The organism is Zwartia vadi, from assembly GCF_030410375.1.
GTDB lineage: Bacteria > Pseudomonadota > Gammaproteobacteria > Burkholderiales > Burkholderiaceae_B > Zwartia > Zwartia vadi.
This window is the reverse complement of record NZ_JAUHHE010000015.1, coordinates 56678-99068: the sequence shown is the minus strand read 5'-3', so window position 1 is coordinate 99068 and position 42391 is coordinate 56678. Positions and strand designations below refer to the sequence as shown.

The 42391-nt window shown below is 54.5% G+C and carries 44 protein-coding genes, 2 tRNA genes, 1 pseudogene and 2 riboswitches (1 of these 49 only partly in view); of the genes and pseudogenes, 12 read left to right on the top strand and 35 right to left on the bottom strand.

Annotation, left to right across the window (positions count from 1 at the left end; all coding sequences use genetic code 11):
- On the top strand, nt 1-596 hold a 596-nt coding region (locus QWY27_RS13180), incomplete at its 5' end, for a DUF2461 family protein (RefSeq protein ID WP_290198840.1).
- A gap of 24 nt (nt 597-620) precedes the next feature.
- Here the strand turns inward: QWY27_RS13180 and QWY27_RS13175 are convergent.
- From QWY27_RS13175 to QWY27_RS13040, 28 genes are all read right to left on the bottom strand, one after another.
- On the bottom strand, nt 621-1082 hold the full coding sequence (locus QWY27_RS13175; RefSeq protein ID WP_290198839.1) for a hypothetical protein: 462 nt from the start codon (nt 1080-1082) through the stop codon (nt 621-623).
- On the bottom strand, nt 1072-1782 hold the full coding sequence (stbB, locus tag QWY27_RS13170) for a StbB family protein (RefSeq protein ID WP_290198838.1): 711 nt from the start codon (nt 1780-1782) through the stop codon (nt 1072-1074). The genes QWY27_RS13175 and stbB overlap by 11 nt, the downstream gene beginning before the upstream one ends.
- A 32-nt stretch (nt 1783-1814) precedes the next feature.
- The gene (locus QWY27_RS13165; RefSeq protein WP_290198837.1) at nt 1815-2258 is read right to left on the bottom strand and encodes a hypothetical protein; all 444 of its coding nucleotides are present in this window, start codon (nt 2256-2258) and stop codon (nt 1815-1817) included.
- Nucleotides 2255-2659, bottom strand: coding sequence for a questin oxidase family protein (locus QWY27_RS13160; RefSeq protein WP_290198836.1), 405 nt, complete (start codon nt 2657-2659; stop codon nt 2255-2257). Before QWY27_RS13160 ends, QWY27_RS13165 begins: the two co-directional genes overlap by 4 nt.
- A gap of 322 nt (nt 2660-2981) precedes the next feature.
- Nucleotides 2982-3899: a TrfA gene (locus QWY27_RS13155; RefSeq protein ID WP_290198835.1), complete on the bottom strand. Its 918-nt coding sequence runs from the start codon at nt 3897-3899 to the stop codon at nt 2982-2984.
- Between the two features lie 151 nt (nt 3900-4050).
- Nucleotides 4051-5076, bottom strand: coding sequence for a P-type DNA transfer ATPase VirB11 (gene virB11, locus QWY27_RS13150; RefSeq protein WP_290198834.1), 1026 nt, complete (start codon nt 5074-5076; stop codon nt 4051-4053).
- On the bottom strand, nt 5036-6205 hold the full coding sequence (gene virB10, locus QWY27_RS13145) for a type IV secretion system protein VirB10 (RefSeq protein ID WP_290198833.1): 1170 nt from the start codon (nt 6203-6205) through the stop codon (nt 5036-5038). The genes virB11 and virB10 overlap by 41 nt, the downstream gene beginning before the upstream one ends.
- The gene (locus QWY27_RS13140) at nt 6202-7098 is read right to left on the bottom strand and encodes a TrbG/VirB9 family P-type conjugative transfer protein (RefSeq protein WP_290198832.1); all 897 of its coding nucleotides are present in this window, start codon (nt 7096-7098) and stop codon (nt 6202-6204) included. The genes virB10 and QWY27_RS13140 overlap by 4 nt, the downstream gene beginning before the upstream one ends.
- 24 nt (nt 7099-7122) lie before the next feature.
- Nucleotides 7123-7812 (bottom strand): VirB8 family type IV secretion system protein, encoded by a 690-nt coding sequence (locus QWY27_RS13135; RefSeq protein ID WP_290198831.1) that lies wholly within the window; start codon nt 7810-7812, stop codon nt 7123-7125.
- Nucleotides 7813-7815: 3 nt separating this feature from the next.
- The gene (locus QWY27_RS13130) at nt 7816-7953 is read right to left on the bottom strand and encodes a putative periplasmic lipoprotein (RefSeq protein WP_290198830.1); all 138 of its coding nucleotides are present in this window, start codon (nt 7951-7953) and stop codon (nt 7816-7818) included.
- 147 nt (nt 7954-8100) lie between these two features.
- Nucleotides 8101-9072 (bottom strand): TrbL/VirB6 family protein, encoded by a 972-nt coding sequence (locus tag QWY27_RS13125; protein WP_290198829.1) that lies wholly within the window; start codon nt 9070-9072, stop codon nt 8101-8103.
- An 11-nt stretch (nt 9073-9083) separates the two neighbouring features.
- A complete protein-coding gene (locus tag QWY27_RS13120; RefSeq protein WP_290198828.1) occupies nt 9084-9761 on the bottom strand; it encodes a TrbJ/VirB5 family protein in 678 nt (225 codons plus the stop codon).
- 100 nt (nt 9762-9861) lie between these two features.
- Nucleotides 9862-10251 carry a hypothetical protein gene (locus QWY27_RS13115; protein WP_290198827.1) on the bottom strand — a complete coding sequence of 130 codons (390 nt, stop codon included), beginning with the start codon at nt 10249-10251 and terminating at the stop codon, nt 9862-9864.
- A gap of 17 nt (nt 10252-10268) precedes the next feature.
- Nucleotides 10269-10778, bottom strand: coding sequence for a hypothetical protein (locus QWY27_RS13110; RefSeq protein ID WP_290198825.1), 510 nt, complete (start codon nt 10776-10778; stop codon nt 10269-10271).
- Between the two features lie 27 nt (nt 10779-10805).
- Nucleotides 10806-13280 carry a VirB4 family type IV secretion/conjugal transfer ATPase gene (locus tag QWY27_RS13105; protein WP_290198824.1) on the bottom strand — a complete coding sequence of 825 codons (2475 nt, stop codon included), beginning with the start codon at nt 13278-13280 and terminating at the stop codon, nt 10806-10808.
- On the bottom strand, nt 13277-13666 hold the full coding sequence (locus QWY27_RS13100) for a VirB3 family type IV secretion system protein (RefSeq protein WP_290198823.1): 390 nt from the start codon (nt 13664-13666) through the stop codon (nt 13277-13279). The genes QWY27_RS13105 and QWY27_RS13100 overlap by 4 nt, the downstream gene beginning before the upstream one ends.
- 3 nt (nt 13667-13669) lie before the next feature.
- The gene (locus QWY27_RS13095; RefSeq protein ID WP_290198822.1) at nt 13670-13981 is read right to left on the bottom strand and encodes a TrbC/VirB2 family protein; all 312 of its coding nucleotides are present in this window, start codon (nt 13979-13981) and stop codon (nt 13670-13672) included.
- A 341-nt stretch (nt 13982-14322) separates the two neighbouring features.
- Nucleotides 14323-15393 (bottom strand): Acg family FMN-binding oxidoreductase, encoded by a 1071-nt coding sequence (locus QWY27_RS13090; RefSeq protein ID WP_290198821.1) that lies wholly within the window; start codon nt 15391-15393, stop codon nt 14323-14325.
- A gap of 84 nt (nt 15394-15477) precedes the next feature.
- Nucleotides 15478-16632 carry an FAD-dependent oxidoreductase gene (locus QWY27_RS13085; RefSeq protein WP_290198820.1) on the bottom strand — a complete coding sequence of 385 codons (1155 nt, stop codon included), beginning with the start codon at nt 16630-16632 and terminating at the stop codon, nt 15478-15480.
- A 23-nt stretch (nt 16633-16655) separates the two neighbouring features.
- Nucleotides 16656-17378, bottom strand: a complete 723-nt coding sequence (locus QWY27_RS13080; RefSeq protein ID WP_290198819.1) for a hypothetical protein — start codon at nt 17376-17378, stop codon at nt 16656-16658.
- Between the two features lie 45 nt (nt 17379-17423).
- Nucleotides 17424-18272: a winged helix DNA-binding protein gene (locus QWY27_RS13075; protein WP_290198818.1), complete on the bottom strand. Its 849-nt coding sequence runs from the start codon at nt 18270-18272 to the stop codon at nt 17424-17426.
- Nucleotides 18273-18580: 308 nt separating this feature from the next.
- The gene (locus tag QWY27_RS13070) at nt 18581-19246 is read right to left on the bottom strand and encodes a lytic transglycosylase domain-containing protein (protein WP_290198817.1); all 666 of its coding nucleotides are present in this window, start codon (nt 19244-19246) and stop codon (nt 18581-18583) included.
- 42 nt (nt 19247-19288) lie between these two features.
- Nucleotides 19289-20002, bottom strand: coding sequence for a TrbM/KikA/MpfK family conjugal transfer protein (locus QWY27_RS13065; RefSeq protein WP_290198816.1), 714 nt, complete (start codon nt 20000-20002; stop codon nt 19289-19291).
- A gap of 36 nt (nt 20003-20038) precedes the next feature.
- Nucleotides 20039-20350, bottom strand: coding sequence for a hypothetical protein (locus tag QWY27_RS13060; RefSeq protein ID WP_290198815.1), 312 nt, complete (start codon nt 20348-20350; stop codon nt 20039-20041).
- Nucleotides 20351-20386: 36 nt separating this feature from the next.
- Nucleotides 20387-21574 (bottom strand): tyrosine-type recombinase/integrase, encoded by a 1188-nt coding sequence (locus tag QWY27_RS13055; RefSeq protein WP_290198814.1) that lies wholly within the window; start codon nt 21572-21574, stop codon nt 20387-20389.
- A 172-nt stretch (nt 21575-21746) separates the two neighbouring features.
- A tRNA-Leu gene (locus QWY27_RS13050) sits at nt 21747-21831 on the bottom strand.
- 91 nt (nt 21832-21922) lie between these two features.
- Entirely contained in the window at nt 21923-22504 is a 582-nt protein-coding gene (gene pagP, locus QWY27_RS13045; RefSeq protein WP_290198813.1) for a lipid IV(A) palmitoyltransferase PagP, read from the bottom strand.
- Nucleotides 22505-22673: 169 nt separating this feature from the next.
- Nucleotides 22674-23672: a Bug family tripartite tricarboxylate transporter substrate binding protein gene (locus QWY27_RS13040; protein ID WP_290198812.1), complete on the bottom strand. Its 999-nt coding sequence runs from the start codon at nt 23670-23672 to the stop codon at nt 22674-22676.
- Between the two features lie 138 nt (nt 23673-23810).
- On the opposite strand from QWY27_RS13040, the gene QWY27_RS13035 reads away from it, so the two are divergent.
- From QWY27_RS13035 to htpG, 3 genes are all read left to right on the top strand, one after another.
- Complete coding sequence (locus tag QWY27_RS13035; protein WP_290198811.1) at nt 23811-24701, top strand: mechanosensitive ion channel family protein; 891 nt, start codon at nt 23811-23813, stop codon at nt 24699-24701.
- A complete protein-coding gene (locus tag QWY27_RS13030) occupies nt 24688-26049 on the top strand; it encodes an MmgE/PrpD family protein (protein WP_290198810.1) in 1362 nt (453 codons plus the stop codon). The genes QWY27_RS13035 and QWY27_RS13030 overlap by 14 nt, the downstream gene beginning before the upstream one ends.
- 170 nt (nt 26050-26219) lie before the next feature.
- The gene (gene htpG, locus QWY27_RS13025) at nt 26220-28127 is read left to right on the top strand and encodes a molecular chaperone HtpG (protein WP_290198809.1); all 1908 of its coding nucleotides are present in this window, start codon (nt 26220-26222) and stop codon (nt 28125-28127) included.
- Here htpG and ampD read toward each other — a convergent pair.
- Genes ampD through QWY27_RS13010 form a run of 3 tightly spaced genes read right to left on the bottom strand, consistent with a single transcriptional unit; the run spans nt 28124 to nt 29849 of the window.
- The gene (gene ampD, locus QWY27_RS13020) at nt 28124-28720 is read right to left on the bottom strand and encodes a 1,6-anhydro-N-acetylmuramyl-L-alanine amidase AmpD (RefSeq protein ID WP_290198808.1); all 597 of its coding nucleotides are present in this window, start codon (nt 28718-28720) and stop codon (nt 28124-28126) included. The two genes, htpG and ampD, sit on opposite strands and share 4 nt — an antisense overlap.
- Nucleotides 28721-28729: 9 nt before the next feature.
- Complete coding sequence (locus tag QWY27_RS13015; protein ID WP_290198807.1) at nt 28730-28993, bottom strand: PP0621 family protein; 264 nt, start codon at nt 28991-28993, stop codon at nt 28730-28732.
- Nucleotide 28994: 1 nt separating this feature from the next.
- Nucleotides 28995-29849: a cytochrome C assembly family protein gene (locus QWY27_RS13010; protein WP_290198806.1), complete on the bottom strand. Its 855-nt coding sequence runs from the start codon at nt 29847-29849 to the stop codon at nt 28995-28997.
- A 28-nt stretch (nt 29850-29877) separates the two neighbouring features.
- On the opposite strand from QWY27_RS13010, the gene ffh reads away from it, so the two are divergent.
- Complete coding sequence (gene ffh / locus QWY27_RS13005; RefSeq protein ID WP_290198805.1) at nt 29878-31290, top strand: signal recognition particle protein; 1413 nt, start codon at nt 29878-29880, stop codon at nt 31288-31290.
- 55 nt (nt 31291-31345) lie between these two features.
- Here the strand turns inward: ffh and trmB are convergent.
- Nucleotides 31346-32005 (bottom strand): annotated as a pseudogene (gene trmB / locus QWY27_RS13000) (tRNA (guanosine(46)-N7)-methyltransferase TrmB); the annotation flags it as partial.
- Nucleotides 32006-32019: 14 nt separating this feature from the next.
- The gene (thiS, locus tag QWY27_RS12995) at nt 32020-32220 is read right to left on the bottom strand and encodes a sulfur carrier protein ThiS (protein WP_290198803.1); all 201 of its coding nucleotides are present in this window, start codon (nt 32218-32220) and stop codon (nt 32020-32022) included.
- A 43-nt stretch (nt 32221-32263) separates the two neighbouring features.
- Here thiS and QWY27_RS12990 point away from each other — a divergent pair.
- Both QWY27_RS12990 and QWY27_RS12985 read left to right on the top strand, forming a co-directional pair.
- A tRNA-Gly gene (locus QWY27_RS12990) sits at nt 32264-32337 on the top strand.
- Nucleotides 32338-32367: 30 nt separating this feature from the next.
- Nucleotides 32368-33132, top strand: a complete 765-nt coding sequence (locus QWY27_RS12985; protein ID WP_290198802.1) for a sulfurtransferase — start codon at nt 32368-32370, stop codon at nt 33130-33132.
- Here QWY27_RS12985 and metG read toward each other — a convergent pair.
- Both metG and QWY27_RS12975 read right to left on the bottom strand, forming a co-directional pair.
- The gene (gene metG, locus QWY27_RS12980) at nt 33100-35250 is read right to left on the bottom strand and encodes a methionine--tRNA ligase (RefSeq protein ID WP_290198801.1); all 2151 of its coding nucleotides are present in this window, start codon (nt 35248-35250) and stop codon (nt 33100-33102) included. The two genes, QWY27_RS12985 and metG, sit on opposite strands and share 33 nt — an antisense overlap.
- A gap of 124 nt (nt 35251-35374) precedes the next feature.
- Nucleotides 35375-35635, bottom strand: a complete 261-nt coding sequence (locus QWY27_RS12975; RefSeq protein WP_290198800.1) for a hypothetical protein — start codon at nt 35633-35635, stop codon at nt 35375-35377.
- A 47-nt stretch (nt 35636-35682) separates the two neighbouring features.
- Between QWY27_RS12975 and apbC the strand changes: the two genes are divergently transcribed.
- The 5 genes from apbC to gcvT all read left to right on the top strand — a co-directional run.
- The gene (apbC, locus tag QWY27_RS12970; protein WP_290198799.1) at nt 35683-36768 is read left to right on the top strand and encodes an iron-sulfur cluster carrier protein ApbC; all 1086 of its coding nucleotides are present in this window, start codon (nt 35683-35685) and stop codon (nt 36766-36768) included.
- Between the two features lie 91 nt (nt 36769-36859).
- A complete protein-coding gene (gene dcd, locus QWY27_RS12965; protein ID WP_290198798.1) occupies nt 36860-37426 on the top strand; it encodes a dCTP deaminase in 567 nt (188 codons plus the stop codon).
- 103 nt (nt 37427-37529) lie between these two features.
- Complete coding sequence (locus QWY27_RS12960; protein WP_290198797.1) at nt 37530-39797, top strand: arginine/lysine/ornithine decarboxylase; 2268 nt, start codon at nt 37530-37532, stop codon at nt 39795-39797.
- Between the two features lie 39 nt (nt 39798-39836).
- Nucleotides 39837-41033: a BaiN/RdsA family NAD(P)/FAD-dependent oxidoreductase gene (locus QWY27_RS12955; RefSeq protein ID WP_290198796.1), complete on the top strand. Its 1197-nt coding sequence runs from the start codon at nt 39837-39839 to the stop codon at nt 41031-41033.
- Nucleotides 41034-41123: 90 nt separating this feature from the next.
- A riboswitch (glycine riboswitch) is annotated at nt 41124-41231 on the top strand.
- 24 nt (nt 41232-41255) lie between these two features.
- Nucleotides 41256-41363: riboswitch (glycine riboswitch) on the top strand.
- Nucleotides 41364-41446: 83 nt separating this feature from the next.
- Nucleotides 41447-42391: the 5' portion of a glycine cleavage system aminomethyltransferase GcvT gene (gcvT, locus tag QWY27_RS12950; RefSeq protein WP_290198795.1), read on the top strand. The gene runs 156 nt beyond the window's last position; only the first 945 of its 1101 coding nucleotides appear in the window; its start codon is at nt 41447-41449; its stop codon lies off the right edge, out of view.

Sequence of the window (42391 nt, the reverse complement as noted above, 5' to 3'; positions counted from 1 at the left end):
AAGCCCATGTCAGGGGGCCGTTCATTGACCTGGCCCAAAGGCTCAAGACAGAACTTCAGCCAAGCGTTCCGGACTACCACTTCCCCGTCAAAGGAATCGGTAGAATCAAAAAGGCTGCGAACTATACGGTCAGTGGTGGCCCTTGCTACAAAGACTGGCTATCCATTTCTATTTCGAAACCCTCGGACTCCCGCTTTGAACGCAACCCCCATTTGTTCTTCGGCATTCTTCCCAATATCCCGCCTTACATGGGTGTCGTGGTGGCGGGAGGGCTTTTCATGCCATCTGGCCCGCAGTTAAAAAAGGTCAGAAATGCCATTGCACGGGATTCACAACCTTTTCACGCGTTGTTTGCCGATCCTGCATTCAAGGCACGCTTTAAGAGCGACTTTTCACGCGAGGAAATAGCTTCTCGTCCACCACGAGGGTTCGACCCCGATCATCCGGATATGGAGTGGTTAAAGCTCAAGAGGTTTTTGGTGGTGAAGAAACTCAGCAATACCGAGTTCACCTCTCCCGACCTGGTGCCTGCGGTGGCAGAGGACTTCAAGCAACTGATTCGCCTCAATCGTTTGCTCGAAGATGTGCTGGATTAGTCTATCGATCGCGTCACGTGTCCGTCAATTCAGATAACGCGCCAGCGCCACGCCAGCCAGCACACCACCCAAGGCACCGGCGATCCCACCGGTGACGATGGCCAGTAGTGCAATTCGCTTGGCTGAGTGATGAGCCAGGCGAGCATAAAGCGCACTGTCGTGGGCTAGTGACTGCAAACGGGTTTGTGTCGGTGCCAGTGTCTGCTGCATGCGGTGTTGCAACTCATCCTGCAAGAACTGGCTGCCAGCTTGCAGGCTTTGTTGGACCTGAAGGCCTAGTTCTGTGGGCAGGTTGGTGATTGTCTGGGAGGCCGTCTCCAGGCGAGTAGCGAGTTTCACCAGATCGTTCACGGTTTCGGCCTGGCGGGTGTTGACTCCCTCGATGCGCTTGGTCAGGTCAGCCACCTCACCCAGCACCTCGTGGTACAGAAAATCCAGTTTGCTGCGGTTGGGGTGCCGTTCCTGATTCATGGCTCTAGTCCTCAAAGAGTGCTGCAAAGGCGGTGTTCAGTTGTCTATCCACGGGTTTGGCCAGCGCACGCAGTGCGTGGCGATTGGTCAAATGATTAATGCGCCCGGGATCACTTGGGTCAGATTGACGCAGCAGGCTGCGGTAATCGGTCTGGTCTGCCAGGACATCAGCGATGCTGGTCCGTGCATCTGCAAGCAGTTCAAACACTTCGTTCTCATAGATGAGGGCTTGCGGGTTGGCGACAAATGCCTCAGTTTTCTTGGCATAGGTCAGCACCGGCAGGAACTCTTCTTCCACATCGCTTTCGACACGGTTAAAAAGCACCCGAATTCGATCGGACGCGACCCCTAGGTTGGATAGGGCTGTGATGGTTTTGATGGTTTCGCGCTGGGCTTTGCCGGTACCAATGACGGGTAGCACAAAGAAATCAATTTCTTCGTAGGCGCCTTCGTAGCGGGTCATGGCCGAGAGAAAATCTTCGATATTGCTTGCACCTACGTCAACGATGGCATCGTGCAGTCGCAACAGGTCACGGAACAGCTTGCCAAACTGCTCACCTCGTAACTGGTCAATGTCCAGTCCAAGGTCGGCAGCCGTTTCATTGGTGGTTTCGACGGCAAAGATGGGCGCATGGTTCATGCGTGGGGCTAACAGATGCGAGGCAACGATGGTTTTGCCGACGGATCCGCTGTAGTTCAAAACGGCGACTTTCATGGGGTTCACTCCTGGGGGATTTAATGGTTGGGTTAGTCAGTGGCTTTGTTGGTGTCTCGAGCATGGCGGCGCATAGCCTCGCCCTCGCGGCGTAGTGCATCAAGGTCGACTTCCATGCTTCGGATCCTGCGAAGATCCGCCGGGTTTTCGATACGATTGGATTGACCACGAACGGAAGGCTGGGAAGGTGTTGGGTGCAGCGTATTGCCGGCAGGCACAGTCGGCGCCGGATTGGCGCTTGAGTTGCTTTCTCGCTGCGTTTTGCGATACCGCTGTAGTTGCTTGGCCAGATCATGCAGACTGATGTCTAGACCGGCTCGGTTTAACTGTTCAACGATGACTTTGCGCGGGGCACCAGCAGCTAGTCGCTGAACGATCCGTGGCAACAGAGGCCGGAGCTTGGCGGCTTTGGGTGCCAGCGGTTCACCCTGGGCCAGCAGCAGACGCAGTTCTTCGACGTAGGGTTCGTCGTTCATGGTTGCCCTCCGTTAAATGCTGGTGTGGCAAATCCGTTGGAATGCCTACGCGATTGCTTGCGGTACCGATACAAAGCTGCACGGAAGGTTTTGATGGGCACTGGCAAACCAGCTTCTCGAAGATCTTCCACGATGGCGCTGTGAGGCACTCCCTCTGCTAAACGCGTTTCGATGTATGGCATCAGTGAGCGTAGTCGAGCCGAGGTGCTGGCACGCGGATCAGTGGTGTTCAGGCGAGTACGGATTTGCGATGCGTAAAAGCTCGGGTTCATAAGCGGCATCCTGAAATGGCAAAGTAAAAAACCACGGTCGCTGGATAGACTTATCCACAGGCCATGCTGGTAGATAAAAGGTAGAAATAAGGTAGAAGGAAAAAAATCCGCCGGAAAACGTTTATTCATGCGGGTCTGCAAAATCGTCACGGCTTGTTATGACGAGAAAACGGTTTGTTATGACGACATTTAGGTTTCTTATGACGATGGCCACGGCTTCTTATGACGATGCCAAACGTGACTTATCCACAGGCCTGAATAGACCTGAAAACGGCTTGTTATGACGACGAAATGACGACAAAACGGTTTCTTTTGATGATCAAATTGACGTTAACGGCGTACTCAAAAACGGCTTCTTATGACGATGACATCTGTATTTTTGAGGCTGGTGGGTTGGTGGTTTTTGGCTGATCTCGACCGTTTGATTAGGCGAAAAATCTGTCTTGAAGTGCTACTTCTCAACGCGATGCCAAACAGCCTGCTTATTACCCTTTGATGCCGTTTCAATGCGCGGGGCAGCAATGATGTTCAGTGCCTCGAGTTCCAGCAGCGATTTCTCCAGCACCCCACAAAACTTATGCATTGGTCCGGTATAGACCGCACGCTCTTTCAGGATCTCGAGGCTGTAGCGTTGTTCCTGATCCGACGAGGTGCCGATGAGTCGTTGCAGGCTCTTGGATAGTTCATGGCGCATTCTCAGGCGCTTTTCCCAGTCAACCAGGGTGTACTCGCGATTAGCAAAGATTTGAGACCAGCGTGGATCAATAAAGAGTTGGTATTCACCGTTCTCATAGTCAAAGCCGCCAATCATGGGCAAGACCCGAGTGGCGGGATGGTGACCCAGGCTGTACTTGATTGACCCATCTGCGCGCTTGGCTTCAATGCGTAAACAAAACTGCGCCAGGTCCTGCATGCCGGTGTGTAACCACTCGTAGGCGCTGCCGCCTGTTGGACGGCCCAGTGCACGCAAGAAATCAGCACGATTAACACGCGGTGCCTGCCCGGTCTGCATGGTGGTCTGCAGAAACATGGCGTGCATCCAGATGTCGGCATGGTCTTCGGTCAGTTGTTTGCCCGTGCCTTTGAGCAGGATGTTCTTGCCGGTCAGAAATGTGGTGTCATCGTGATACGTCCGCCAACCCCGGCGAACTGGTGCAAAGAGCCCTGAGCGAGCAATGTAGTTCGGGATGGCTCGCGCGGCGTCAGTTAGTCCGGGCAACACCATGGCTGCAGTGCCGGCGGAATTGTCGATCTGGGTCTCATGGGCTTGAGCCGCTCGCTGGGAGATGCGTTCCATGACCTGATCCAGCCTTTTAAGGTTGGATGGGCGTGTCACGCCAATGGCATGTGTTTGTGAAGATGTCATCATGGTGTGACCTGAAGTGAAGACGCAAAGTCAGCACGCAGGCCACCACCAGTGAGGCTCATCTTTAGCCCCGGTTGGCACGCCTGTTGCTGAAGATGAGAGGGTTAGGGCAGGCGTACCGGAGGCATTGCTAGGCCTCGCTGGGCTTTGCTGGCTAAGTTGCCATTGCTGTTCGCCTTCGCGGTGTAAACCATAGTTGCTTGAGCCGGAAATGCTCGAGAAACACAACCACATCCACGGTGTGAGCCAGAAAGTGCTGAATCGTGGTGAGATCCAAACGACTGCCCGAAGGTGACTGTTTGATCAGTACTGCGAGACGGTCAAACGCATCAGCTGCGCTATTGGCGTGGGTGGTGGTGACTGATCCCGGGTGACCCGTGTTGAGTGCTGCCAGGTAGTCCCAGGTTTCTGGGCCACGAAGTTCGGTGAGGAATATCCGGTCAGGTGACAAGCGCATGCAGGCACCGATGCACTCGGTGGCACTGACCCGGCCGCTGCCTGAGCCATACATGAGATGCACGCGGTTGGCATGATCTGGCAAGGCTAGTTCATGCACATCTTCAATGGTGATCAGTCGTTCATCAGTGGGCACGCGGGCAATGAGGGATCGGGCAAAGGTGGTTTTACCGGAACCCGTGGCACCTGCGACCACGATATTGCGTCTGCGTTGGATGGCTTCATGTAGAAATTCGGTGATGTCACCAGATTGTTTCAAATCGAGCAGGTAGGCATCCTCATGCGAAATGCCATCAGCGTTGTAGTCGTCTTCGGACAACGTCACCTCAGACAGCGCGCCTTGTGCTTGAAGTTCTTCAAGACTTAAAGCTGCGACCGCATGTTTGCGAATGTTGATTGCCACGCTGCCATCGAGGCATGCCGGCGGCTGCACGATCTGGCAACGCTGGCCGTCTGGCAAGATGGCCGAGATGATTGGTGCCGTACCCAAGCCGTTAAACACGACCAGGGCGTTGATCAGGGCGGCCAGCATGGACGGGGTGAGTGCGTTGCAGTTGTGCGCTACCCATTGGCCAGCGGTGCGGGCAAAGAGGCTGTGGGCACGAACAATGGCTAGTTCTGTGATCGCAGGATCATCGAGATAGGGCTGCAGTGGACCCAAGAAAGTACGAACGGCCAGTGACCTATCGAACGGTATTGGCGAGGTGTGTGGGTTTGAGGTCATAGACTTGGCTGAAATCCAGATCACGGGCGACCATAATGCCGATGCGTTCGCCCTGGTTTTTGTAGAGGGTAGGTGGAATATCGAGTGATCGTTCCAAGATCGTGGTGATCACTTCTTGCCCACCGTTTAGTGTGGTGTCAAAGGTGACGTTGTTGTCACCGCGTTGGCTTTGATTGGTGGCCCAGACGCCGAGGTCTCCGATTAAGCTCAACAGAATCGCGTTACCAAATCGATCCCAGAAATGGTTGTCGACGTAGCCATCTACACCGGCTTCACCCAGTGGGCCGGTGCCAGGTGAACCAAGATTCAGAATGACGCCAGTGGGTGTTTCCAGACGGTTCCAGGTAACAAACGCACGGGCTTGACCTTGTGTAATGCCGTTTGACTGGTAACCCGTGAACTTGGTGCCTCGGTCGATTAACTTGACCATACCGTTGGCGCTCATGATGTCGTGAGTAGCCAGACACGTTAGCAACCCCGGTTGTGTCGTCACCAATCGGGTTTGCAAAGCACATTCGATCATGGTGCCCTGAGTGATCAGGAAATTTCGGTCGCCCAGTTGCCCGGCCACTGAAGGGGCCAATTCAAGCGGGCGGAGTTTGTCGGCCAGTGGCCCTGCGTCTTGCATGGGAGAAGATATGGTTTGGGCCCGCACCCTCTGATTGGCAGCCGCCTGCTCATTGCCACCAGCTTGCAAGGGGCTGGCCAGACGACGTTCGGTAATGACGTCAGCCGCTGATGGGGTCGCCGGCGTGGCTTGCACGATGATGGGCAAAGGTGCAGGTACGGGCTTTGTGGCTGGCTCAGGTGCTCGTGTGGGCAAGGGTTTGCGAAGTTGCGGGGTTTCAAGGCGGTTGGTGATACCGCTTTGTGTGGTGTTGATGTCTGAGCTTGCTACGGCCTCTTCGCTGGGCCCGTAGCGGTGGTACATAAACCCCAGTGTGATGGCCGTGGCGAGCAATCCCGTGATCCACAAAAAAGCCCGTGCCCCTCTCGGCGCACTTTTACGTGTATCCCCAAAATCAGCCGGTCCACGTTCAAGGTCAATGCTTTGGTTTGCAGCTGCCGATCGGTGCTCGGAAGAGAGACCAGCAGAGCCGTCGTCGGCAGGGTTCATGTCGGTTGTCATGGGCGTTCCTTGATGGCGTTCGCGGGCGGCAATGTCTGGGGTTGCGCCCCATTGACCACGCGCACCACGTTCGGTGAGACCGTGCCGGTGTGAGACGGAGCTTCGGTCTTTCCATAGTCTTCGTTGTGTATGGCAAGCACTTCGTTGCCTAATCGCAGATGCCACTTTGCAGCCGTTCGGTGCAGGACCATCGTGCGGTCATCAGCCATGTGGAAGTTGGTGATGACTTCCTGACCTTCAGGCGTTACGCGATACACAGCAGGAATGTCAGCCTGTCGTGGGAATTGCAGCCACGTCTGACGGCCATCATCCCAGGCATGCACGGGAGCCAGTGTTCGGTCACCTGACTGGGTGTAACTGCGCCAGTTAATCGGCGTGCCGGACTGCGCAAAGGCGGTCCGAATAGCGGACTCTTCACGAGCGGCTTGCGCTTGCTTGGCCGCGCTATCCGGGTACCGGATGACGAGTTTGTAGAGGGCACGCGCATCGTGGGTGTCTGAGTATGAGAGTCGGAAGGCATAACTGCGCCGATCGGTCACCACAATCAAGTTGGTGTTGGCTTGCTGGGCAATCGGCTTAAAGAACAGGTTGTTGTCTTTGTAGGTAAATGCGTAGGCGGCACTGTCACCAAAGACGTGATAGCTGTAGATTTCACCTTCTTCGAGCACGATCAAAGTAGCCACACCGATCACAGCATCAAGCTGAATCACATTAGCTGGGTTGTAGGTGGCATAGCGGACGCGATGATCGGCGCGTGACGGTTTGGGTAGCTCCAGAGCCAAAGCAGGTGCAGTCAACATAAATCCAGCAAGCAAGGTCAGTGCTTGCAAAGCAATGCGTCGTGCACGTGGTAGGAACAACATTTGGTTAAACAGGTGGTTGGACATAATCATGGCGGTGTCTCATAAAGGTTCCGTTTAGCGCGACAGGTCATTGGCGAGGTCATAGCGCACCACCTGGAATCCCAAGGGGTTACGCCTGGCGACCGCTTCGGTGAGCGGCACGTTGATGTACTCGTATGCAATGGAGGCAATCAGGTGACGTTGTTGTCGTATCTGGCCCGTGCCGACGTCTTTTTCTGTGGTGGTGAACCGGACGGTTGCTGATTCATTGGCACCAAGCGTGATGGAATGCACCTTGACGTCAATGGTGGCTAGATCGGTTAAGCGTGTTGTTGGTGCATTTGGACCTTCAAAGCGTTTGCCGTACTGTGTCTGGATTGCTGGGCTGCTCAGCAGAGCGCAGGTGTCAAACTGCTCCTGAATGGTTTGCCAGCTGTAGCCTTCGCAATTCAAGACGTAACTGTTCAGAAAGTACTTTGCGATGCGGCTGCCATAGTCCTGCAGCGGTTCGCCCAAGCGGCTGACGTGGTCGATCGCGCCGGTGGCGTTGTCTACCCGCACCACATACATCTCGGGCGGCTCCTTCAGGGGTGTGAGCCCCGCGACCGCACCGACACCAGCAAGCGCCAATATGGCGGCACCGGTTGCACAGCGCCAAGCCCAGCGTCGACTTCGGATCAGTTCTCCCAAATAGTCGCGTTCCAGCCCACGGGATCGTTCCAGGTGTTCAGCGAGCTCATCAGATTGAATGGGTTGTGCACTCATGGCTTAGCGTCCTTGTGTCAAGGGTTCAGTGGCATTGACGGGCACGCGTGGTTCGTCAGGTGGCATGGGTGGTTGCGGTGCATGAAAGGCGCAGCCAGCTAAAAGCAAGCTCGCCATGAGGGATGCGATAAGAGACTTCATAGGTAAGATGGTCCTTTGCGTACGAGCCTATTGGCTGATACGCGAGATGAGGGAAGTGGGTGATGAGAGAAGGATTGAGTAAGCCGTTGATTGCTTGATGGGCGAACTGCTCTCGGAATCTGTAAGCCTATGTACTTAGATGCCAGGCTACTTTCCACCTGAACCAGGCAGACCGGGTTTCATTAAGCTCCGTAGACGCAAGGCAGTAAATGCTCCTCGGCTGGCCGCACCGATCCCAAACTGAGCCCCAAAACCAGACGAGAGGCCTGCAGCCATGCCGGGTAGCATAGTCATGATGACGATGCTAGCAATCGCCACGAGCACCTGCCCCGCAAACAGGGCCATCAAGCTCACGTTGCCGCCATCTAGCCATTGGGCCATGGCGCGCACAAACTGCAGGTTCAGTTGCAGCAGTACGGCGAAGATCAGCCCAGCCAAGAGTGCGAGAAAGACAAAGTTCAAGGCTTGCGCCACCCAGCTATCGAACATCTTGCGAGTTGGCTCAAACAGCAAGAAAGTAATGAACAAGGGACCAGTTGCCACAATCAGTGCCATGCCCACCTTGATCACGATGGTGATGACAGCGATGATGCCGCCCACCACCGCTGAGCTCACGGTGACGCCAAACGTCAGTAACGTAATAATGATCTGGCGAGTATCGGGCACAAAGTCGAACCAACCTGAGTCACCCGCATTGCCCATGCTGCTGGTTGCCACTGACGTTTCCTGTTGCAGCCTGTCAACCTGTGCCGCAACCGTGGTTTCACCAATCACCACAGAAGTCAGGGCATCTGGTAACCCCAGCATGGTTTGAGCAATCTCACTTTGGTACAGACCGCCAGCCGTGGCAATCATGGCGATAATCGCCACACCCACTGCTTTCTTAAAAAACTCGGTCACAGTCATATTGCCTTGCCCGTGCATGATGGCAAAGGCATACGCCATGAACTGCAAGGTGAGTCCAAGCGTAATGACTGGGGTCAGAGCACTGGTTAGTTCTGCAATCGGCTGATTGACTGCCGACTGCAGCACGGCTTCCGTTTGGGTGGTGATCCATTGGGCAATGCTTTCCGGGTCTTGGGGTGCAGAGACCTGGGTGCTGGAGAATCCGGTTGGCATGATGGTCTCTCTTATGGCTTCTGGCGGGTGCCGAACCACCCGCCATAGACCCGTTCGGCACGGGCATCGAGCAGGGCGCGTTCGGCTTGTAGTTGCTGCTGGGCTAGTTGAATGCGGGTCTGGTCGGTCTGGATGTTGGCCTGCTCAATCGCGATACGTGCTTGCAGTTCAGCAATCTCTTTAGGATTGGTGGTTTCGTTAATCTTGGACTGCAAACCGTCAATCACTTCTAAACGCTGTGTCATGGCGTTGTACGCGCGTTCAGCCATGGCTTTGGCCGTGGCTTCAATGTTCAGCTTTCGCTCAGCCAGCACTTCCCGATCTTGAGGGAAGTTCACAGGCGCTTTGACGTCACGTACCACGTCGTTGACCGCACTGGAGAGGTTGTTGTCCGGATTTTCTAGTCGATTCAACAGGGACTGTGCATTAGAGGGCAGAGAACCGCGTAACTGATCTTTAACGCTCGGGTTCGCCAGCACGTACCCAAAGCCCGATGACTGAGTCAGTGCAGCAAGTTGAGCTTTGGCCTGATCGAGTTGGCTTTTGGCGGTCTCAACCTGATTGACTAACTGGTTCAGTTGTTCAATCGAATTGATGTCGAGCGTGGGAATGCCACCCACCGCGTAAGCAGGCAGGGGTGCATGGGCGGCCAGCACAAGGCTGATCGCCATCAGACGTTTATGAGACATGATGAAGACTCCGTGAGGATGGTTGTCAGACGGATTTTGGTATCCAGAGAGACGCTGGAAATACCTCGTGGGGACACAGCGAAGACGATCTCGATACGGTTTAGCGACTCGTCGATGCGGTCGTCAGTTGGATTACTTTCTCGTACTGAGCTTGCGTAATCCGAATAAAGCGGATGGTTGGATGGTCAATATCAGTGAGGATGTCAGTGGCTGGGTCTAGCCGCAATTGCTTGCGTTGGTCAATCGTCAGAATGTCGGTTGAATTCAGCTTTGCCGGTTGCGCACTAATGTCGTAGTGACCAAAGTTCAGTCGTCCCACATTCACCAGGTATTCATTTCCATCGGGTTTGATGTGCAGCGACATCGGACGTTTGGCGGTTTGTTGCAACCAGTAACCGGTAACCGCCGGTGCAGTGGTTGCTTGTTCGCAGCCCGCCATAAAAAGAGCGGCGATGGTGGCGAACAACGGAATCAGAATGCGGTTGTACATGCTTGGTTCCCTCCTGTTTAGAACTCATGGCTGCGGTCATGGCTCGGGTCGTGATGGCTAATCCCCAAATCAGGTCTTGCCAGTGCGGGTGCCAGATCAATCCGAACGTTGATCAGTTCAGCTACTGCCTGGTAGTCCTTTGCATCCGGGTTTCTGTCATCAACGGCATGCAGATGCAGGCTGTAGTAGGTCTCAACACCGTGCTCGAAATAGGCTCGGTCCTCTCTGGGCGTGACTGAGTAGAACCACAGTGACTGGCGATTCGGACTTAGATGGCTGCTTGAAGCCTCACTGATGGCGTAGTCTTGGCCATATCGCTGCAGGGTGTCAGCATCCACAGTTTCCCGATCGATCTCGACTTGGGTGTGGGCAGTTTCGTTGGCAATGTCATTGACAATATCGTCACCCACTGTACGTGCCTCGCTGTAGATCGAGATCAGATAGCGGTGGGTGTTCTCTTCTGGGGTTGGTTCCTGTAAGGGCTCTTCCCCTGTTGCCCACTGACGGGCAATGGCTTTGGCGTCCATGCTGACTCCTTCATCGTGTTTGGTTTGTTACATTGCGTGCACTGGCTCGGTTGGCTGGATCGGTAGCGATGGTTCCACCAGTCGTCGGTTGCTCTTGACCGTATTGAGGTAGACGGGAAGCCAGTCGGCAGGATCTGAGCCAGCCTTCGCAACTGCCTGCTCGGCAGCCTCAGCCATGTCGGTACTGCCTGAGAACACCAGCAGTTCGTCTTCGCAGCCAGACAGATCCAGTGAAGCGACAGTGACATTGCCACCTTGCTTGATCACGAACTGGCGGCTAGCCTCACCGAGTTGGCGAATCAATTCAAACTCGGCAGGCGTCAGACCAAAGCCCTCGACGTAGTCCTCGCGCTTGGCTTGAGGGTTCGGCAGAAAGATCAAGGTCGCAGCCTGTTGGATCAGTGATGGCCCCACTGGATTGGTAAGGATGGCACCCGGTTCTTGAGTGGCAAATGCCAGAACGCCGTTTTTCTTGCGGATCGTGCGACTGGCGTCTTGCATGTCCGCCTGGAAGTGAGCGTCTTTGAGCGGGTGTTGGCACTCATCGAAAAGATTGATGATGCGTCGTCCATCGTGTAACGCATTGATCCGATGGCGCAGATAAAGCGTGGCTGCGCCACGTGCATCGTCATCGTCTAACAGTTCAGTTAAATCAAACCCAAGAATCGCGGCTTTGACACTCGTGCCATCCAGATTCAAGGCATCCTGTGGGTTGTCGAATACCCAGCCGTATTCACCACCATGACACCAAGGTAGCAGTCGAGCGTGCACGCTGCCTGCGCTGTCCTCAGAGTAGGGGTTAGGTAAGAGCGTGGTCAGCATGGAAAGACCGCGGCTTTGCAAGTCAATGCCTGTGGTCATTTGCTCGACAGCCCGGGTCACTTCACCGTGTTGGGCAGTGGTTAGCGGCTCACCCCGGCGTTCAGCCAAAAACACCACCAGGCGTCGCATGAATGCGACGTTACCCTTGGTGGGCGGCATTTGAAACGGGTTCCAGCCAGTGCTTTCACCCAAACGGAGTTTGAAGTACCGACCGCCCAAGGCCATGATGAGCACTTGCATGCCCTGATCCTTGTCCCACACCACACAAGTGGCATTGAATTTCTGGGCTTGGGTGAGCAACATGCCTTGCAAGACCGTTTTACCGGTCCCTGTCATGCCAATCAGCATGGTGTTGCCCGGCCGACGTTTGCCCAATTCGTCCACATCGTCGGTGGATGCATGGAAGTTAAAGAAAAACGGACTACCGGTTCGGGTCTTGAGCATGGTCACAGCGGGTCCCCACGGGTTGCCTGCCGGTTTGCCAGTCATTTGATTGTGCAGACTAGATAAGCACAGCAAGTTGTATGACGTGATCGGCACTGGACGTGGACGCCACGCCCAGTTGCCTGGCAGTTGCGCCCAGAAACCTGCTTCTAAGGCACGTTCCAGTGGTTTGGCCACGAGTGCTACTTCTGCCAACGCACTGATGGTGTTGGCCATGCTTTGGCGCACCGAATTGGTATCACTGCCAAACAAAAGCAAGGTGGCATGGTGATCGCCTAGGCCTAAGCGGCCAGAGGTGAGATCATCCATGGCCTGATCCAGTTGAGTCAGTTGACTGTGGGCTGCATCATTTGAGTCAGCCAAGAGCTTGCGGTGTTTGCGCACCAAACCTTTGGCAGCAGCGCCGGTAAAACTGCCCCAGGACTGTGTCAGCACGAACTCGTAGGGTTGACCCAGCAACACGTCCAAGTGGCCGGGTCGGGTTTGCTCCGGGTAGTCACGCAGTTCTATCATTCCAAAAAGGCGTGAGCCTGTCACTGTGCGCAGTTCACCCAATTCACCATAACGAGAAAAAACAGGGCGTGCCCTGCAAATGCTGGTTCCCAAGCGGTCCCGGGTGATGGGCATGGCGTGATGTGAGCCATTGCACAGCAGACCGAGAAACTCCGCGATCTCGCTAAACGCGTATCCATTGCGGTCCACGATACCCAGCACAGTTGGATCGTAGCGACTGAGCGCCGCCGTCATGGCTCGCAAGAGGTTCTGTAACCGATCAATGGATTCCGCCTGCCATTGGGTCAAGCGCTTCGTGTCAGCCTTCTCTAGGTTGGCAAACGTACCCATCACCGGATCTGCCACGGGGTGAACCAGCAGGCTCAGATACAAGTCGTTGACCATAAGACCCTTGGCATCGAAGGTAGCCCGGTAGGCGTGATCGAACTGCTCGGCGAATGCTTGCGCAAAACGACTTTGTGGGTATTCAGTGACACGTCTGCGGACAATGTGGGAATACAAACCCACGGTGCCTAACGGCAACCCACGAAGAACGTTGTGCAGGGCCTCGATCCAATCGTGACGTTCCTGGGTGCTGTGGGCATCTGGTGAGCGGCCCGCCACACGAATGACGGCTAGGTATTGCAAGTTGTCGCAGGCGACGATTTGCTCGGTGACGTGATGCGAGTAGGGCAGATAGCGGGCGATAAGCCGCTCTGACCCGAGAGTTGGTGTTTGAGTCATCGGTTTGTAGTTCCGTGTTGGTTTACGGAATCGTCATCCTGCTGGTCGACCTGATCTTCAAGCTGCATCCAGGGGCGACGTGATGAGTAGCCACTTGGGGCATAGCTCGAGCCATTCCAGAACGTTTTGTGGCGGTTGCGTGTACGAGTCTGAAGTTCTAGCCACAGCACATCAAACGCTTTGTCGTCATGGCGAGTGAGCACAGCAATAGTAGGAAGCACGACAATTAGGAGTCCCCACCAGGCAAGGCCTGCTAGCATGGCGATAAAGGCCACCGCCAGAAAGGCTCCAAACAGAAGGGTGGTGGGCACGCCAAGAAACGTGGGCTTACGTCCCAAGCCTTTGAAGACGGGATAGCCCGAAGATGTTTGCGGCTCGGTTGCCATGGCTTATTTCCAGAGCAGAACCACGATTTCACCGATGGACCCGGCGATCACCAGACCAATGAGCCAGCGCACCATGTCGTCCTTGCGCATGATTTCAGCCATGTAGAGCACAACGATGATCAGGCCAATGATGACTGCCGCGATCGGCAGGATCAGTTCAAGGTTGTCTTTGATCATCTGCAGAGTGGATTGTGCTTTGGCCAGGCCACCGGCTGCCATGGCCGGTGTGGCCAGCACCATCAGCATGCTGGCGGCACCAGCGCGTTGAATCAGTCGATTGTTGAGTTGGGCAAGATGGTTGCGAATTGAAGGCATGACGAATCTCCATGCGCTAGAGCAAAGCCCGGGCGCAGCAGTGTTGAAAAAAAATGGAAAGTGAATCGACCGAACAGGACGAGCTAGCAACCTAGTCGCGACCTAAGGATGGTCCGGATAAGTCGGTTTAAAGCGGAGCTTTTCGCGCTCAGAATTTATTGATCAAAGAATGTTTACTGTTTTGGCCAATCTGGACGGATATCCCGCGATAGCATGTACCTCTGAGGGCAATGAGTAACCGGCCGTCAATGCCCGTTAACCAATCGTTGCTGTCTTGCGAATTTTGGCGGTGACAAGAAAGGCCCAAACCACAGCCCAAACCACAGTCAAAACAGTTCCCACTAGCCTAGCGAGCGACTGTTACCGTCGTTGTCGTCTAAAACCTCTGCCACCGTGATCCGCGGCGCGCGTTGTACCGGCTTAGCCAACCCAAGACGAATAATGAGTTCGGGTGAGCCCTCGGTCTGAAGCAGGTTGGCTAGTTTTTTGCGTGAACTTGGCACTTCACAAGGCTGGTTCATGTACGCCGAATAGCGGCCAGCGGCCATGGCGGTCAGCGTAAACCGTGCCAATGCCCGGCCGGTGGCTAGCCATGCTGCGGTGGTGTCAGCAGTCGTTGTGAACACCACGATGTCTGGCGAGCCTTCAGTCAGCTTTCGATCAGCTGCTGCCTGCATGGCGCCAACATCGAACGTGCGCACAATTAGGGGCGCAACATAGGCTGCAATGCCGTGCTGCCCAAGCAGGTCGGTTGGTATGCCATCGTGATGGGTGGACCTTGCAAAGCCGCTAATTCGCATCCATTGCGAAAGTTCTTTGCGAAACGCAGGTGATGCCATCTGTTGCCTGTCGGACTGCATGATGAGTTCAACTAGCGCAGACCGGGTTGAGGCCGCATCCACCCATACTGCCTGCACACCGAATTCACTACAGGCTTGAGTAAGCGATGCGCGCAGCTCGGCGTTCATCGGTTCGCCGTGGTAGGCGGTGCGGTTGGTGCGTCGCAGCTGCATCGCATCAACCAAATCTTCGCGCCTGTCGTAGGGCTTGCCTTGGCCGACCGCAATCTCGGCCAAGAGGTCGGGCTTGCTTGTGTCTGGCAGCAGATTGATTGTGACGGCGTCGCCATCTACGCCTAAGCGCAGCAGATAGTGCTCTAAAGACGAGCCGCAACCGATGATGAGTTCACGGGCATCCGGGTCACAAACACTGAGCTGTTTGGAGTAATCAGCATACAGTCGAACGACCCCGTCTTTGACCGACCATCGCCACGGCTGGGTGTTGTGTGGCGATGGGGACAAAAGCGCCCAGGCGAGCATTTCTTTTAGCCGCTGGTCACCGCGAGACACTATCGGGCGTTGCGTGGCAATGTAGGGATCTAGCGCAAGCGGTGTGGTTGTTTCAGTGGCCATGTGTTTTGTGTGTTTTGCTGCTGGGTGTCCGGGTTCTGTGGGTGGCGTTTGACCTCGGGTTGTATTTTGTTTTGATCTCAGGCACTAAAACGGCTCTTCCATGCTCTTGATGATGCTGTTGGTGGTCGCCGTGACTGGCATGTACTTCATCAACAGATTGATGAGCGCAGAGGCACTGGCGTGCTTGACCATCATTAACTTCGCAAGCTGGCGCGAGTCATTCTGGTTGCCGTGCACAATCTTTTCTACGCGTTTGCTCCAGCGCTTGACGCCAGCTTGCGCGCTGTCCTGGTCAGACAACGACAGCTCGTAGGCCAGTGCTGCACCGCTTCTAAGCGCATTGCTGGCACCCACACCCGCCGTCGGCAAAAAACCCACGCCAGCATCGCCAACGAGTGCCACCCGGTTATCCAGAGCCGTGATCGCCGGCGACCTGACATCAAACATTGGCCACCGAAACGGTTTGCCAGCAGCGATCTCCCAAAGATGTGGCATGTCGGCAACTTTTGGTGCGTGTTGCGCGACACAGGTTCGCAGCGCCTGCAGAATGTCTGCAGGCGCTGCTTTGGGGTCTGGTGATAGTTCCGTGGGCACAGCAACAGCCACGTTGATGAATTCGCACATGGGGTATAGGCCCACAAAGGCTGAAGGCCCCCAGTACTCCGAGACGGTGTCAGGCTGGTTCAGGCTCAGTGGTGCCCACCACATCCAGGCGTCAAACCCGGTCTCATGGGGTGCAACCTCGCCAAACAGTGACTGCCTGACCGTACTGTGCATGCCATCGGCAGCAACCACGATGTCGGACTCAAGCGCCTGGCCGTTTTCCAGGGCGACAATGACTTGGTTGTCGTCTTTTCTGACACCTTGGACACGGCAATCAAACCGGATAACGCCCTCTGGAACAGCGCTTTGCAAGATGGATACCATGTCGGTGCGCGTCACGCCAAGCAGTGGGCCGTAGGCAGCAAGCAAGCCACTTAAGTCAATCGACTGCAGCAACTTGCCGTCTGGCCCATGCACTTCGTAGGTCTTTAAAACCACGGCTTTGTCGCGCAGTGCCTGGCCCCGGCCAATGGCGTTAAAGACCATGGCACCAAGGGGGTAGAGGCCAATGCCGTAGCCTGCCTCATGAAACCCGGACGCTTGCTCAAGGACAGTAACCTCGTGTTGGCCGGTTCGCGACAACAGGGCTGCCACTGCTAGACCACCCATGCCAGCACCAACGATTGTGACTTTCATGACAGTTCCTTGTGTGGTGAGGTTTACATGCTCGAGGCTGGGTGCTTGTGCATTTCCCGCAAAGTCCAAAGTAACCACGGTATGCACAAGACTGGCAACAAAAGCGCTGCACCGCCGACAGCCAGGTTCAAGGCCATTGGGTTTTGTGAGAGGAGCGCAAATACACACACAAACCCCAAGACAATTTGGTAGATGCCCAGCACCCGGGTGTAACGAATCCAGCGAGGGTTTAGCGTCACGCCCATGCCGCCATCGCGTGCGGCAGACACGATGATGAGCGCCGCAATTCCTCCAGGAAAAATGCTCGCTGCTGATACCCAGTTGGTGCTGACATTCAGGCCATCGAGAAACGCGCCAGCTAACTCGGGCGAAAGCATGGCCGAGCCATCGCGAAACACTTGAGCCGCTGCCACCATCGCAACATCATCCATCAGACCAAACACGCCTGAAAGCACAAATAGGGCGACCACCATGCCAGACACCAATGCTGAGGTGGGCTTAAGCCATGCCCAAAGCATGACGCCGAGCAACGCGATGCTGCCATCGGTCACAAAGAGTACGCCGTAGGCTGAGGCATACCAGCCCCAGGCATTGTGCAATTGCTCTAGGTGGGCTGCAGTCATGGGTGAGGTTGGCACAGTGGACCCTTGAGCTGATGCCATTAGCACCAGGGCTGTGCCCACTAGCCAAGTGGCTACCAGAATTGCCACATATCGAGTGGCCAAGCGCAGGTCCGAATGAGTCATGGCAAGCTTCCGCGTTGGGATACGAAAGTAGCTTATCTTGAACCGCTACGCAGCAGAAGTCCAAAAATTGCCGCTAATTTCCGCCGCATTCAGTGAGTCTGTTCGTGAGGCAGTGGCGTGGCCAAGCAAAAACTGAGCCTCATCAATCACAAATCCTTCAAAGGCATTGAGCATGGCCGCAGTTGGCATGTAGGTTGATAGTCCGGCGTCTTGTTCAATCCAGCCGTGGGCCTTTGCGTCTTGCAGTAGTTTGTATAAGTGCGAGCGTGATACACCAAAGAGGCTCTTGTATTTGCTCAGGTCTTTGCATGGTCTGCCACGGTAGTGGCAGGCCATGATCACAGCCAGCAACTGAAACCCGGCATGGCGATCAGAAAAGAAGGCCACCAATGGGTAGTCTCGCCAAGCAAACTCTCCTGAAAGACTTGCACGACCGGCCTGTGCTTTAAAGCGCAAGAACCAGTCAGGGTCTTGCAGCATAGGCGATAGCTTGACCGCATCATTAAATTCGCAGCGATCGATAAACCGAAATGCCTGCGTCAGCCAATCGGTGAGGATCTTCTCGATCTTGGGCAAGGGCGTGACAGTGCGTGCACGACGATCGTTGGGCGAGGGATGGATTTCAATCAGGCGGTAAAACGCCAACGTGGGCAGAAAGATCTGTATGGCCCTTTCGCTTAAACCACTTTCTTCCTTGATTTCGCCTACCGTCATGGGCGTGGTGCGTGCACCGAGTCGATGCTCGGCATCAGCGGTCAGCAGTGACACCAAGAGATCAAACTGTATCCATTTGGAAAACAGCTTCACCAAAATTGCGTTGCATTCGTAGCTTTGGGCAAAACCTTCGCAGTAATCGGCGAGCGCACCATGGTGCAGAGTTGCTGGGCTTGGCATTTGTGCCTCTTTTGAAATTTGAGTGGGCTCGGTGTAGATTTCACAGGATTGATCCGATGGGGTCAAGGGCAGGCGTAGCCTGACGAAGAGAGCCCTAGATGCCATCGGATCAGTGAGTACGCTGGTGGCATGGCTGGAGGCAGTAGACTGCTGCGTCCGGCCTTGCCGAACTCATCAGCGAATCCTGTTTGATCTCTGCTTCAAGTTTGTTAGTCATGCACGCCGCACTCTTTCAGTCAGCCCTCGGTATTACGGATCCTTGGTTCGTCAAAGACGTTAACTTTGACGTTAATCAGAAGGTCTCTAGGTCAGGAACTCGTTGATGAGCCAGTTGGCTCGGGTGGACGCGTAAAGCCGTCCGGTGTTGGATTGATGACGAAGCCGTCACGATCACCTTGCGTGGTTGGCGTTGACTCTGCTTTCTCGTCTTTGTTGGCATTGCCACCCTGGCTCTCTTGGCTAGCCTGGTCCCCTTTCCCAACCTCTTTGGATTTAGGAGGCTGCAGGGCAGGGATCTTGATGCCAGCTTGGGCTAACACCTTGCCGACGTAACCATTTTTGAAGCCACGCTCGAAATGGCCGGTGTTGTAGCAGGACAAAGCTGCGTGCAAGGCTTGCTGTTCATCTGAATATCGACCGGTAGCTCGCTCATAACACTGTGTCAGCACTGTTTGCGCTGCCTGAAGATTCAGGCAAGGATCAAACACCGTCTCAGGCGTGAGATTTAGCCATTCCCAGTTGCGAACGTTGATTTGGCCAAGGCCCGCATCAAAGTCGATGCCTTTGGACAACAGTGTTTTAGCCAAAGCGATGGCTTCTTCGCGGGTGCTCGGTTGTTGGCTTAGGCGATCACGGCTGTTCACTCCGATGGCATAGGGGTGCCGTTGTGACTCATGCTTGACCAATGCATCCATGGTGGTTGGGTGCACGTTGGCCGCGCAGGTCATAACCAGAACAGCCAGTTCGCTAATCATGGCTGAGCCTCGCCTGGGTTTTGGGTTTCAAGGTGTAGGTTCTCAGTTGCCATTGTGGGTATCCTGCGGGTATCTAGGGTCGTCCCACGAGTAGGACCAGCCTCTGGCCCATTGGCCGCTGTGCTCGGCTTGCCAGCGTGACTGAGCTGTATCGAAGTCCTTGGCTTTAACCCAGTAACCGCCTTTGAGGGGATCACCCACGTATTTCACGCTTAAGTCGTAAGTCCATTCGTGGTCGTTATAAGTCACGCAGTAGCCCGGCAGGGTGTTTTGACGGACGGTGCTGATGGGCTGCACATCGTAGGTGGTGGTTTCACCAGAGTCACCAAAACCGGTTGTTCTCGATCGGTACCGGTAAGCGGTGTCTGCAAACGCACTGTTCAGACTGGCGGGATCGCACTTGCCGGCACCATTGGCGATCGCATCAAGGCGAGCTGGCATGCCTTGCGTATCAGCAGCTGGGCACATGCCTAGAAACATCCGTCGGGCAGCGACGGTTGCGCCCCAGTCCAGGCCGAACTTGTTAAATATCTGGATACCGAAGTAGTGACTCAGCGACGGTGCGCATTCGGACGGCTGCAGACTGCTTGATAGGCAAAGCACTGCCTGGCAGGCCAGACCGGGCAGTCCTTCAAGGGTTTGACCGGAGGGAATGACAGAGGGAACAACGGACGAAACCGCAGTGGGTGTGGCTAGGGCGGTGCCGCACGCGCAGGCGAGCGCCACTGCACCGATCTTGGCGGATCGATGGGTCATGAGAAAACTCCAAGGGAAAGATCAGGTAGGGAAAGCCTAGGCGGGAAATGAAGCGATACCTAGGCGCTTCATGGAGGCATGGGCAATGGCAATTTGCTCGGGTCGTGCCAGTGCGCGGGCAAGCAAGACAGATTCGATAGAAGCCGCGTGAGCCTCAGAAATCTGGCTTAACCGGTTCACAGCCTGGCGTAGCAGTGACAATTCCTCGGCCAGGGTGTCTATCGCAGCCAATCTGTGCCGAATATAGGTTGACAGATTTTGGCCGGAGATTGCGGCAGCTTCAGATAACTTGCGATACTGGTTGCGTGATAACCGAACCCGCACGAGTTCGGAAAGAGGGTCGTCCATGCTGAAGTTCCTTAAGGTGCAGGGATAGGGACAGGGTCAAAGGCCTGGCCGCTGTCCCCAGGACGCACCAGACCGGGCGTTTGCAGTTTCAACACGGCCACCGCTTCTGACAGGCTCATCGACACGGATTGGCTTAGCGTGGTCGCGTGAATGGTGGGCGTTTAGTGATGCTGGCAGGGAGTGGGCGATGCGGGTGGCATCGTTGTTGTAATACGTGTCTCTTAATAACTTAAGGTCTTTGGTGCCGATCGCGTGTGACAGTGCAATCACATCGATAAATTTGGCTAACCGCGTTGCGGCCTCGTGTTTTAAATCATGAAAATGCAGGTCTTCAACGCCTGACCGGTCGCGAGCCTTGCGCCATAGAGCGTCTCGCTGACCATCGGTCATGCCGACAACGTAGGGTGGCATTGAAAAATCTGGTTTTGGTTGCTGGTTTTTAGGCATGGTGGCGACCAACTGATCCAGCAATTCGATGGCACGATTGGTCAAGGGTACCCAGCGTGACCCTTGGAGCGTGCCACTTTTAGTACCCTTGCGTCCACCGCGTTCCAAAGCATGCACATACAGTGTGCGATCGTTACGGTTGTAGTCCTGTGGACGCATACGCAGGATTTCACCGGATCGCAGCGCGGTTTCCATGGCCAGGAAGAAGCAGGCGCCTACGCGGGACAATTTTGTCGATAGGTCGGAGTGCTCGTGATAGCCGGTGGCCACCGCAATGGCCTCTATTTCTGCTTGCGTCAGCAACGTTCGGTCTCGGCGAGCGCCTGCTGGTGGCTTTATCGAGTCTCTGCAGGGGTTGCTTTCTAGCCATTTACGGGTGTGCACCCCATGAGTGAACACGCTGCGCCAGAGATTCAGTTCACGGTTGACGGTGCCTGGCTTTACTTCAGTCAACCGGTTGGTGATCCACTCATTGATGTGATGTGGAGTCACTTCGTCGAGTTTGACCTCGGCCAGCGGCGCCTCGCAGAACTTCAGCAGGCGCAATTTGTTCCATCTGCCCGAGTCGGTCATCTCGGCCCGGGGCATGTAATCTAGAATCAGGTCCTGAACAGTGCGTACCTTGGCGTTTTTGATTGCGCCAAGTTGCTTTTGTTTTTCCAGGTTGGTCGCCCAGGCTCGAGCCTCGGCCATGGTGTCAAAAGTCCCCGATCGTTTGCCGTCGGGAAAACTGACGATTGCCCTGATTGAACTACCTCGCTTCTCAAAAGATGCCATTGCTTTTCTCCGTCATGGGGAAAAGTATGGGGAACATCTTGGGGAAAAGATAGTGGTGTAGCCCGGGAAAAACCGGGGAAAAGCGTTTTGTCGTTCCCCAAAGGGAGCGGCTCAGAATCGGCTAAAAACCGTTATAAATCAATAACTTGAATGTCAATTTTTAGCTAGACTCTGGTGCCCGGGGCCGGAATCGAACCGGCACGCCTTGCGGCGGGGGATTTTGAGTCCCCTGCGTCTACCAATTTCACCACCCGGGCAACGCATTAAGCATATAAGTATAGCCGAGCTTTTAAATTTTTGCCCGTGATTGGGCATCTGAGTAGTCAGGGGTGCTATGAACTGGTCAAACTATTTGAATGTCCATTTCCCCCACATGAATAAAACATTGCCATAACCCTGCCCGCCAGGGATATAGGCTGCTTGAGCAGAGAGGTTTTTATAGCCAATCGAGGCGATTGGTAAAACACCCGGAAAGGGAATGCCCCCAAAATAATCTCTCCGAGACATAAAAAAACCCGTCAAGCCGATTCCGGCTTTTACTTCACTTCTACCCATGTTCCATGTAGGGATCCAGCCGTAACCCACCATATAAGATGGATCCCCATGTGAGTCGCGAAAGCCCATCGCATAGATACCCTCCCAGTTACCACTATTGTTGTAGCGACCTTTGCCCAGACCAAATCCGGCCGGATATTCAACGTATTGCGCTCGTTGCTCGGGCGTGTAGGCAAAGGGAAGGTGGTAGCTCCAAAAGGGCACATAGGCCTCTATGTCGCCTTCACGCCAAGTGTCACGCACGTGATTCCAGGCTGTTGAGTACCAAGGCGTTGATGACGTGATGACATGAGGGGTGCTAGAAGCTTGGGAAGCTGAAACTCCCAAGGCCAAGGCACAGGACAAAATTATGCGCGGAGAAAGTGTCTTGGGCATAAGGTGTTCGGATAGCGAGTGGTGATTTGGAGTAGTGATTGTTCAAGCGATTGTTTAACGAGGCTTTGCTTTCATGGTCTTGTGAGATTTTCTCATCTGTACAAAAAAGGCGCTACGAATATTCGCAGCGCCTTTTTATTAGTCAGTCAAACCAAAAACGAAAGGGAAATTAATCGACTTTTGCGCCAGATACTTTGACGATTTCACTCCATTGAGCGATGTCTTTCGCGAGTCTTTCTTTGAACTGCGCAGGCGTATCAAAGTACAACTCTACGCCGAGATCAGCCAGGCGTTTTTGCACGGCAGGTTTCTGCATGATGCGAGCGACCGTTGCGTAAAGTTTATCGTTGATGTCTTGTGGAGTGCCTGCGATCGAGAACAGACCAATCCAGAGGTCGCCGGAGAAGCCGGGGATTTTTTCATTGATGGCGGGAACATCTGGCAGCGCTGGTGAACGCTTGTCTGTGCTGACGCCGATTGCGCGCAATTTGCCCTGACGGATATTGTTCAAGGCAGAAGGCAGGCTGGCAAAAGCGATTGGTACTTGACCGCCCAAGACATCGATCATCGCGGGCGCCACACCTTTGTAAGGGATGTGCTCCATTTTTAGCCCGGCTTTTTGATCGAGCATGGCGCCTAGCAAGTGATTCAGTGTGCCGTTGCCGGCAGAAGCGTATTGATATTTGCCGGGATTGGCTTTAATCAGTGCGATGAACTCATCGAGCGTCTTGGCAGGAAAGCTTGGGTGAACAACTAAAACATTGGGTACAGCGCCGACGACCGTGATTGGGCTGAAGTCTTTTATGGGATCAAAGCCGACGTTTTTATAGAGAGAGGGATTGATCGCTTGGGCGCTGTTGACTGTCATCAACAGGGTGTAGCCATCGGCTGGTGCTGATTTAGTTTGCGCAGTTCCAATATTTCCACCCGCGCCAGGACGGTTGGTCACGACGACAGATTGTTTGAGTTCTTCGGCCAGTTCGTTGGCAATCAAACGTCCGACGATGTCATTCGTGCCGCCAGGTGCTTGAGGGATCACCATGGTAATGGGCTGGGAGGGATATTTGGCGGCATTTTGCGCGTGCGCAGGAAAGTGGGCAGCACTCAAAAGTGTGGCGCTTAACAAGCTAAGCATGCCGGCACGGCGCAGGCGTGATTGGACGGTCATAGAAGAACTCCGATGAAAGTGGGCTTTTTACTTTTTGTACATCAATTCTAGACTAAGTCTGTGCTCTATACTCAATGCCCGGCAGTAACCGGTATCTGTATCGTTGCGTCGCCATTGTTCACCTACGGATCGATCAGCATGTTCCAGCAGACACTCAACGAATTGCTCAAGACTTATTTCGGCGTCACCGTTCCAGCATGGGCAATGCCAATGCTCTCGATGATCAATGTATTGATCATCCTTGGTTTGGCATGGTTATTTCGCAGCCTCGTGATGCGATCGATCCGGATGTTGCAAAGCAGATTAAGTCATGCAAGCCACGATGATGAAGAGAAAAAACGTGTCCAGACATTAGGCCGTGTATTCAGATACGTCACTTCAGTCACGATCACCGTTCTGGCCATTATGCTGGCGCTCTCTGAAATGGGTGTCTCGATTGCCCCCTTGCTTGCGACGGCGGGTGTGGCAGGTATCGCGATTGGTTTCGGCGCGCAAAGTGTCGTGAAAGATTACTTTACGGGCATTGTGATGTTGCTCGAAAATCAGATTCGTCAAGGCGATATTGTCGAAGTCGGTGGCAAGGCTGGTTTCGTCGAAGAGGTCACGCTCAGATATGTGCGGTTGCGTGACTACCAGGGCTCAGTCCATTTTGTGCCAAATGGTGTGATTACAACGGTCACGAATTTAAGCCGTAACTTTGCTTTCGCGGTCATCGATGTCGGCGTGTCATACCGGACGGATATCGATCAAGTGTTTGACATCATGCGAGATGTGTCAGCGGCTTTGCGTCACGACCCTGATTTCGGTGACAAAATTCTTGATGACATTGAAATTGCCGGCGTTGAGCAATGGGCGGAGTCGGCAGTCATGATTAAAGCGCGCATCAAAGTGGTCGCGCTCTGGCATGGTCCGATTCGTCGTGAATTTTTACGTCATCTAAAAATCGCCTTTGATGCGAACAATATAGAAATCCCTTTCCCTCAGCGCGTCGTTCATACAAAAGCGGATCTAAACAATGCCGAGTCTTGATGCAAAACTTGCTAGACATGTTGCGGGCGTTCGCTTTGAACAGCTCTCTTCAAAAGCGATTGAGTCCGCCAAAATTTTCCTGCTCGACTCCATTGGCGTCGGTGTGGCGGGCGGCAGTACTCCGGAGATCGTACCCTTGCTCGACGCTGTGAGTCAGTGGGGTCAAGGCGCCAATGTCACACTCTGGGGGCGTAAAAACAGGCTCAATGCCACGCAAGCGGTATTGGTCAATGCCTACCAAGTGCATTGCCAGGAGTTCGATTGTTTGCATGAGGGAGCCGTACTGCACGCCATGGCAACCTTATTGCCAGTGTTGCTTGCGGAGGCCGAGGTGCGTGGACCTGTTTCCGGACGCGCGTTGCTGACCGCACTGGCGGCCGGGGTGGATGCGGCCTGCACGCTGGGCATGGCGTCCAAACTCGGGCTTCGGTTTTTCCGTCCGGCAGCCTCGGGTGGTTTTGGTGCGGTGGCGGGTTTGGCAAATCTTCGTGGTTTTGATGCTGACATGACACTGGCGGCTTTTGGCCACCAGCTTGCCCAGGTTAGCGGCACGATGCAGGCGCATACAGAGGGCAGTGTGGTGCTGCCCCTGCAGATTGGCGTCAACGCGCGTGCCGCCTTCCAGTCTTGCGATTTGGCGCAAGCAGGCTTTCCGAGTTTGCAAACGCCATTGACGGGTCGTTTTGGTTATTTGCAGATGTTTGAGTCTGAGTGGGATCTCGAAACCGCGATGCAGGGGTTGGGTGAACGCTGGCGTCTGACGGAGTTGAGCCACAAACCCTACCCAAGTGGGCGTGCAACGCATGGTGGCATAGAGGGGGTGACGTGTTTGCGTCAGCAAGCAGGCTTTGCTGCGCAGGAGGTTGCTGAAATCGTGGTGAGAGGACCTTCTTTACTCAATCATTTGGTCAATCGCCCCGGGGTTGAAAAGCCCACACCCAACTACGCGCGCTTGTGCATGCCTTTTGTGCTTGCCAAGGTTTTGCAACATGGCGCCCTGGATCCTATGCACTTCCGCGGGGAGTTGCTCAATGATCCGGAAACCTACGCGCTTTCGCTCAAAGTACGGATGGAAAAGGACGACAATCCCAATCCAAACGCGCTCGTGCCCCAATTGGTGAGCGTCCGGCTCAACGACGGCACTGTGCTGGAGCACTCCATCGATGCCATGCTCGCGAGTCCATCTCGGCCCTTGAGCCGCGAAGCACAGCTGAGCAAATTTTTCCGCTGCTGGGCATTGTCGGCAGAGCCGATGGGGTCGCCGGAGGCCTTGATTGCGCTGATCGATGAGCTTGAAAATTGTCTGGATGTCAGGCAACTCATCGCACAGTTAGCCCCTGTCGCGTAAATTTCTGAAATCAAATGCTGATTTGGTTGACTTCAGCCCCTTGAAATGGGCGTTTTACACCCCAGATTAAGCTTATCAGCTAGCCTGAGGCTCTTGAGCGACCGCCTCCACGCGGTTTTTCTCGCGCCTATCCGGGCCGGTCAATCTGTGGATAACTTACGGTGAGTACGATGAATCAAACGACAGCGTCATCAGACGCCACTCAGACTATGGGTTTTCAGGCAGAGGTTAAGCAACTGCTGCACCTGATGATCCATTCGCTCTATAGCAACAAGGAAATCTTCCTGCGTGAACTGGTCTCTAACGCCTCGGATGCCTGCGATAAATTGCGATTTGAGGCAATTGATCATCCCGAACTTTTCGAAGGCGATGGTGACTTGCATGTGCGCGTGGATTACGACAAAACGGCGCGTACGATCACGATTTCAGATAATGGTGTGGGACTGTCCAAAGACGAAGCGATCGCCAACCTTGGCACGATCGCGCGCTCTGGTACGCGCGAGTTTTTCTCCAAGCTCACCGGCGACAAGCAAAAAGACGCACAACTGATTGGCCAGTTTGGCGTGGGCTTTTACTCTTCTTTTATCGTGGCGGATAAAGTCACGGTCCGGAGTCGTCGCGCAGGCTTGCCTGCCGATCAGGCGGTTGTCTGGGAGTCCGATGGTCAGGGCGAGTTTTCAATTGCTGCGACTGAAAAGGCGGGCCGCGGTACGGACGTGGTGTTGCACTTGCGTACCGATGAGGATGAGTTTCTGAGTGGCTGGAAACTGCGTGAAGTCTTGCGCCGATACTCCGATCACATTTCTTTGCCGGTTCAGATGCGCAAAGAAGAGTGGGATCAGGAAAAATCCGAGCAAGTTAAAAAAGACGAGTGGGAGTCTGTCAATCAGGCTAACGCTCTCTGGACGAGAAGTAAATCCGAGGTCACCGACGAGCAGTATCGTGAGTTTTACAAGCATGTTTCTCACGATTATGACGATCCTCTTGCCTGGACACATAACCGTGTCGAGGGTCGCAGCGAGTACACACAGCTGTTGTATGTCCCCAAGCACGCTCCTTTCGATATGTGGGATCGCGACGCGCGTCGTGGTGTGAAGCTCTATGTCAAGCGCGTCTTCATCATGGACGATGCCGAACAGATGTTGCCTTCATATTTGCGCTTTGTCCGTGGCGTGATCGACTCTGCTGATTTGCCTTTGAATGTCTCCCGCGAGTTGTTGCAAGAAAGTCGCGATGTCAAGGCTATCCGTGAGGGCTCCACCAAACGTATCTTGAGTCTGCTTGAAGATTTAGCGGAAAACAAAAAAGAGGATTATGCGACCTTCTGGAATGAGTTTGGGCAGGTCCTTAAAGAAGGTACCGGAGAGGATTCTGCGAATCTTGAGCGTATTGCAAAGCTGTTGCGTTTTGCCTCGACCAAAGAGGATTCCGATGCGCAGACTGTCACGCTTGAGGAATACGTCTCTCGCATGAAAGAAGGTCAGGACAAGATTTATTATGTGACGGCTGATAGCTACACCGCCGGACGTAATAGCCCGCATCTGGAGATCTTCCGTAAAAAAGGCATCGAAGTCTTGGTGATGTGGGATCGCGTCGATGAGTGGATGTTGTCGCACTTGCGAGAGTTCGATGGCAAAAAACTAGTCTCGGTTGCTAAAGGCGGATTGGATCTCGAGGCGCTTGCCGACGAAGAAGAAAAGAAGCATCAAACCGAGGTGGCCGAGCAGTTCAAGCCGCTGGTCGAGCGTTTGCAAGCGTCCCTCAAAGACCGTGTCAAGGAAGTGCGCGTCACACTGCGTCTCGTGGACTCACCTTCCTGCGTGGTGGTTGGACAAAACGACTTGAGTCCGCACCTGCAAAGAATGCTCAAGGCCGCAGGTCAACAGGCGCCTAACATCCTGCCTGTTCTGGAAATCAATCCTGAGCATGCGTTGGTCAAGCGTGTTCAGTCGGCTTCCGATGCATCTTTCGATGATTGGGCCAGCTTGTTGTTTGAGCAGGCTTTGTTGGCGGATGGTTCGAGCTTGCCCGACCCGACGGCCTTTGTGCGTCGTGTGAACCAGTTACTGCTGGGTTAAGCCCCGATGTTTGGGGCCTGTCGCGGCGGTAGCGCTGCGACAGGCCAACCAGCCAGTACAGCGTAGCGTGCCCAGTCAAATACCGGCCCTGGATCTGTTTTGCGTCCTGGAGCGATATCGCAGTGCCCTCTGACAGCATTCAGACGATAGCGTGACCGCAGGCATTGAGTGAGTGTCGCGAGCGCACTGTATTGCGCCTCGGTATAGGCGAGCGTATCTGTACCTTCTAGCTCAATTCCCACAGAAAAATCATTGCACTGTTCGCGCCCGTCATGCTGCGAGACGCCTGCATGCCATGCGCGTGCGTCACAGGAGACGAACTGCGTGATGTGACCCAGGCGATCGATTAAAAAATGTGCAGAGACCGTGAGTCCTTTGAGATTTTCTTCAAACCAGGGGTCGGCGCTGAGGTCCAGCTGGTTGAGAAAAAGGTCTGCAACGTATGGAGTGCCGAAGCGACCGGGTGGCAAACTGATGTTGTGAATGACTAGCAAGTCAATTTCGACGCCAGCAGGCCGAGCGTTAAAGTTTGGAGAGGGACGCAGCGAGATACTGGAACCGGGTTCGAGCCAACCTGTCGGGTCCAGCTTCATGATCTGTCGTTAACGGGACCGGCGCGGTCCAAGTTGTGCATGAGCCTGGCTGCACCAGGTTTCATCGTTGCTAAGTAAGGCCTCTGAACGAGGTATAAACACGCCGCAATGCGCACACTGAACCATCGCCTCTGCACCGGGTAAAGGGTTGTTGCGGGCAGCTTGTTTGTCTTGCTCACTGCGGAAACGTTTTTTTGCCGCCTGATGCGATAGAAAGCGACTGACAAGCAGCACACCAAAAAACACGGCAATCCAAAAAAGCGTTTTACCCATTTCAATGCCTTTGCAGGATGACTTCGATCACGAAGCGTGACCCTGTGTAGGCTAACACGACAAAGGCAAAGCCAACGAGGGTATAGCGCAGTGCAGTGCGTCCGCGCCAACCTCTCAGGTGTCGACCAACAATCAGGATGCCAAAGGTCAGCCAGGACAACAGAGTGAAGATTGATTTGTGATCCAGTGGTAACCACTTGCCGGACAAGGAAATTGAGATCAGAGCGCCAGAGACCAGTGTCAAGGTCAGGGCGGCAAAAGCGATCCAGATCAGACGGAACAGCACTTGTTCCTGCGCGAGCAAGGGGGGTTGGACATCCAGCAGGCGCCCGATCGCACGGCGCAGTGGGCCGGGGTGTGCACCTTCTTCGCGAGGGAAATGGAGGCGCCGATCGAGGCCAGACATCAACATCGCCTGCAGAGCGGCGATGGTCACCAGCGCGTAGGCAGATAAGGCGATCAGTAAATGGATACGTAAGCCCGGATCGTTCGCACGGGCGATGAGTTGAGACTGGGGAAATAAGATTGCCAAGAGGCAAACCATTGAGCCGACAGGCAAAAGCAAAAGTTGGAGCCCATCAATGCGAATCACCAAGCTTTCGAGCCAAAATACCACCATGCCGATCCAGACTGCGGCAGAAAGCGCAAGTGTCCAGCTGACGCGTAAGTTGCCTTCCTGCAAGACGGTGTCTCGCAAGGCGAGACCGTGTAAAACGATTGCTAAAAGCAGTCCAAGGCGAGCAAGGTTGCCCGCCTTGACGATCGGAGGGTCCGAAGTCAGCGAGCGATAAAGACCGAGACCGAGGGCGGCATAGGCCAAGGCAGCGAGGGAGTGAAATACAATACCGGAAGACATATGTCTAGTGTAAAGCGAAACCGACACCATGCTTGAAAATCTCACCCAACGTCTATCCCGTGTCGTCAAGACCATGCGGGGCGAAGCGCGTCTCACCGAAACCAACACGCAAGACATGCTGCGAGAGGTCCGTCTGGCTTTGCTGGAGGCCGATGTCTCCTTGCCTGTGGTGCGTGATTTCATCGCGCGAGTCAAGGAAAAGGCCCTGGGCGAGGAGGTCGTTGGTAGTTTGTCACCCGGCCAGGCCTTGGTCGGGGTGGTCCATCGGGAGCTGACTGCTCTGATGGGCGGGGATTTGGGTACCGACGCAAGCGAGCTGTCGCTGGCCATGCAGCCCCCCGCGATTATTTTGATGGCTGGCTTGCAGGGCGCGGGTAAAACTACAACGACTGGCAAGCTCGCCCGTTGGTTATCCGAAGGCAATCACGTTCAGAACGGGCGCAAAACTGGCAAAAAGAAGGTGGCGGTGGTCAGTGCCGACGTTTATCGTCCGGCTGCAATCGAGCAGCTCAAGACTGTAGCCGGGCAGGTGGGAGTTGAGTGGATCGCCTCGGACGCGAGCCAAAAGCCAGAGGATATCGCTCGTCATGCGGTTGATTACGCGCGCAAACATCATATTGATGTGCTCATTGTCGATACCGCCGGACGATTGGGTATCGATGAAGCAATGATGCGCGAGATTCGCGCCTTGCATGATTTGTTAAAACCGATTGAGACTCTCTTTGTCGTGGATGCCATGCAGGGCCAAGATGCGGTCAATACGGCGCGTGCCTTTGGAGAGGCGTTGCCGCTGACGGGCGTGGTGCTGACCAAGCTCGATGGCGATGCGCGCGGTGGAGCTGCGTTGTCCGTCCGCCATGTGACGGGTAAGCCACTCAAGTTTGTTGGTGTATCTGAAAAACTTGATGGTTTGGAGCCCTTCCATCCTGAAAGGATGGCTCAGCGCGTGCTGGGTATGGGCGACATCGTGTCGCTCGTCGAGCAGGCTCAAAAAAATATCGACATTGCCGAAGCGCAAAAGCTCGCCGCCAAAATGAAATCGGGCGACAAGTTCGATCTCAACGATTTTCGTGATCAGCTCGCGCAAGTTAAAAAGATGGGCGATATGGGATCCTTGCTTGAAAAGCTCCCCGCTCAGTTCTCACAGGCCGCCGGCCAGTTGCAAGGCGGTCAGGCAGAAAAACAGCTCAGACGGACCGAGGGTATCCTGAATTCGATGACGCCGCTCGAGCGTGCCAAGCCCGATTTGCTTAAAGCCTCGCGTAAGCGACGTATCGCTGCAGGAGCCGGTGTGCCCGTGCAAGAGGTCAATCGCCTGCTCAATCAGTTTGAGCAAATGCAGGGCATGATGAAGCAGATGAAAAAAGGCGGCATGGCCAAGATGATGCGTGCCATGGGTAGCATGAAGGGCTTGGGAAAACTCGGTGGTTTTGGCAGATAGGCCGAGGCGAGCTTAGGCATATTTCCCCCATGCCTGAGCGCTGAATCATCGGGAGTTAAATTTTCTTTTTGAAAATCACGTCCCACACGCCGTGACCGAGTCTTAAGCCGCGATTTTCAAACTTCGTCAAAGGACGGTAGTCCGGTCTGGGCGCGAATCCCTCACAGGTGTTTTCAAGCGCGTGCTCGCCTGCGAGCACATCAAGCATCTGATGCGCATAATGCTCCCAGTCTGTGGCGCAGTGGATGTAGGCGCCAGGCGCCATCCTGCTCGCCAGCAGCTCGACCAGAGGCGGTTGAATCAAACGACGTTTGTGATGACGTTTTTTTGGCCAGGGGTCCGGAAAATAAATATGCACACCAGCGAGTGCGTCGGGCGGGATCATGTCGCGAAGCACTTCGACCGCATCGTGCTGAATCAAACGCACGTTTGTCAGCCCCGAAGCCTCGATGCGCTTGAGCATGGCACCCACGCCTGCATTAAAGACTTCCACCCCCAGAAAATTATCCTGTGGTCTGGCTAGTGCGATTTGCTCGGTTGTTTCACCCATCCCGAAACCGATTTCGAGGATCGTGGGTGCCGCGCGGCCAAAGGCTTGCGTGAGATCCAGTCTGCCGGGTTGATAAGGGATCGACCACTTGCCGAGAAACGCGTCGAGCGCTTCCTGCTGGCCTTTGGTCATATGGCTGCGTCGATTGACGAAGCTACGGATATGAAGAGGATGCATGTTTAACCGCCTCCTACGGCAACAACGATTTCCAGGCGGTCACCGGCTTCGAGGATGACCCCCGCGTAGGTGCTTTTCGGCACGATTTCGCCATTGCGTTCGACTGCGATACGCTTGCCCGTGTAACCAAGCTCATCAATGAGTGTAGAGACGGAGATGGGGCCGGACAGGATCTTGGGTTGGCCATTGAGTACGATATTCATGCCGATATTGTAGTGGGTATAATCCCAAGTGTTGCACCAGAATGCGGGTGTAGTTCAATGGTAGAACGGCGGCTTCCCAAGCCTCAAGCGTGGGTTCGATTCCCATCACCCGCTCCAGGTTCGAGTCCTGCTCACCACCACTAGATCATGTCCCTTATTCTCAATATTGCCGCCTACAAGTTCGTTTCTCTCGACAATCTTGAGCAACGCAGGCATGCCTTGCTTGCTCAAACCGAAACATGCGCACTCAAGGGAACCATCCTGCTGACCCCTGAGGGTATCAATATGTTCTTGGCGGGCACACAGGACAAGATTGAGCAATTTTTAACGTGGCTGCGTCAAGATTCCGCTTTTATGGACCTTGAGGTCAAGTACAGCGAATCTCCTGACGTGCCGTTCAAACGGATGCTGGTCAAAATCAAGCGCGAGATTATCCGTATGAATCATCCGACGATTCGTCCCGAAGCGGGGCGCGCGCCAGCGGTTGATGCGCAGACAGCCGCGCGCTGGATCACTGAAGGCCATGATGACACCGGCCGGCCGGTGGTTTTGCTTGATACGCGCAATGATTTTGAAGTCGAAGCTGGCACGTTCGAAGGCGCGATTAATTGGCATCTGTCCAAGTTCACTGAGTTTCCACAAGCCGTACTTGATCACAAAGACGAACTGGCAGGCAAAACAGTCATCAGCTTTTGCACGGGCGGCATCCGCTGTGAAAAAGCTGCGATTTATATGCGCGAAGTCGGCATCGATCACGTCTATCAACTCGATGGCGGCATTCTCAAGTATTTTGAGGAAACCGGCGGGATTGGTTATCGAGGCAATTGTTTCGTTTTCGATGAGCGCCGGACGCTCGATCCGACACTCAAACCGCAACCTTTAGCGGATGCGCATCCCGGGCTGCGCACCTGACTCTGGGTCAAGTACGTAAATGCCTGGCTGAGCTTTCGGGTCAAAATGGCTGGCCGACAGAACCATTCCCTCTGAGACGCCAAATTTCATTTTCCTGGGCGCAAGGTTGGCGACAACAACGGTCAAACGACCCTTGAGCTGCTCGGGCTGGTAGGCTGACTGAATACCCGAAAAGATATTGCGGTGGCGGCCTTCACCCAAATCAAGAGTGAGCTGCAGTAATTTAGTCGAGCCTTCTACACGCGCGCAATCAACGATACGCGCCACACGCATATCGACCTTCATGAAGTCATCGATGGTGATGGTGGCTGCGATGGGCTCACCACCAGGGATTTGGGCGTTTGAAGTGTTAGCGGCTACATCTACCTCGGCGGCTGACTTCGTTTTTCCTTTGTCAGCAGTCTCTGCCGGGAGCTCAAACAAGGCGTCCAGCATGGCGGGTTCGACGCGTTGCATAAGATGTTTAAACGGCTGGATGTGGTTTGGGATATCCCCCGCGTCGGACCAGATAAAGCCGCGTGATAAACCAAAAAGCTCTTTTGCCACACGCTGAGCGAGAACGGGCAAGATCGGTGCGAGCATGACGGTTAATGCTTTAAAGCCTGCCAGCGCAGTCGAGCAAATATGCTGAAGTTCGGCGCGTTGCTCGGAGGGGGCATCGGCAAGCCCTTTAGCGATGAGCCAGGGTTGCGCGGCATCAAACGCTTGGTTGATCTGATCGGCATGCGCCATGACTTCGCGGATCGCACGACCATATTCACGTGACTCGAGGTCGTGACGGACAGCTTCGGCAGCGCTTGACCAGTGCGCAGACAGTGCCTGGATTGAGTTGACCGCGTCAGGCTGCACCGGGTAGGCCAAATGGCCCTCAAAATACTTGCTGATAAAGTTGGCTGCCCGGCTGGCGATGTTGATGTATTTACCCACGAGGTCGCTGTTGACGCGGGCGACGAAATCATCAGGATTGAAGTCGATGTCTTCAACACGGGCGTTAAGTTTGGCTGCGATGTAGTAGCGCATCCACTCTGCGTTCATCCCGAGTTGCAGGTAGCGCAGTGGTGAAATACCGGTGCCGCGGCTTTTGGACATTTTTTCACCACTGACCGTGATGAAGCCATGAACATTGAGTTGATCGGGGGTTTTACGACCTGCGAATTTGAGCATGGCTGGCCAGAACAATGCGTGGAAATACACAATGTCTTTGCCGATGAAATGTATTTGCTCGGTCGCATTTCCAGGCGCGAGCAGCGCGTCGAAATCGATGCCGAGCTTGGCGCAGTATGCTTTGAGTGAGGCGAGGTAACCGACTGGCGCATCGAGCCAGACATAAAAATATTTGCCCGGCGCATCGGGTATTTCAATGCCAAAATATGGCGCATCGCGCGAGATGTCCCAGTCACCCAGATTGACTTGATCATCGCCTTGCCCATGTCCAAGCCATTCGCGCGTTTTAGCGAGTACTTCAGTCTGTAAACGTTTATGACCCTGGGTATTGGAGCCTGTGGTCCAGTCTTGCAGAAACTGTACGCACCGCGGATCAGAAAGCTTAAAAAAGAAATGTTCCGAGGTTTTGAGGATCGGTCGCGCCTGGGTCAGAGTCGAGTAGGGGTCGATCAGGTCGGTGGGCGTGTAAACGGCGCCACAGGCCTCGCACGAGTCGCCGTACTGATCTTTGGCGTGACATTTTGGGCACTCGCCCTTGATGTAGCGGTCTGGCAGAAACATGCCTTTGACGGGATCAAAAAACTGTTCGATCTCGCGTGTTTCGATCAGTCCGGCTTCGCGCAACTTGCGATAAATACCTTGAGACAACTCGACATTCTCGGGCGAGTCAGTCGAGTGCCAGTGATCAAATTCAATATGAAAGCCTTGCAGATACTGGGGGCGCTCAGCGGCGATCCGCGCGACCAGTTGCTGGGGTGTGATGCCCTCTGCCTCGGCCTTAAGCATGATGGGTGCGCCGTGCGTGTCATCCGCACCGACAAAATGTACCGTGTGTCCCGCCATGCGCATCGAGCGCACCCAGATATCCGCCTGGATGTATTCCATGATGTGGCCGATATGGAATGAGCCATTGGCATAGGGGAGGGCTGTTGTGACAAAAATGGTTCGGGACATGAGTGATAGAGGCGTAGGTGGACATTAAGATCAAGTTGATCATTTTAAAGCAGTGCGCGTGTGTATATTGCCAAGCCCCATTGAAGCGTGCGCCAAGCGAGCTGTCAGCAAGGCTTTGATTTCTTTAGCGAATGTCGCGGGACTCCACGTCTGTGACATCTTTTGAATTCAAAGAACCCTGCGCTGACATGGGCTTGCGGCGGGTTTTGCGCGCCATCCAGTATTCTTTGACTTCGAAAGGCTTTCCGCGCAGACGCGAGATCACGAGCAAAAAGATTATCGCGATAATGGTGGAAAATGTCAGGATGAGCGCCATCACCAGTCCGACGAAGGCCACGATAATGACCACGGCAAAGCGGATAATGCGGCGAAGAAGTTCGATCATAGTGACACCGTGTTTCGAATAATGGTAAAGATAGCAAAGGAATTTCAATGAGTGTAGCGCTAGTAGACGTGCGGGCAGTGCTTGAGCAGGTCCGTGACCCTGTTACAGGTGTAGCACTTAGCCGTTGGGTGAAGGACACGCAGATTCAGATCAAGGATGGCGGGGTCAGCATTCAGGTGGTCCTGGGTTATCCAGCGTCCAGCCGACTTGATTCCTTGCGTCAGTCTCTCGTCGAGTCGCTCGCCGCTGCAGGGATCTCGCGTGCCGAGGTCTTTGTATCGTCAAAGATCGTTGCGCATGCTGTGCAGCCCGGCGTGGCATTGGTGCCTGGCGTGCGCAATATTATTGCGGTGGCCTCCGGCAAAGGGGGCGTCGGCAAGAGCACGACGGCGGTCAACCTGGCGCTGGCGCTCCAAGCGCAAGGGGCCCGAGTCGGCCTGCTTGATGCTGACATCTATGGCCCGAGTGTACCCACTCTTCTGGGTGTTTCTCAAAAGCCGGACAGTACCGATGGCAAGACGATGAGCCCCGTGATAGGCCATGGCATTCAGGCCAACTCGATCGGTTTCATGATTAGCGAAGACAATCCTGCGATTTGGCGCGGTCCGATGGTCACGCAGGCGTTGGAGCAGCTGCTGCGATCCACGAATTGGGATGATCTGGACTATTTAATTGTCGATATGCCGCCTGGAACCGGCGACATTGCATTGACACTTTCACAAAAAGTGCCTGTTGTCGGGGCTGTGATCGTGACGACGCCTCAGGATTTGGCGTTGCTCGATGCCCGCAAGGGTCTGCGAATGTTCGAAAAAGTCAACGTTCCGGTATTGGGCGTGATTGAAAACATGGCGATTCATATTTGTAGCCAGTGTGGTCACGCCGAGCACATCTTTGGTGAGGGCGGCGGACAACGCATGGCGGCCCAATACAAGGTCTCTTGGTTGGGGGCGCTTCCCCTCTCCATGGCGATTCGCGTCGGTGCCGACGCCGGTCGGCCTACTGTGGTCTCCGAGCCCAATAGCGAGGCGGCCAGACTATACGGAGAAATCGCCGCCAATATCGCCGCCAAGGTTGCTGCGTTGCCAAGGGATCTAAGCGATAAATTTGGTGTCATTTCGGTCAAACGGACCTGAATTCAGACATCTACCCGCCTGTCTGCCCAGATGGGGCCAGACAGGGGGTAAAATTCGCCCTCTCGACTTTTAATTTTGAGGCGCTTGGGCAATGAGCATCAAAAGCGACAACTGGATCCGCCGCATGGCACAATCCGATGGGATGATCGAACCCTTCGAGCCTGGGCAGGTACGTTCGAACGAATCCGGGCGAATTGTGAGCTACGGCACGAGCAGCTACGGCTACGATGTGCGCTGCGCCAACGAGTTCAAGATTTTTACCAACATCAACTCGACGATTGTCGACCCCAAAAATTTCGATGAAAAATCCTTCGTCGATTTCAAGGGCGATATTTGTATCATTCCCCCCAACTCTTTTGCGCTGGCCCGTACGGTGGAGTATTTCCGGATTCCACGCAGCGTGCTGACGGTCTGTTTAGGCAAAAGTACCTATGCGCGCTGCGGCATCATCGTCAACGTGACGCCCTTGGAGCCCGAATGGGAAGGCCACGTGACCCTCGAGTTCTCCAACACCACACCACTGCCCGCAAAAATTTACGCAGGCGAGGGATGTGCGCAAATGCTATTTTTTGAAAGCGACGAGATTTGCTCGACCTCTTACAAAGATCGCGGTGGCAAGTACCAGGGTCAGCGTGGCGTGACCTTGCCGCGCACTTGATACGATCCAACTGCGCGTTTGAGTTTTATGATTTAAGTCATGCAATGCGTCGGGCGATACGCTCGACTTCATCTATTCACCTATTCTTTGCGGAGTCCTCCGGATGAAATTTCGCTTCCCTATCTTTATCATCGACGAGGATTACCGTTCCGAGAACGCGTCCGGCCTTGGTGTGCGTGCCTTAGCGACCGCGATTGAGGCCGAAGGTATGGAGGTGATCGGTGTCACTAGTTATGGAGACCTGAGTTCCTTTGCTCAACAGCAAAGTCGCGCAAGCGCCTTTATTCTGTCGATAGATGACGAGGAGTTCGATGTCGACTCGCCAGAAGATGTGGCCGGCGCGATTAAAAACCTGCGTGTCTTTATCGGTGAGTTGCGTTTCCGTAACGCGGACATACCTATTTATCTGTATGGCGAAACGCGAACAGCCGAACATATTCCCAACGATATCTTGCGTGAGTTGCATGGTTTTATTCACATGTTTGAGGACACGCCTGAGTTTGTGGCGCGCCACATTATTCGGGAGGCACGCAGCTATGTGGATAGCCTGGCACCGCCATTTTTCCGCGAGCTCGTCAACTATGCCCAGGATGGTTCCTACTCTTGGCACTGCCCGGGACATTCGGGCGGAGTCGCCTTTTTAAAGAGTCCGGTTGGGCAGATGTTTCACCAGTTCTTTGGTGAAAATATGTTGCGCGCGGACGTCTGTAACGCGGTCGATGAGCTCGGTCAGTTGCTCGACCACACGGGACCCATCGCAGAGTCAGAGTTGAACGCCGCGCGAATCTTTAATGCGGACCACTGTTATTTTGTCACTAACGGCACATCGACGTCGAACAAGGTTGTCTGGCACGCCAACGTGGCTGCTGATGACATCGTGGTGGTGGATCGCAATTGTCACAAGTCTATTCTGCACGCGATTACGATGACAGGTGCGATTCCTGTATTTTTACGTCCGACTCGCAATCACATGGGCATCATCGGTCCGATTCCGCTTGAGGAATTCGAGCCTGAAAGCATCCAGAAAAAAATTGATGCGAATCCGTTCGCACGCAAAGTTAAAAATAAGAATCCACGAATTTTGACCTTGACGCAAAGCACCTATGACGGTGTCATTTACAACGTTGAAATGATCAAGGAAAAGCTCGGTAATCTTGTGGATACGCTTCACTTTGACGAGGCGTGGTTGCCTCATGCCGCGTTTCACACGTTTTATCAAAATATGCACGCGATCGGCGCAGGTCGCCCGCGTAGTCCCAAGTCAATGGTTTTTGCCACGCATTCGACGCATAAATTGTTGGCGGGGATTTCGCAGGCCTCCCAGATCATTGTGCAGGAATCTGAGAGCCGCAAGCTTGATCGCAATATTTTCAATGAAGCTTATTTGATGCATATGTCCACTTCCCCTCAGTACGCGATTATCGCGTCCTGTGATGTGGCAGCCGCCATGATGGAAGCTCCGGGTGGTACAGCCTTGGTCGAGGAAAGTATTCGCGAAGCCCTTGATTTCCGTCGAGCGATGCGCAAGGTTGATCTCGAGTATGGCGATGACGACTGGTGGTTCACCGTTTGGGGGCCTGACTATCTGGCCGCGCATGGTGTGGGCGAGCAGTCGGACTGGATCCTCAAGGCGAACGATCATTGGCATGGTTTCGGCGATCTCGCCGAGGGGTTCAACATGCTGGACCCGATTAAGGCCACTATTGTGACACCGGGACTGGACATGTCAGGCAGTTTCGGTGAGACCGGTGTGCCAGCGGCGCTTGTTTCGAAGTATCTGACCGAGCATGGTGTGGTGGTTGAAAAGACAGGCCTGTATTCTTTTTTCATCATGTTCACGATCGGCATTACTAAAGGCCGTTGGAACACGCTGTTAACTGCCTTGCAGCAGTTTAAAGACGACTATGATCGCAATCAGCCGATGTGGCGCATCTTGCCCGACTTCTGCAAAACAAATCGTCGCTACGAACGCATGGGCTTGCGTGATTTGTGTCAGCAAATCCATGCGGAATACCGCAAACATGATGTCGCGCGCCTCACGACTGAAATGTATTTGAGTGATATGGTACCGGCACTCAAGCCGTCGGATGCGTTTGCGAAAATGGCGCACCGTGAGGTCGAGCGCGTGTCGATTGATCAGCTTGAAGGGCGCGTGACCGGGGTCTTGTTGACACCCTACCCTCCTGGCATACCCTTGCTGATTCCCGGTGAGCGATTCAACAAAACGATCGTGCAGTATCTGGAGTTCGCTCGCGAGTTCAACGAAAAGTTTCCGTCTTTTGAAACGTATATTCACGGTCTGGGTGAAGAGGTACTGCCCAATGGTGAAAAGCGTTACTACGTTGACTGCCTGATTGAAGCGCAATGCTAATTCAGGTTCTTTCTATGGCGGGCTGCCCCGGAGGGGTGCATGCTGCAGTTTGATGTGGCGGTGATTGGTGCGGGTGCTGCAGGCATGATGTGTGCTGCAGTGGCCGCTCAACGGGGGCGCTCTGTCGTTCTAATCGATCACGCCAAAGTTCTGGCTGAGAAAATCCGGATTTCCGGAGGTGGTCGCTGCAACTTCACCAACAAGCAAGTCGGGCCTGAGAACTTCATCTCTGCGAATCCCCACTTCTGCAAGTCTGCCTTAGCAGGTTATTCCCCGCAGGATTTCATAGAATTGATGCGTCGCCACGGCATTGCCTGGCATGAAAAACATAAAGGACAGCTTTTTTGCGACAAAAGCAGTGAAGACATCATCGAGATGCTTCGTGTCGAGTGCGAGCAAGGTGGTGTCCAATGGCGCATGCCCTGCGAAGTCAAAGAGATTTTACGCACAGAGCGTCCCGGCGCAACGGGATTTTCTGTTCACACTTCGGTTGGCACGATCGAAGCGAGTCGATTAGTGGTGGCGACTGGTGGTCTGGCGATTCCGCAGCTTGGTGCGACCGATTTTGGCTTAAAAATCGCCAGGCAGTTTGGATTAAAAGTTATAGAACCGCGTCCGGCGCTGGTGCCCCTAACTTTTGATGTAGAAGCCTGGGCTCCTTTTGGTGCGCTCGCGGGTGTAGCCTTGCAAGCCCTGGTGCGCGCGGGCCCTGGGCGGCGTGCCCAGGAGTTCCTGGAAGACGTTTTATTTACCCACCGGGGGCTTTCGGGTCCCGGCATTTTACAAATATCGAGCTACTGGCAGCCCGGCGAGGCGATTGAGCTGAACTTGGCGCCGGGGCAGGATTTATCCCAAAAGCTTGTCCAAGCTAAAGTGGGAGGCAAGCAGCAGCTTGGAACCTTGCTCAGCTCTCTTTGGCCTAAGCGCCTCGCTGAGCAGTGGTTGGGTGAGCAGGCAACACTTCGCTTGGCGGATGCCCCGGATCGCGTTCTAAAGGACCTGGCTCAGCGTATTCATGGCTGGTCGCTGATACCGACTGGCACAGCAGGCTATAAAAAGGCCGAAGTCATGCGGGGAGGAGTCGATACCCGTGGGCTGGATCAGCGCAGCATGGAAGCGCGAAGTGTTCCAGGACTGCACTTCATTGGCGAAACGGTTGATGTGACGGGCTGGTTGGGCGGCTATAACTTTCAGTGGGCTTGGGCCTCAGCCGTAGCCTGCGCGCGTAGCATGTAGCAAACCCTTTAAACCTGCTTTTTGAAAGGGGCACAAGTGAACTGGGCTTGTGGTGGGCTTGATTTTCGCGTTATGCTTCTACTGCTGTGAACGCATATTGCGGGAGAGCGCAGTCGACCCCCTTGAAGGGATCTCGGCTTGCCGCCGAAGGCGCAATTCGCCCAGAATCGCTCAGGCCCCCCATACCGCAAGATGAATTGAAAGTTCTTGAAACAACTTTCAGCACAACACTCTGGAGAGACCCGGGACCGTCAGGTCATCACGGGCGCCGAAGGTGCACACCCGCATGTTCGCGGGGCAACTCTCAGGCAAAAGGACAGAGGGGCGGATCGCCAGTCAAATCTCATGCGCGCAGCGCATGCGATTCGGGTGCCGCACCTCACTAGTTTATTGTCCCTTTGTCGGAGTTTTCCATGTCTGCTGAACTCAAGCGCACCCCTCTTGCCGACGTCCATGTTGCCGCTGGCGCACGTATGGTCGATTTTGGTGGTTGGGACATGCCTGTCAATTATGGCTCCCAGATTGAGGAACACCATGCTGTTCGCCGGGATGCAGGCATGTTCGATGTTTCTCATATGCTCAACGTCGATGTTCAGGGCGAGGATGCAGCCAAATTTTTACGCAGACTTATTGCCAATGACGTGTCCAAGCTGACGCAATCTGGCAAAGCGCTTTACTCCTGTATGTTGAATCCTCAGGGTGGCGTGATAGACGATCTGATTGTTTATTTTTTTACACCCACACAGTGGCGCCTGGTTGTGAATGCCGGGACTGCCGACAAAGACATCTCCTGGATGCAGCGTGTAGCTGTGGCCGGTCACTATCAGGTGACGGTCACCCCAAGACGTGATCTGGCGATGATTGCGGTGCAAGGACCCCATGCGCGCGCCAAGGTCTGGGCGGCACGACCCGCTTGGCTCGAGGCGACTGAGAATCTTGGCGTGTTTTCTGGCGCCCAGTTCCCCGGCGATACGATGGTGGCCCGCACAGGCTATACGGGCGAAGACGGCTTTGAAATCGTGGTGCCTGCGACAGAGGTTGGAAAGCTTTGGGCGGATTTGGTATCCCAGGGTGTGGCGCCCTGTGGGTTGGGTGCCCGTGACACCCTGCGTCTGGAAGCGGGGATGAATCTGTACGGTCAGGACATGGATGAGCTCATCCATCCCAATCAGGCTGGCTTGACCTGGACGGTCTCTCTCAAGGACCCGGAGCGTCATTTTATTGGACGCAAAGCTATCGAGCAGTTCGCGGATCCGCGAACCTTTATTGGTCTCAAGTTACTTGATCGTGGTGTGATGCGCGCGCACATGGCCGTGCGCACCGCGAAAGGCATGGGCGAGGTCACCAGCGGCACGATG

Coding starts and splice junctions, on each gene's coding strand:
- QWY27_RS13115 (WP_290198827.1), bottom strand. CDS start 10,251: ATGTACAACCGCATTCTGATTCCGTTGTTCGCCACCATCGCCGCTCTT.
- QWY27_RS13140 (WP_290198832.1), bottom strand. CDS start 7,098: ATGATTATGTCCAACCACCTGTTTAACCAAATGTTGTTCCTACCACGT.
- apbC (WP_290198799.1), top strand. CDS start 35,683: ATGAGTGTAGCGCTAGTAGACGTGCGGGCAGTGCTTGAGCAGGTCCGT.
- QWY27_RS13010 (WP_290198806.1), bottom strand. CDS start 29,849: ATGTCTTCCGGTATTGTATTTCACTCCCTCGCTGCCTTGGCCTATGCC.
- ampD (WP_290198808.1), bottom strand. CDS start 28,720: ATGAAGCTGGACCCGACAGGTTGGCTCGAACCCGGTTCCAGTATCTCG.
- dcd (WP_290198798.1), top strand. CDS start 36,860: ATGAGCATCAAAAGCGACAACTGGATCCGCCGCATGGCACAATCCGAT.
- QWY27_RS13135 (WP_290198831.1), bottom strand. CDS start 7,812: ATGAGTGCACAACCCATTCAATCTGATGAGCTCGCTGAACACCTGGAA.
- QWY27_RS13130 (WP_290198830.1), bottom strand. CDS start 7,953: ATGAAGTCTCTTATCGCATCCCTCATGGCGAGCTTGCTTTTAGCTGGC.
- QWY27_RS13075 (WP_290198818.1), bottom strand. CDS start 18,272: ATGCCAAGCCCAGCAACTCTGCACCATGGTGCGCTCGCCGATTACTGC.
- thiS (WP_290198803.1), bottom strand. CDS start 32,220: ATGAATATCGTACTCAATGGCCAACCCAAGATCCTGTCCGGCCCCATC.
- QWY27_RS13095 (WP_290198822.1), bottom strand. CDS start 13,981: ATGCCTTCAATTCGCAACCATCTTGCCCAACTCAACAATCGACTGATT.
- ffh (WP_290198805.1), top strand. CDS start 29,878: ATGCTTGAAAATCTCACCCAACGTCTATCCCGTGTCGTCAAGACCATG.
- QWY27_RS13100 (WP_290198823.1), bottom strand. CDS start 13,666: ATGGCAACCGAGCCGCAAACATCTTCGGGCTATCCCGTCTTCAAAGGC.
- QWY27_RS13155 (WP_290198835.1), bottom strand. CDS start 3,899: ATGATGACATCTTCACAAACACATGCCATTGGCGTGACACGCCCATCC.
- QWY27_RS13060 (WP_290198815.1), bottom strand. CDS start 20,350: ATGGACGACCCTCTTTCCGAACTCGTGCGGGTTCGGTTATCACGCAAC.
- QWY27_RS12960 (WP_290198797.1), top strand. CDS start 37,530: ATGAAATTTCGCTTCCCTATCTTTATCATCGACGAGGATTACCGTTCC.
- QWY27_RS13165 (WP_290198837.1), bottom strand. CDS start 2,258: ATGAACGACGAACCCTACGTCGAAGAACTGCGTCTGCTGCTGGCCCAG.
- QWY27_RS13125 (WP_290198829.1), bottom strand. CDS start 9,072: ATGCCAACCGGATTCTCCAGCACCCAGGTCTCTGCACCCCAAGACCCG.
- QWY27_RS13040 (WP_290198812.1), bottom strand. CDS start 23,672: ATGACCGTCCAATCACGCCTGCGCCGTGCCGGCATGCTTAGCTTGTTA.
- QWY27_RS13030 (WP_290198810.1), top strand. CDS start 24,688: ATGCCGAGTCTTGATGCAAAACTTGCTAGACATGTTGCGGGCGTTCGC.
- virB10 (WP_290198833.1), bottom strand. CDS start 6,205: ATGACAACCGACATGAACCCTGCCGACGACGGCTCTGCTGGTCTCTCT.
- QWY27_RS13035 (WP_290198811.1), top strand. CDS start 23,811: ATGTTCCAGCAGACACTCAACGAATTGCTCAAGACTTATTTCGGCGTC.
- stbB (WP_290198838.1), bottom strand. CDS start 1,782: ATGAAAGTCGCCGTTTTGAACTACAGCGGATCCGTCGGCAAAACCATC.
- metG (WP_290198801.1), bottom strand. CDS start 35,250: ATGTCCCGAACCATTTTTGTCACAACAGCCCTCCCCTATGCCAATGGC.
- QWY27_RS13055 (WP_290198814.1), bottom strand. CDS start 21,574: ATGGCATCTTTTGAGAAGCGAGGTAGTTCAATCAGGGCAATCGTCAGT.
- QWY27_RS12955 (WP_290198796.1), top strand. CDS start 39,837: ATGCTGCAGTTTGATGTGGCGGTGATTGGTGCGGGTGCTGCAGGCATG.
- pagP (WP_290198813.1), bottom strand. CDS start 22,504: ATGCCCAAGACACTTTCTCCGCGCATAATTTTGTCCTGTGCCTTGGCC.
- QWY27_RS12985 (WP_290198802.1), top strand. CDS start 32,368: ATGTCCCTTATTCTCAATATTGCCGCCTACAAGTTCGTTTCTCTCGAC.
- QWY27_RS13120 (WP_290198828.1), bottom strand. CDS start 9,761: ATGTCTCATAAACGTCTGATGGCGATCAGCCTTGTGCTGGCCGCCCAT.
- QWY27_RS13070 (WP_290198817.1), bottom strand. CDS start 19,246: ATGATTAGCGAACTGGCTGTTCTGGTTATGACCTGCGCGGCCAACGTG.
- htpG (WP_290198809.1), top strand. CDS start 26,220: ATGAATCAAACGACAGCGTCATCAGACGCCACTCAGACTATGGGTTTT.
- QWY27_RS13080 (WP_290198819.1), bottom strand. CDS start 17,378: ATGACTCATTCGGACCTGCGCTTGGCCACTCGATATGTGGCAATTCTG.
- virB11 (WP_290198834.1), bottom strand. CDS start 5,076: ATGACCTCAAACCCACACACCTCGCCAATACCGTTCGATAGGTCACTG.
- QWY27_RS13085 (WP_290198820.1), bottom strand. CDS start 16,632: ATGAAAGTCACAATCGTTGGTGCTGGCATGGGTGGTCTAGCAGTGGCA.
- QWY27_RS13090 (WP_290198821.1), bottom strand. CDS start 15,393: ATGGCCACTGAAACAACCACACCGCTTGCGCTAGATCCCTACATTGCC.
- QWY27_RS13015 (WP_290198807.1), bottom strand. CDS start 28,993: ATGGGTAAAACGCTTTTTTGGATTGCCGTGTTTTTTGGTGTGCTGCTT.
- QWY27_RS13160 (WP_290198836.1), bottom strand. CDS start 2,659: ATGAATAAACGTTTTCCGGCGGATTTTTTTCCTTCTACCTTATTTCTA.
- QWY27_RS12975 (WP_290198800.1), bottom strand. CDS start 35,635: ATGATCGAACTTCTTCGCCGCATTATCCGCTTTGCCGTGGTCATTATC.
- QWY27_RS13110 (WP_290198825.1), bottom strand. CDS start 10,778: ATGGACGCCAAAGCCATTGCCCGTCAGTGGGCAACAGGGGAAGAGCCC.
- QWY27_RS13105 (WP_290198824.1), bottom strand. CDS start 13,280: ATGACTCAAACACCAACTCTCGGGTCAGAGCGGCTTATCGCCCGCTAT.
- QWY27_RS13065 (WP_290198816.1), bottom strand. CDS start 20,002: ATGACCCATCGATCCGCCAAGATCGGTGCAGTGGCGCTCGCCTGCGCG.